This window comes from Scytonema sp. UIC 10036 (assembly GCF_009725235.1).
In genome coordinates, this window is record NZ_WJFC01000088.1 from 1 (window position 1) to 48,452 (window position 48,452).

Genomic DNA, 48,452 nt, shown 5'->3' on the forward strand with positions numbered 1-48,452 from the left:
CGAGGGGTCGGCGGATGCGGTGAAGGTCTGGAACATGGCGCCTTGTTTAAGCGCTGGTCGTGACGGGTGCAACAAAAGCGCTTCAGCGCTTCGTCAACGTCAGGGTGGACCATCCGGTCACGCGGTCGTGCCGTTCGAGCGCAAAGCCCTGAGCTACAAAGGCGGCAATGACGGCCGGCGCCTGTGGGATGAGAATGCCCGAGAGCACCAGTTTGCCCCGCGGCGGAACAATCCGCCGAATGTCCCGGGCGAGCCGCATCAGCTGACCGGATAGAATATTGGCGACCACGAGATCGAAGCTCTCTGTTCGCCGTAACCGGGGATGTGACAAGCCGGTCGCGACATATGCTGCGATCCGGTGAGGAGCGGTGTTGGCCGCCATGTTCGACCGCGCCACCGCGACGGAGGTCGGGTCCATGTCGGTGGCGATGATCGTGGCGCGCGGCAACACCCGCGCCGCCGCTATGGCGAGCACGCCCGAGCCGCAGCCGAGATCCAGAACGCGGTGACCATTAAAAGTTTCAATCCCGTTACCGGGTATCGCTACGTTTCAAGTTCGAGATGCCGATGATTTGCCAGTAGCGATCGCTAGTTTCAATCCCGTTACCGGGTATCGCTACGTTTCAAGCACTTATCCTCCTTAATATGTAGAGCTAGTTCCTATGTTTCAATCCCGTTACCGGGTATCGCTACGTTTCAAGGCCGCCATCTGAAACCCTTACAGAGCAAGGACTCTACAAGCCGTTTTGGCAGATCGAAAAAATGACCTCATTTCCGGCTCGCTTATTGACACAAAATATCAATAGTGTCAAATATCAAAACGCTGTAACTATTAACTTGTCTAGGTTCTGGCGATTTTGGCAGAACCCCCCAAGTTTTAGCTCCCGCTTCGTTCTGCCAAACATCAATCTAGTAACATTGTAGACGCACTACGTCCCAACGTCCAGAATCGGTTAGATATCTTCATATTAATTGTACCGCTCGCTGGTCGCACAACCGCAAAGCACGTACAACTAAAGAATCAAGCTGCAAAAACTCCATCTCATCGCGATCGAATTTATTTAAATCGAACTCTTTGAGGTTGTAAACACTTTTCCTCAAACTGGCTATCTGTAGTTCAACCAATCACCCCCCTGAACGGTTACGCAATTCATCCATTGTTTGAAATTGTTGTTCAATTATTTCTATTGTTTTCACTTATTTAGACCACACTCTTAATTCTTTTGCGCCTTTGCGCCTTTGCATGAGATAAAAAAGATGTGGTTCATTTACCTGAAAATAGCTGTAATCAACCGATATCTTGCACCTTCTTTGTGGGAGTGGGTGGTGGGCAATTTCCGCCCTACGAAACCATAGGCTTTTTAGCTTATGATTTTCTCAATAAGCCGATAGTGTAAAATATCATTTAAGTGATTTTACCGTTCTACATAGGGTCTATCAAAATCTTAAAAAAAACTGGCTTTTCTGCTTCTACTCATACCGATCGCATCTCAATACTACTTGGATAAGAATTTTTGTGGTTTGAGATCGCCGTGAAGAAACTCAACAAATACCTGTAAATGTTGGGTTTCGTTCCTCAACCCAACCTACGTGTTTTCGTATTTTTCAGCTTAACCGACAAGTATTGGATCGCATCTGAGGTTAATTATCGTGAAACGCAATAAAATATTTAGATTAAATTCACTTAGAACTTCTCTTCACCTAGAAGGCTGTTCTGTTACACATTACAGGCAACTTCATGAATTTTCCTCTGAAGCAGAAGCAGAAGCTTTTTTTGAAAAAAGTATTCAAGAATTACTAACAGAGGGTTGGTATGATACCGAGTCTATCCCAACCGACGAAAATAACAAGGATTTTACTCCAGATGAGTTGCATAAGATGTTCTTAGAATTAACAGAACGTCTGGATGAGTTTGCGATTGCAATTACAAAACCATATTTAGAAATTCTTCCATATCCAACATCAGAAACTACCCCTTGGCAAAGTAAGTTTGGCGGTTTTCCTTATTTTCCCAAGCAGACTCCTTACCCCACAGCCCCAGATGGTACTCCCCTTAGCCTTTTAGCACAAATAAATTTTTCCGACACTCCTACTTTAGAAGATTTACCAGAAAATGGTATTCTTCAGTTTTATATTGAAGCTACAAATCGGACAGCCTTTGGTTTGGAAAAGAATCCACAATTAGAACAAAGCACTTTCCGTGTTCTTTATTTTCCCGAACCCGACATGAATATAGACAATCTGCTAGATAACTTTGACTTTTTACCCACACCTGTAGGTTTACCATTATCAGGTTGTTTGGCTTTAAATTTAGCAGTCAAATCCAGTCCTATGAGTGGTTCAGATTATCGCTTTAAATCCTTACTGAAAAGCTATTTCCCCATCTTTCAACAGAGTGAACTCAGCGAACAAATGGAGAATTCTCTCGAAGAACTAGCAGATGATTTCCTAGAGGAGTATGAAGAAAAATATTGGCAATTGGTAACAGGACACCGTATAGATGGATATCCAAAATTTGTACAGAATGACGATCGCGAGTATTTTCTAGACGGGGAAGGCTACGATTTTCTGCTATTGCAAATGGACACTGACGATCGTAACTCTATTAAGTGGGGAGATGGAGGAGTAGGTAACTTTTTTATTCAGCATACAGCACTCAAACGCTTAGACTTTTCCAAAGTTCTTTACACCTATGCCTCTTGTTAAAGACATCACTGCACTCAACCCCGTAGTACTTTGCCCGATCGCATCGTAGGCGATCGCTTCTAACTGACTTGTAAAATATAAACAGCAAAAAACCCTTTCACCCTTATGAGTGTAAAAATCCAGACCGAAAAATCCAAATTACAGACAAGCACCAGTGTCAAGATAAATCAAGAAACAGAAACCGAAAAAATTTTATGTTCTCATTGTCAGCGCACGGCTACGAACGGTATTAAGTGTAAAGGAATTTGTGTGGCTGACAACGACTATTAAAGTATAATTTCTTACAATATGCGTGAGATAAGCAAAAAAACTCAAGTACTGAGACCTGAGTGAGTCTATTTTCCAAATTTCTTAGATACATCACCAGCTGGTTGATGCACTTCTACCTCAGCTATAGTAACAAAGGACTGGTAAAACTCAGCAACCCTGATGATTGGGTTTGAGCTTAGCTTTCTCCTTCAGCACAATACATTACGTTAGTCCATGAGTTTTGTTCCACGCTTCACTTACGATCATCTTTTGGTAAGGCATTTGGGAGTTATCGAGGGAGCACGTGCTGTTATTGAGGTGTTACCCCTTCCACCCGATACAACTCTGCGCCTGCGTCACGATGCTTTGCAAAGAAGTACACGTAGCTCGACCCAAATTGAAGGTAACCCCTTAGATGAAGTGGCTGTAAGACGAGCGATTGCTCGCAGCGATCGTACTGGAAGTGATGCTGAACAGGAAGTCCGTAATTACTGGCGAGCGCTCGATAGAGTTGAAGAATTTGCTGAAGCGCAAATCCCTATTACAGAAGCATTTATCAAAGAATTGCACCGAATAGTAATAGTACGGGGTCGTGGACGTAGTAATTAGGATGCCGTAGTTAGTCAGGTTTGACCGCTTTGACTTCACAAGACTTCTAGCGCGGGTTCTTGATGGAGTAGATAATCCCTTCGCGATCAACCCTTCAGATATTGAATCTTGGTTTGGGGTTTCAGACCGTACTGCTCGTGAATGGCTTAAAGAGTGGGCTGAAGATGGTTTTGTAGATACGCTTAGATCTGCTTCTGGAACAAGAATCCGTAGCTATGTACTGGAGCACCAATCCAGTAGAAGTGCTTGACGTAAAACGCAAAATATAGATGCTATTAAAATCAGGGATTTTGGCGTTACGTTTTAATGCAATCGCGTAGCGTCTCCGTAAGACATAGGAGAATCGCTAAGAACCCGACCCATATATTTAGCCTAAAACAAGTAATTTATTTTACACTACAGACTATTATTTGTGTCAACATATATTAGTAGACTGGCGCTCTAGCACAGGAATAGATCGACATTTGCTTCAAAATAAGGACATTAGTTTCAGAAAATAGCGGAAGTAAATCAAGCAATTTTACCCTTCAAAATAGGGGCAAGCTACGAAAGATTAGTACTTTCAGCCTCTGACGCTAAAAAAATAACGGAAGTGGATGGCAAAAAATAACGCTTATTAATTGCTTTCTTAGTGGACACTGACACTCATAACCAACATCTAGGAAAATACGTAAGATAAAGTATGTTTTAATCATAAAAGCATTCAAACGCTTAGACTTGCGTGGCTGACAATGACTATTAAGGTATAAATTTTAAATTAAGAAATACGCGTGCTTTATCCTCTAAAAACGTCTAAGTACTTATGGATAAATATTTATATATTTTGTAAAGCAGCTAAAATCGCTGTAATCTAGCACTGTTGCCTGTTTCCCGTTCATAGTTCCTTCTTCCGATTAAATAATTTATTTTGCACGACTACTTATGACTAAATTACAACTGCATTTTAACGGCAATTTTTCCCTAAAAAAAGAAGAAGTTGCCAGAATACTCCAAGCAGCTACAGAAGAACCAGGCTTAAACGATCGCCTTGAAAACCTGATGAACAGAACAAGCTTGGGGAATGCTAAAGTTGGAAGAATCAAAAGTTGGGCAAGTCGTGCGGGTTTAATTCACGAGAATCGTCCCAGCCCTGAAGGGGAAATTGTTTGGCGTCTAGACCGCTACTTTGAATCATATATCACCAACTGGTTGATGCACTTTTATCTCAGCTTTGGTGACAAAGGACTGCAAAAACCACCAAATAATCCTGCTGAACGCGGTGGGTGGTCTTATTTTGTCTTTAGCTTTCTCCCTCAGTACAATACATTTACTGTTGATGAATTACTGCATCATTTTACATCTGTTTTTGAAGAAGAAAGCAAGGTGATTTCTACAAGAATAAAATATATTTTGCGAGCATATACCGATAACCAAGCTTTAGCATCCTGCAAGTTTATTACTGTTAAAGAAGACAAATATTCTAATACAAATACCACTTTACCCAATCCTTACTTAACTGGATATTTTCTAGCCAAATTGTGGGAACGGGATTTCGGTGACGCCACCTCTGTCTTAACTGACGATCTCCTACAGCAAAAAATGGGATTAGCTCCTATTCTTGGTATAGAAACCGAAGCACTGCAGGAGTGTCTCAATCAGTTAGAAACCTTGGCGATCGTCGAACAGAGGCGTACTGTCTCCCCAGCCCAGATAGTTCGCCGTTGGACTGACCCCTTAGCTTTGTTGGAAAAAGCATATGCTGATGAATGATTTAAACTAGCCTCTATATAAGAGTTACTTAACACCCCATACTTTAATGCTGCCAATTCCAAACCTTGATGCGCTTGTCTCCCCAACTACCACCTATAATTGTTTGCCTATCTGAACTAAAATCAAAAAAATTAATTTCATCTGAATGACCTTGCAAAATCAGTCTTTGCATCCTATCTTCCTCCCATTCCCAAATTTGTATTGCTTTAATCCCGCCAAACATAATTTTTTTGCCATCTGAAGTTATGGGAAGATAACTAACATAAGCGGGATAATTAAGAGTAGTAAGGCACTCCATCCATGACCAATAATTTAATCCTTGTAAAGCTTGAATAATCTTCGGTTCTTTCTTCTTTCGTAATAGGAGATAAGCAGCTTTCTGTATGGATTGTACTTTATCTTCTAAAGCCTGAATCATCAAATTTAAACCCTGTTCTCCATATTTTAAAGCATCGGAAAGTGCTGCTATTCGGAGTTCTTCGACTGGACTTACCTAACGCTTTTTTACACCTTCAATTCCACCTAAAACAGCACCATCAATCACAGGTGGGACTCCTCCGCCCAACACTGCGTCATTATTTTCAGGCTGATTTGCTGACATTGCATTTTTACCACTACACTGTTGCTAGTATTCCCAACTTCAGAGGATATTTTAAAAGTCTGGGCTAGTCAAAAATTCTAATGTGTAAAACGATGTTTAGACTCATCCTCTTTTCCTCTCTCGATCCGGTTCTGGGTGGGAATGCAGACTGGTGATCTGCTGCAGAGGGATACAGGAGGCTCCGCCTCCCTTAAGGCATTCCCAGCCTGAGGCTGGGAACGAGGTGATACAAAACAACCAATTTTCTTCACACTTCTTGTGTTTCTTGAGAGTGAAGCAAAAACGGTTCACCTTCAAGATATTTACGAAGGTGTCTCTTGGCAATATGTTGAATATCATCTGAAATCCATTTGTGTTCTTCTGGATTCTTCAAAAGAAAGGAGTAATTATATATTATTGCCATAATAAAGAATCCCTCTACTATTTGTAAGTAACGGTCGGGTAACTGACAAATAGTTTGATACCCTTTAAAAAAGGAGAATCTCACTTGAGGCAGTAAATATTGAATTGACTCAGCAATATCGTAAAGGTAGTATCCAAAGCCACAACGAGCGAAATCAATTGGTAGAATGTGTCCGTTGTAGAATAGATAATTGCTTTCATGTAAGTCTGCATGAATTAATCCCCACACGTCTTGTGCTTGACCCAGTGTTTTCATCATGCTTTCAATCTTCTGGATTGCTACTGTCAGCATCTTATAATGCTCTGGTGAAATCAAGCCATGGGATACTGCTGGGTAAAGTGCTAATAGTGCTGTGCGGAGACGATTTTCATCAAATATTGGGCGGACAAAATTTTGTGGTAATTTCCACTGACGGCTATGACGGTGCAGTTGACCCATTAATGAGCCTAGCTGGTGAGCTTGTTGTGGTGTTCGATGCGTATCAGAAATGCAGCCGTCTATCCAACGCAGCAACGAACAATTAAAAACATCTTGGGTAGCATCTGCTAACACTTGTGTCACCCATGTACCCTCTAAATTTTGCACTGGCTCTTGCACTGTTATATTTGTCTCACGATGTAAGGCAACAAGCCACAAAAGTTCTGATTGGATAACGTCTGGTTTTTGCCATATATCATCCTGTAACCCTGAAAGTGGTTGGTGGATGCGGAGAAGGAAGTTTTCCTCTGGTGCTTCCACATAAAAGGTTACGTTTCCACTATGACCCAGAAACCGAAGTTCTTTCTGAACTACAGCATATCGATCGAGCGCTGCCTGGGCAATACGTTCGTAAGCGTCAGTGTGAGCCATGATTTACAATGTCTTCTGGGAATGAGATTGCGGTGACGCAATCTTTGTCTGAACTGACGACATTCTACAGCAAAAAATGGGGGCTTTATCACTAGAGAACAGTTGGAATTGATGACCCTGAACCGTTCCACTGATATGAGTTATGAAGTCATGCTGAGCGAACTCATGGTAGCGAGCGAACATATTCGCAGTACCAGTTCTCAACCTAATTGTTGAACACCAAAAGTCGCATATTTAGAGAAGCGATCGCTTCGGCGCAAGCCGTACCCGGCTTATCGCATCCATACACCCGTGTCAGACATTGCTTGTTTGAGTTCATTTATCCCAGCATAACCCATTGGCTCTTGCTCGTACTTAAGTTTAATACCTTGCGCCGTTAATTGCTCAAAGACCCGACGCTCGATGAATGATTTATTACAGCAAATTTCAACCTGGTGAGGTACAAAAATTACCCCCCTCTGTCCCCCCTTAGTAAGGGGGGATGAAAGGGGGGTGTACCTCATGAGACTGAGAAAAGCTATATCCCAACATACACTGTTTACTTGTACTCTGTAGATAATTTAGTCCGTGTTGGCGGACTTCGTTTGTGTAATTGCGAATCGCCTCTATCACCTGCGCCCAAAGACATAATTTGTAACCCATAATGTGAATAGAGGAAGAAAAACCATATGCACAAGCAGAACTGCTATTGCGACTCCAATGGTTTTCCATTGAATTCCCAGCATGAGTGCAGCCGCGAATAGGAATGTAAATAAGACATTCCAACGGAAGTTAAGGTGTGGTTTGCCAATCGCCACTAGAAGTTGAGAGGCGACATCAGCAAATGGTCTGGGAATGGCTGATAGACAAATGAGGACAACAATGGGAATTGCCGATATCCATTTCTTGCCAAAAATAACTGGTACGTATATAGATGCTAAACTCGATTGGAGTAACACAAAGGGAATAATAATAAATGCAACCACTTGTAAACTTTTGAAATAACTTTTTCTCAATTCACTTGCTTCTTCCCGATATGTGCATAAATGTGGTAGAATTGTAGATTCTACTGAGCTAATCAAACTGAGACTAATTCCTAACCCGGCGTTAAAACCAAAGAAATAAGTGCCTAATTCTTCAACACCTAGAAATGTCAAAATGAGCCAATAATCTAAGTTATTTCTTAAAGTTTTCAGTAAACCTACTGCCAAAATATTCTTACCAAAACTCCATATTTCTTTCCAATACTTAGTTGTAAAATTCGTACTGGGACGCCATAGATTTTGTTGGCGATATATGATAATTTCCAAAGGAGATACCAGAACATTGGGTAGGGCAAATGCCCAGACTCCCATACCCATAATTGCAAATAAAGCTGAGAGTATAGTGGAAAGTGAAAATTGAAGACTATCAACAATAGCTATGACATTAAAACGGTTTTCTCTTTGAATCAAAGTTCTTTGAATATTGGATATAGGCCAAATTAAATAAGAAATTCCCGCTACGCAAATAGGTAAAATAACTTCATGAGTATTTTGAACCCATGAAATAGGAAAAGCCGCAATACACTGCAAAACAAATAAACTTGCAAAGATTACCCAATTTAACCAATAGGCAGAGTTAGATAAATCCTCAAGCTCGCTTTCGTCTGACTGGATAAGCTTAGCGCCAATGCCAATATCAGAAAAGGTGATAGCAAACTCACGAACTGTCAAAACAATCGCACCTAAACCATAGTCGTATGGTTTTAAAAAACGCGCTATGATAGCCACAAGCCCTAAGCGTAAGACTCTGTAAGCCATTTGGCTCATTCCCAACCAGCTAAGATTGCGAACGAAACGGTTTGACAGTTGTGTCTTAATATTCTCGATCAACTGGTTAATAAAATGCACTTTACTTCCAAGAGAATAACAAAACTTGCCAGATAGTCCTGCGGCTGCTAATTGTTCGCCGTGTTGGCGATCGCCCCTAACACTGGAACGTGTGCTACTTTTAATTCATCCAATGCTTGCTGTACACAACTCTGGGTTGTTTTGCCAAGCCCGACAACAAACAAAACTCCATGGGTGCGGCGAGCCAGTAGATTTGTATCCAACACTCCTATAACAGGTGGTGCATCGTAAATGACTAAATCGAATTTTGTTTGCGATCGCTCCATAAAAAGCTCAAACTTTTTAGAAGAGAATAGTTTTGCTGTATTGTGCGTTTTTTCTCCAGCCACTACGATAAAAAGGTTGTCTTCTCGCGGGGCTTGTCCGAGCACATCATCTAATTCTAAACCTTGAGTGATAACTTCACTGAGCCCTTTGCTATTAACTAAACCCAACATAGTATGTATTGTGGGATGACCCAAATTTGCATCGACGAGTAGTACTCGCAAACCCGATTGAGCAGCTGTTCTGGCCACATTAATTGCTATAGTGGATTTGCCCTCGCCAGACATAGCCGATGTCACAACCAGAGAACGTACAGGAGTGTCAGCCCTGAGAGAAGACAAATGATTGTATATGGAGTAAAAAACTTGAATAAAGGGAGAAGCGCTACTGTTCTCATTTGCGATGACTTTAGGTAAGAATTGAGAGTTTTGCTGTTGTCGATGAACTCGTTGTGCATCTGTCTTTGTCGAGAGCTTGCATCTTTTATCAAAAGGAACAACTCCTAGTAAAGAGAGTTTAGTTGTACGTTTGATTTCCTTGGGATCGTAGAAGACATTTTGTATATTTTCACGAACAAACGCAGCAAATACACCCAGCAATACACCGACAAATCCTCCCAAACCTATATTAAGAATGGGTTTAGGAGAGACTGGTATCAATTTTCCATTTTTGTTGCGTGGCAGGGTGGGAGGCAAAATCGTCTCCCAAGGAATTTCCTGTTGTGCTGCATCAACTCGTAGTGCTTCTTGCTTGGCTAAAAGCTGGTTGAGGGTGTCTGTTGCTGCTTGGAGTTCTCTTTGTAAATTGTTATGCTGACGTGCAATGGCTGGATACTGTTTAATTCTTCTCTCCAATTCCAGTGTTGCTTGGTTGTTTGCTGTCAAGCTAGCTTCAAAATATTGGATTTGATTGGTAACATCCGCTAGTTGTTTGGTGAGATCTCGCCGAACAGTATTTTGATAAGTTCTAACTTCAGAAGTAAACTTTGTGCTAGATGAGTTATGTCCTAGAGCGATTTCCGCTTCTTGCTCTAATAAAGGTAAAAGTTTTTGCCTTTGTTCCTGCAAACTCAACATCACGGGATTGGAACCCGTGAAGCGAGTTGACTCTGCGGCAATTCTTGCTTCAATCTCTCTGACGCGAGTCAGTATTTGTTGATACTGAGGTGACTCACTTAAAGCTGAGGCAGCGATTGCCTCATTTGCTAACAGCCCTAATTGCTTTTGTAAGGATGTTAACAAGGACCTCGCCGTAGCTAATTTTTCCGCAGTATCTATCCGCAGCGCTCGTAGTTCATCAACTTGTTTCAACAGCTGTTCGCCCTGCAGTTGGGGCTCAAAAACACCATATTGCTGTTGAAAAGTTTGCAACTGTTCTTGCAGGAAATTGACTCGCTGCCGTAGTATGGGAATTTGCCTTTCAACAAACCTAATGCCTTGGCGTAGATTGGTTTGCTGTTGCTCTCGGCTATAGTTTTGATAAGCTTTTGAGACCTTATTTAAGACTGCCTGAATTTTTTCCGGATCTGTTTCTCGGTAACGAACCTCTATAACTCTCGACCGATCTTCTTTTTCTTTACCTATAACAATACGTTCAATATAAAGAGTACCTTTTTTTGCTTTTGGTAATTTACCAACGACATCATTACCAACAAGCTTGTCATAACTTATATCTGGATATCGGCTTTTGAGCTCGTTGACAACTGGATTGAGAAGTTTCGGGCTCTTCAATACCTCCATCAAAGCTCGATAATCTAAGGAGGTATTGTTTTGTCTGGTAATTTCGTTGATATTTTGTTTTAAAGTTTCAGATAGTAATACCAGTAGCTGGCTATCAGAAGTTTGTAAAGGCTCAACCAGGAGTTGAATTTTCCCTTCATACTTTGGAGTGCGAGTGACTGTCCATAGAATAGATACAGCGATTGTGATGGCACTTATACTGGCAATCAACGCCCATTGACGACGCAAAACTGCCAAGATTGGACCTAAACCCGCATTGTCTTCATCACTTTCTGACCTTTTCCAAAACCCATACAATTCTCTAGATAATACATTGGGCTGAGTCAATTCCTGCAGCCTGTGTTTTTTGGTAGGCATTTGTGGTTCCATTTAGAGAATCTGCAATAAAGTTTCTTAATCTTTTAAGAAAGATCTATTCAGAAACATTAAGTAATGACAGTTAAATTGAGCACCCAGTATTTGATGATATTTTTACTTAAGCTCAAGATATCAAGATACTACAGAAGCCGTTTGATAAGCAAGTCTTTATTTGGGTTTTTAAGTACACAAAATCAGTATAAACTTGTAATTATCCACCACAAATGAGGTATTATGGCATAACATAGAGTACAAAAATATACTTTTATTACATTTACCACTTATCTCCACACTTTATAGCCTTAAATAGTAGGTTGCTATGCGAGGACTGTCACGGCTAGCTGAAATTGTATTTGTTATCTTGACTCTTTTTCTTTCTACGAGTGCGTTGATTCCTCTTTTATTGGAAGACAGAACAACTGGAGCTATAGAAGATACATATACTCCCCTCTTGTTTGCAGGTGTGTATCTAGTAACCCTACTCTTAATTCTTGCTCAACGCAGGGGTTTTATGTATGTGATGAAAAAGGATATTTGGATTTGGTTGACGATCGCCATTGCAACAGCCTCAGTGTTGTGGACGATTGCACCAGAGATTACAATCCGTAGAGCCATACTTCTCATTGGTACAACTCTATTTGGTGTTTACTTGTCCTTACGTTACACCCTCAGAGAACAGTTAGAGTTACTATCCTGGGCACTGGGTATTGTCGTTCTCTCAAGCATCGTATTCGCTATCGCTTTACCTACATATGGTCTAATGACCTTTCAAGACTTTGGCTCCCATGAAGGATCTTGGCGAGGCGTTTTGACCCATAAAAATCTCTTAGGTCGGATCGCAGTTCTCAGTAGTATAGTATTTCTGTGTGTTGCACTAGCTCAACCTATACTGAGTCGTGGATACAAATGGTTTCCTTGGATTGGTTATGTTTTGTCAATTGCTTTGATTATTCTTTCCACATCAAAAACAGCCGCTATTGTTTTTGTCGTTATGACTGCTGTTATGCCCCTCTATAGAACGTGGCGGAATCACTATACTCAACTCGTACCCGTGTCAATCTTTGCACTACTTGTTGTTGGCAGCGCCGCCATATTGCTGTTCGACAATTTGGACTTTGTTGCAAGTCTTGTGGGAAGAGAATTGACGCTTACAGGTCGCACGGACATATGGAATGCAATGCTAGATCTCATTTGGGAGCGTCCTTGGTTTGGTTATGGTCTGAATGCTGTTTGGAGAGATTGGGATAATGAAGCCACTGCATATCTTTGGCGAACTTTAGGTTGGGAATGTACTTACGGTCATAATGGTTTTATGGATTTATGGATAGAATTAGGTCTATTTGGAGTATTCTGTTTTTTAGTCAGTTACATCACAATTTACTTAAGGGCTGTCAAATGGTTACAGATAACGAAAACTATTGAAGGTCTTTGGCCTTTGATGTATCTAACTTTTCTCTTGATATACAATATCAGTGAGAGTACTCTTTTAGCGACTAATAGCATTTTTTGGATATTGTACGTTTCTACAACCTTTTCAGTAGTTGTAGAATACCAAGAAACATTGCTCTATCGTTCTCTAAGCCCCTTGACTTTAAATGAGTTTAGGCAAGTAGAAACATTGGATGACATAGAATAAAAGTTGAGGTGAGAGGATGTTAGTCTCAGTGTGTGTCGCAACGTGTCAGCGCCCGGAAGGGCTCAGACGCTTGCTCAATGGTCTCAATTTATTAAGTTTTCGTAAAATCGTAGCTCCAAATCTAGAGGTAGTTGTTGTTGATAATGATGCCACTGGTTCAGCAAAAGCTGTTTGCACAAGTCAAGCAGAACATTTTCAGTGGTCGTTGAAATACTGTATTGAAGAAACTCGCGGTATTTCCTATGCTCGCAATAAAGCGATCGCATCTGTCAACCCGAAGACAGACTTTGTGGTCACCATCGATGATGACGAAGTGTCCACCGAATTTTGGTTAGACGAACTTCTTTTTCTACAGCAAATGCATAATGCAGATATTGTCACGGGACCAGTTTTACCCCATTTTGTGATGCCAAATGTTCCTCAATGGGTTGTGAAAGGGAAATTTTTTGAGCCTCAACGTTACCCGACAGGTCATACCATACACATGGCATCTACTAACAATGTGTTAATCCGGTTTGAAATTTTGCAAAAACTAGACCCAATTTTTGATGAGCGCTTTGCTTTTAGTGGTGGAGAAGATGTATACCTTTTTATGCGTCTCCATCGTGAAGGATACAAACTCATCTGGGCAGATGAGGCTTTGGTGTACGAATGGATACCAGAAAGCCGTACTCGTATGGGGTGGGTGCTCGAACGAGGTTTTCTCGGTTGGGGCAGACATAGTTTTTGTGAAAAGGAACTTTATCCCTCGCTCGTCTTACAAACTATACGCATACTTAAAGGACTTGGGCTGATTGTTCGGGGACTTTGTTTTATGCTGCCATCTCTATTCCTTGGAAAACATACATTTATTAGAGCTTTGTTAAATATTTATCAGGGTTTAGGAACGCTGGCGGGTCTCCTTGGAATTCGTTACGAAGTCTATAGAGCCATACAGAGTATATAGTCCCATGAAGGAATTTGGGTTATTAAGCTTTTACACTTACCATGAGAATTTTATACTTAACAACAGTTCTTCCTAGCGAACGAAAAACTGGCGGGGAAATAGCTTCTGAGTCTTTTATTGATGCGCTCAAACAGTGCGGATATCAAGTCTTAGTAGTTGGATACCAACGACAAGATAGTGCTTCATTTCATCCCAAGGAAAATGAGATAGTCGTTGGGCAACGATATATAGAAACAGGTCATTCTAAATTCTACCCCCTTTTGTGGATGGGGTTAGCTTTCCTCAAACGTCTACCTTATTCGTCAGCTAAATATTATTCTTCTAGCTACATCAAAAAAGCGATCGCACTATTAAACAAACATCAATATGACATTGCGATCGTAGACCACGCACAGCTTGGTTGGTTGTTGCCCTTTATCAACACTCAATTGCCATTAATTTTTATTGCTCACAATATCGAACGTGAGGTCTATCACGAACAATTCACTAAGACAACAAAAAAATTTTGGAAAAATATATATAAGCGAGAGACTTACCTGATTGAAAAAATGGAAGAAAATTTGGCTAGAACAGCACGAGAAGTTTGGACTTTTACTTCCCACGATGCAGAATATTTTAGCACTCTTAATGCAGCAACTCGCGTTTTTTGCCTTCCTGCTAGCTTTCATAAATTCCAGACTTCTACTGTTGTTAAAAAATGCGATATTGGGATTATAGGTAGCTGGACGTGGAAAGCTAATTTACTAGGCTTAAAGTGGTTTTTAGAATCTGTCTACCCCCTTTTACCTGGTGAATTATCTATTGAAATTGCTGGTAAAGGTGCTGAATGGGTAGAAGAACAATACCCTAATGTTAAATATCGTGGTTTTGTATCTGATGCACAAAAATTTATGGAGCAAGCGAGAGTGATTGCTATCCCTTCTATTAGTGGTGGAGGTGTACAAATTAAAACTTTAGATGCAATTGCTTCTGGGACTCCTATTGTAGCTACTCCTAAGGCTATGCGAGGAATATCAAATTATCCATCCTCTACTAGAGTTGCTGAAAAACCCGAGAATTTTGCCAATCATTTAATGCAAATACTAACATTTAAAGAAATAGAAAAAAATCAGGGATCGAGTATAGTTTGGTCGCAACAGCGACAGCAAAAGTTTTTAGCAGAAATTGCTGATTGCATTGGTAATCTCTAAACTCTCAAGAAACACAAGGCAGATGGCAGAGGGCAGCAAATGTGAGTTCATCAAGTTTCGTGGAAATAAAATTTTATTGATTCCCGAAATAACATTACCATAAAAAATAGGAAATGCTCCCCAAATTAAGAAAGCTTGCTCAGAAAAGTTCCCAGAAATCCAATATTTAGTTATTACACTATTGCGTCTATGTCAAAACTGTCTTCAAAAAGCTTGTATTTTTGCTCGCCTCAACAACCGCGTATTTTAGTTATATCTATGCGGGGTTATCATGCTGAGGCTTTTCGGTCTGCCAATTATGAATTTGAAGATAACATTTGTGCTTTTGATAATGCTGATTTGCTAGCTCCCACACCCGCTTCTAATTTATTCCCTGAAGTCAATAAAAAGGTTGCAAACTTCGTAGGCAGAACTATAGGTATGGGTAAGCTGTTTCAATCTGGCTCTAGACCTATAATTCTCGACAGAGAATATGATTTATTATTTTTTATTTGCCAGCACTTTTGGGACATCACTCTTATCAATTCCATTAAAGGGTGGCGAGAAAAGTGTCGTAAAGCTGTCTTATGGATAGATGAAATTTGGGTAAAAGAACTTAGAGAATCGAAAACTAGGCTTTGCTTTGAACTTACTCAGGAGTTTGATTGTATTTTTACAACTCACAGTGCTAGTGTTGATGCCCTTGCTTGCTTGACTCGGCGTCCTTGTTACTTCTTATCGTTTGCAGTCGATACCATCAAATTCTGCCCCTACCCATATCTCCCTCAACGCTTCATCAATGTTTACTCTATCGGTCGCTGTTCGGCAGTAGTACACAAAGCTCTGCTAGAAAAAGCCGAAAGAGAAAATTTTTTATATTTATATGACTCCTTAAAAGGTCTTGAAATGAAGGAATATCAGGAACATCGCACTCTCTACAGTAACTTGATCAAAAGGAGCCGCTACTTTATTGCTAACAAAGCTAAATTTGATGCCATTCATCAAACAGGTGGTCAACAAGAATTGGGAGCTCGTTTTTTTGAGGGAGTCGCAGGGGGAGCAGTCATAATTGGAAGCGTTCCAGCTTGTGATGCTTATAAAAGCTATTTTGACTGGTCTGACGCCGTGCTAGAAATTCCTGAAGATACTGCTCGTATCACTGAAATTATAACTGAGCTTGATGCTCAACCCGCTCGCCTACAGGCAATACACAGAAATAATGTTGTTCATTCACTCCTACGTCATGACTGGGTATATCGTTGGGAAAAAATTTTAGAAAAAGTCGAACTTGATAGTACTTCAGAAATGTTATTGCGAAAAGAACGTTTGAGAAGCTTAGCAGAAAGAGTGAATGCTTCTTGAACAGATGAGAGATGATTGACTTCCGTTTCTTGTTTATGATTTATACAAGTTCAACTTTTGTTTGAGGATTAAAAACAAGAAAGGCAGATCGTCTATTAAGTATCTTTTCCACAGTCTTTTAGGTTCGCAAATCATTCTATATAACCATTCCAAGCACAGTTTCCTCATCCATTTTGGAGATCTATTGAGATGACCTGCTTCAAAATCAATGGTTGCACCCAATGCCATAAATATTTTGATACGATGCAGTTGTTCTTTATACTTATAAATCCACTTTTCTTGCTTTGGAGCCCCGACTCCTACTATCAAAACAGTAGCACCCGAGTAGTTGATTTTATCAACGATCGCATGGCATTCTTCTTCATTTTTTTCAAAACCAAATGATGGAGAATAGGAAGCAACCACAATATTTCTTTGTAGTTTTTCATTTATCTTTTGTTGAGCCCGCTTAGCTACCCCTTTGGCAGCACCTAAGAGGAAAATTTTGATGTTTTCATTATATTTATGATAATTGTAAAAAGATGGCAGAAGATCGGCACCAGAGATTTTTTCTTTGATGGGAGTTCCTAAAAAATAGGAGGCAACCATAAGTATTTGACTATCACAGACTTTATAGTCACACATATTATATGCTTGCCAAAATTCTGGATCTTTTTGAAGATGGATCAGATGATCGACATTTGGTGTAAATACTACACCCGATTGTAAATTATCTAAAAATTCTGCCTTTGATACATTGTCAATTTCTAAATTCAAAATTTTAACTTTCTTCATAGCATCTTGGTTTCGCTGATAACTGACTGTTGTAGTAATTGATGGAAGTCAAGAAGAAGAACTATCCTAGTATGAGGATAAACAGACATTGACATCCCAATGAATGCAAAAGATTGTATTCAAGGCTGAACCTTCAACAGTATTCTCATGAACTGCTGATACGCCACCTCGAAGAATTGGGAAGACTAAATTTTTCTAAGACTAATAGACCTCTGATTCTAGGACGAGGAGCAATTTACTCTTACTCTCGCTGTTGAAGCCGACATTGACCCCAAGGCTAAGTCTAGCCTCCATAATATTCATAAATTTAGAACTTGAGAAGGAATCATCAGTCCAAAAGATATCACGAACTCACGTAGACTTAATAGAAGCTTCACAGACTTTTAATAAGAATATGTGTATTTTTGGCGGAAAAAGATTTTTTTTGCTTTAAAACGCTGCTTTTATAGCTTTTTAAAAAAATGTATTCATAGAATCAATGTAAAAATACTGTGAATAAAATTTAAAAAAAGAAAAATTAAGCACTATGATATAACGATTTTTACATACTATAAATCATCCCGCAATGATGCAACACCCCCTTTAGAGGATGTTTGAAAAGTTGTGAAGAAGTAATTTAAATCACGCAAGTTGCTTGAGCATTAAACGAATCATGGCAACATCAATAAACACTTCGGTAGTTTCAGGCAGTACCTCATAATCTTTGCTTAGTCGCCGACACCAACGGTGTTGATACGGACGGAACCAGTGAAAACTTGGGCTTCAACAAATGTTTTTGAGAAACCCAAGGCGTTTGTCAACACCTGGATTAAAAATGGCAAAAGTTTTTTAATCCGCCTTCAGCCTATTTCTTACCCAGAAGTCCCCAATTCCCTGAATTAGGAACAAGCACAGCAATTCATTCAAGATATTGACAACTACCTCACTCTGGGTGAAGTTCTCAAACATCTTCCCCCACACCAAGCAGGTATCATCAAGAAATTATCGTAGATGGGTGGCAATTAATGGCAATCTTTGCCATAATTAGGAAGAGTCAGTAAATAAAGTAACGAATCGTGAAAAGCATGAATATTTCCCTACCAGACTCTATGAGAGTTTATGTAGAGGAACAAGTAGCCAGTGGTAGTTATAGTAGTGCCAGTGAGTACTTCCGTGAGTTAGTGCGCCTTGACCAAAAGCGTAAAGCTCAAGAACGTCTCGAAGGAATGTTGTTGGAGAGTTTGAGATCCGGACCTGCAACTGCTATGACTCCTCAAGATTGGGAAGATATTCGTCAAGCAGTGCGAGCAAAGGTTGCTAAGTATCAAGGGTCTATAGAGCAGTAATGGGCGAAGTTAACAAGAGAGGTGCAATCAGCGCGATCGCTTCGGCGCAAGCTGAAAGAGCGCTTATCGCACCTACTTTCTGCGATCGTTATGTAGCAATTATTCCCAATAATTCGATGAAATGTTGGGTTTCGTTCCTCAACCCAACCTACTTTATAAATCATCTCTTATAGATATTATGGGATTCTTTGAGTTTCTTGAGCAGGATGCCAATTTCTTTTTTTAAGATATAATTTATACATTACTAGCTGTATTGTATATTCATGCCTCGATTTCCACTCTCTCTGCGTACTCTGCGCCTCTGCGGTTTTTCATCTTGCAGTTGGTCTAACCTTCTACGGTTGCTGGAAAAAGCTTATGCCAATTGACGATTTAAAATTGCGAGAAGCACAACCAAGCGATCGCCCTCACTTACTTCTATGGGACACTCCCTCTGACCAAGAACTCAAAGCATTAGCTTACCGTGAAAATGCTAGTCTTATTAGTTACCGCACTCATCTTATTACCCGTATTAATACTGGAAATTCTTTCCTCACCCTGCATCTTTGGCTGGAGAGAGAACTCGATGCTATCAAAGCGATGTGCGCCAATACTTCCAATCCTGTCGTGCTTCTGAAAGACTTGGATTGTCTGATTACTTATTTGCGCGTGCGATCGGATAGCCCAATCACTCTATTCTGGCAAAACCTTTTTTATACAAGACATTTACAAAGCATTCTTTGGATTTTACTACCTAGTAAATTAACTCCTCCTAATTGGGATGATAGTCGCATCTTGCGTATTTGAGATATATCTCACGCAAAGGCGCAAAGTCGCAGAGAAGAAAGTTAGCACCCATTCCCTATTCCCTATTCCCTATTCTATGCTCCTCAACCAACTTGTAAAAATTAATGAAACCGCCCTTGTCGCTAATGCTGTCTCTTTTGAGCTTATGGAGGATAGGGATAAAAATTTGCGTTTGTGTCAGGGTTTTGTTTTTAACTATGAATTCGATCCTAAAAAGATAAATTCCTCCACAGTGGGTGTGTTGAGGGCTTTAAGGAATAGTTTTCACAGTCCGAGTGAGCCAAATGTGCATTTAATGGTGCAGGATTATGGTAAGGGGAAATCTCACTTTGCTCTAGCAGTTGCTAACTTTTTTCAGAAACCCTATGACAGTGATGAGGTGCGGGGTGTTTTGCAGCAGATTGAATACGTCACTTCTCCTAACAGCCCTATTTTAGAGGATTTAAAACAATACAAACAACGTGGCAGAAATCTGGTCATTTGTCTTAGTGGTGACAAACCTATAGACTTACACAAGCACTTCCTAAAAGCTGTGAAAAGAACTTTAGAAGCAGAAGGAATTGTGAGTTCTTTAGGTCAACAAATTTGTCGGCTTCCTCTTGAATATCTGGAAAGTTTAACTCCAGAACAACGTCAGGAGGCTGAGGAATATCTCTCAGAATTGGGTAACCCTGAGGGTGACCTTAATACCATTATACAGCTTCTTAGGGATGATAACTATGAGGTGATTTCTCTTGTTAAAGAAATTAGCCGCAAGCTGACTCGAACGGGTATACCACTTGATTTTGAAACAAATGTTGATATAGAAGCAATCCTTTCCAATTTAATTACTAATTTTTGTACGGGTACAAAGCCGCGCTTTCAAGGGATTTTAATTCTATTTGATGAACTTTATAATTATCTGCAAATCTGGGCGAGCGATCCGGTTCGGGCTGGTAGTACTGCACTTCAAAATATCACTAATGTTTGTGAAAGGTTTAAAGGAAAGATTGCTCTTCTCAGTCTAACTCAAAGAAGACCGGGAAGAGTCAGACCATTAAAAAATGATGAGGATTACAATAGATTGGTTTCCCGACTGGAACTGCTTCACAGCACTTATGAGCCTGCGGCGAGTTTGGAATTGGTTTTAAATGGTTTACTCAGTCACCAAGAGAAAACAGCAGCATGGCAAGAATTTTTTAGCAAGTGGCGCAGTACATTACTTGCGACTAATACAACGATCTTCCAAAGGCGTACTGCTAGCTATTATCAAAACCGGAACTGGACAGAGGAACAGTTTTTCCGAAATGTCACTGTCGGTTGCTACCCACTTCATCCCCTCACTTCTTATTTGCTGTGTAACTTAGATTTTACTCAGGGACGTACTGCTATCCAGTTTGTTCAAGAAGATGTGAAAAGGTTTATTCAAGAACAAGTTGTAGAAAGTAATGGTAGTCTCAATCTTATTTATCCTGTTGCTTTGGTTGATGCTTTTGAAAGTAACTTCGCCAATCCTAAGGATAATTCAGAATATTCCTCACTGTATTCAAATTACAATAACTCTGTTACTAAGGTGAAAGCGTCTGCTGATGCCGATCGCAATGAAATCTCGGTCTTAAAAGCTTTGCTGCTATTTTACGCTAGTCGTGGTAAGTTGACCAAACCCGATCGCGAAAGACATGAAGAAATTTTAAGTTTGCTAACGGGATTGTCTGCTCCAGCAGTTAGGACAGCCTTAGATAAGCTTTGTAAAATACGAGAAGTCATTTTTCTCAACGAAGCAGACAACACCTATAGTTTTTTTTCTAGTGGATTTGGTATTGATGAGTTAAAAAGACGCATTAAAGAAGAAATAGGTAATAAGCCTGCTGCGATCGCACCAGTAGAAATTCACTGTCAGTCATATATTGGTAACGATACTACACCCACTCAGTTTATTGAGTTGAATCGTCTGTGGAGTGAAGACTGGCGTTTCCAAAATAAGGTTTTTAGTGTCGCCAAATTCAAACAAGCTCTCTCAAACGTACAAACTATTCAATCACTAGATGCATCTGGTATCGTCGCTTATGTCATTGGTGAAACCGCTGAGGAGTTGCTAACCCTCAAGAATGAAATTTCCCAACTGTTAGAACATTCCCCAATTAAAAGTCAAGTTGTGGTTGCTATAACCTCTCAACCTGTAGAGAAACTAGCGCAACTGCTGCAGGAAAACTTAGTGCTTGAGAAAAAATCGTTTCCAGAGTTTGACAAAGCAGTGTCTCAACTCAAGCAGCAATATCAAAAGCAAATTCAAGACATCACCTCAGACATATTCAAATCCTGTACCTATCACTGTTATATTGAGGACAAAATTCCTCCACGCGATCGCAATCGCCTCTCTTCCATTGTCAGCCAAGTCCTTCAGGAACTCTATCCCTATGTTCCTCCAGTCGAGAGGAGCGATAAAATGGCGCTGAAGAGTACAGCCGGTTCTGAAATTATCGGCTACGCGTCCAAGCGCTTGCTAGAAAACGACCTGCGTTCAATTTTTCCTAACAAGAGTTATAGTACTGTTGTTGACATTTTTATGAATTCTTGGAGGTTGCTCAAAGTAACGTCTCAGAACTATTCTGTCATTGTTCCAACCCATCGCAATATCAAAGCCGCTTGGGACAAAATCTCCGAGATAACAGACTTAGGTGACAAACCAGAGCAAACTGTTGAGATTATCAAAATTTGGGAAGCCCTCTCAAGTCCTCCCTACGGACACAACGAGTACACATTTACCATTTTATTTGCTGCTTGGTTGGCTTACCATCGTGCGGAAGTTATCCTCAAAGGGCGCTTTGGTATTCCTCAGAAAAAAACGGATACGGTGTTGATACGGACGGAACCCATTAAAACTTGGGCTTCAACAAATGTTTTCGATAAACCCAAGGTATTTGTCAACACCTGGATTAAAAATGGCAAAACTTTTTTAATCCGCCGTCAGCCTATTGCTTACCCAGAAGTCCCTAGTTCCCTTGATTGGGAACAAGCACAGCAATTCATTCAAGATATTGATAGCTACCTCGTCAACCCACCAGATCCTGCAAAAGTTCCCGAACTCAGGAGCAAGCAAGCAAAATTGAAGAAAGGAGTAGAACAACTCAATGAACAGATGAAACCTGTCATGCAAGCAGAAAATTTACTTCAAACAAAGAATATTCTGACACAAACAGATGTTGAAGGTTTGTTACCGATTTGTGCTGCATTGCATGAACCGTTACCGACGATCGCAGAGGATGGCTTATCTATCCGTTTTACCGCACAACAAACAACAAAGCGCGGAGAAGTTCAGCAAGCGGTTATCGAGACAATAGGACGATTTCTAGAAACGGAAAAAGTCCGTGCTGAGTCCTTAAGTATGCAAGTTGAGTGTGGAGCGTATAAGGAGAATATCGAGAAATTGATAGAGCGAATTAAATTGGTTCCCAGCTTACCTTCTCGGTTTTTAGAAACTTTACAAAGTGCTATTCAAACCTCTAACATGAGGTTAGCAGAAATCGAAGAGCAAACAAAAGTCAATAATTGCTTGGAAAGCATAAACAGTCGTTACAACAGCCTCAGTGCTTTAGCAACTCAAAACGAGTATAATGATATACTATCTCAAATTGAAGCTTTAGTGCTTGGTGTTCCGGCTGTTAGGGAAACAAGTACGTATAGAAAGATTATCCAATCTTTAAAAGAGAAACAAAATTCGCTGCTCGCACAAATTACTGCTTGGGAAACTCAATTTTCTCCCAGTATGTCACTTCTTCAAGCCGTGCAATTAAGTCAGAGTATTCACAGTCAATTAAACCGTTTTAATGATGAAAGCAGACAAAGATTAAATACTCTTGTAGAGCATCTCGATAATATTATCCTGCAACGGGAGACCGAAGAAAAAGCAGCATCTCAAAATATAGAAAACCAGCAAGATAGCCAAACAATGGATTCTATTCGCCAGTATACCTTACAAAAGGCGAATACAATTCATCTTTGTGAGGAAGCCATTCACGCTGTTACTAGCTTGCAAAATCACTTGAATTCTCCAGAGCAATTTCTTGAGGAAATCAATACAACGATTCAGCAATTTAGAAACAAAATAACAGAGTATAAAAATCATCTTCAAAAATTGCGCGATCGCCTGTCTCAAGTCGAAACAGTACAACAAATAAATAAGCTGCGAGAGGAGTACGCCAAACTGGATTTTCTCTTCAAAGACTCTACAGAATATTTTACTTATCAACAACTGCAAACTGAAATCAATTTAGTTGCAGAAGATATAGAACAGCTTCGCTATTGGCAAAATATGTACGAGCAAAGCCAATCTATTGTAGCTTGCGATCGCACTTTGGAAACTCTTGCTAAAGAACAGCTTAAATTACATCATAGAGAACGTTTTCGACATAACACCCAACAATTGCAAGAGCATCTTGTGCAAAGAAAGCAGAGCTATATTGAACGGGAGAGAGAGTCTGCAAAAAGGTGGTTGGATAACTTGCAAATTCAGTCTAAGCGATTGGAAAAGTGTTCTGATGCATCGGAAAAACTAACAGCAGTTAATAATTTGCACAAGCGCATTCTTCAGGAGAAGTATCAATACGAATGCATTTTAGAACTGGAACAAAGGCAAACTTTAGAACGGATTGTTAATCTTTGTATGGCAATTGAGAATCGGGATAAGGAAAGCCAAATTATTATTTTGTTTGAAGGTCTTCCGCGTAAGGAACAAGAAGGTTTGCTGAAGAAGTTAGAAGGATATTTAAAATGAACCGCGAAGACGCGAAGAGCACGAAGGAAAAGAGAAAGAAGATAACTTTTTTGGCACCTTTGTATCTCTCTCTGCGCTCTCTGCGTCTCTGCGGTTTATTTATATAGAGTAAAAAACCGCAGAGGCGCAGAGGAAACGGAGAGAAGAGTTAGAGTGAGATTACCAATTTATCAAATATAATGGAGAAATTTTCATGCCAGCTGAATACTTTCCCTTTGGTGAACCTGAAAATGAATCGGAACGCATGGCGATTAGCTATCTGCGCGGTCATTTGCCTAATTGTTACAAGATTTTTGCTAACTTGGAAATTAAACAAGGTGTGGAAATTTTTGAGATAGATTTGATTATAATAGCACCTCACTGTGTTTATGTCGTTGATATTAAGAACTGGCACGGGCGTATTGAAATTTATGACCGTCATTGGTATCCGGAGAACCACCAGCCTTACCTATCACCTCTTAAGAAATTGAGAAAACACGCTAAAGTTCTCAGCACCACAATCTGTGACACCAACCGCGCATTGCAGCAAAAGTTAAGTAGAGTTCACATCCAAGCAGCTGTGCTGATGACTTCTGACGATGTGCTAGTCATTGATAATGGTGATAAAGATGGTGACCATGTTACCTATCTCGATAAACGCTGTCTTGACTATTTTCAAAGCACTGCTTGTGTTCCACCCCAACGGCTGACGATTATCAAGCCCTATGTCAAATTTGTGGAACAAGCGATTCGTGGAAAATCTCAACCAAAAACCTCTCCTCGTCTTTATTTACATTGGCAAGTAGAGGAGAAATTGGGAGGCAATGACCGCTATACTGAATACCGTGCAACACATAAAACGATGGGTACTGCTGAGTGTACAGTACGCTTGCGGGTTTACAAAGTTGACCCTCTGCTAGAATCTTTTGAAAGGGAAGCACAGCAAAAGCTGATTCGCACTGCTTTTGTAGCTGTTTCCAAGATTCCGCGCCATCCTAATATCTTACCAGTACGAGATTATTTTATCAGTCAGACTGATGATTGTATCGTGTTGGTGATTGACGATCTTCCGGGACAAGTACTCAGCCAACACGTTAAAAAGCACAATTTGAATCTAGAACAGAAATTTTCTATTATGCGGGATGTTCTCCTTGGTTTGGAACACGTCCACAAACACGGAGCGATTCACCGCAACATAACTCCTGACAATATTTTAATTTCTTCTGACGGACAAGCTTGTTTAACAGGATTTGATTATGCTCGCGTTCCCAATAGCACGAGTACCATTGCTGATGATATTGCGGAAGACTTGGCTGAGTATGCTGTCTACCAAGCTGTGGAATGTCAAAATGACCCTACACACGCTAGCATTCAATCGGATCTCTTTTCTGCTGGGCTGGTTTTCTATACTTTGCTAACGGGGGTTCCAGCTTTTGAAGATGCGAATCAAATGGGTGAAGAGAATGCTCGGTTTCCTGTCAAACCCTCGGAACGCAATTCCGAACTCTCCCCTGCTTGGGATGTATGGTTGCAGAAGCTTTGTGCTTTTGCGCCTCAAGATCGCTTCCCCAATGCTGGTGTAGCACTGGGGGAACTCTCTTGTTTGATGTCGAACCCGATTCCTATGGAAGAATTTTCTTTGGAGGGGTTGGATATAACTAACCTTCCTCCAGATACGATTATCGATCGCCGTTACCGAATTATCAAACGCTTGGGACGTCCGGGTAGCTTTGGTGTTGCTTACCATGTCTTTGAGGCTTTGGGGGAAGTTGAACGAGTTTTGAAGTTGGTAACGAAAGATAGACGTTCGGTTTATGAGAGGTTACAACAGGAGTATAAGACTTTGCAGAAGGTTCCCAAACATCCTTATATAGTAGAGGTGATTTGGGCTGGTCAATTGAAGGATGAGACTCCTTTTATTGTTTTTGAGTACGTTGAAGGTCAAGATGTTCAACATCTGATTGAAACCAGAGCTATCTCTTTAGAAAAAGCTGTTGAGATTGTCTCGCAAACTGCTGTTGGTTTATCTCACTTGCACAAGTATAAGGTTTGCCATCAAGATATTAAACCTTCTAACCTATTGGTGACGGACACGGGTGTGCGAATTATTGATTTTAATGTGGCGGTGTCTGATGGTGATGAGATGACTGTTTCTGCTGGAACTCTCCGCTACTTACCTCCGGATTGCAAGTTGACATCGAATTTAACTTTGGAGGAGAAGGTAGATCGGGATTTGTATGCTTTGGGTATAGTTTTTTATGAATGTGTGACGGGTTGTTATCCTTTTGATGAATTTCAGCCTCCTAGGGGGAAATTACCTCGCGACCCTCGTGATGTGGAAGGTTGTGAGGATTTGGATGAGGAAGTGGTAAAATTACTGATGCGTGCGATCGCTCCTCAACGGTCTCAGCGTTTTTCTTCGGCAGAGGAATTTTTGGCTGGGATTGGAGGAATGAACCGCAGAGGCGCTGAGGGCGCAGAGGTAAGAGGAAGGGGTGTTTCTTTGTTTGAGGTTTCTGTTGGGAATGGGGTGAATGGGGAGAAGCCGATAGTTCTAGACCCTACGGGGTTGTATGAGGTTCCTGCTGGTTATACTGCGATCGCAACTGAGGTGGACTGGATGCGGTCTTTTGGTGTGAGTGGTTCGCCGTGGTGGGTGAAGGGTAAGCGTTTGTGTGATTGGGCTGTGGAATGGTTGCAGGTTTGGAATAGAATGGATGAGGTGGCGGAGATTAAGTCGAATCCCAGGTTGCGTTTGCAAAGTTTGTTTGGCTCTTTACCTTTACCTCAGGAGTGGTCTGACAAACAGATACTGGCTCTTGTTACCAAGCTTGATTCTTATCCTCAAGAAAATCCCATTGCTTACCTACTTGTGGATGTGGCGGGTTATGAGGAAGTCTGGCTGGGGGAACCTTCTATGACTCATCTTGCCACATGGCTGACAGTTCGAGTCCCACAAGAGTGCAGACCTTTAGAGAAAGTATGGCAGCAAAAGTTCCAAGAGTGTAACTTGGCGACTTATTACTTAACAGAAGATAAGTTTCAACTTCTGCGTTGTTGGCTTGGTATTGCCAAACCGGAGATCGCTGAACTTGGGAAGTATCCTCTGGCGATTCCCGATTTTCTCACACAAGAATTTGACCGCTACTGGGAACAGCAACTTTACCTCACCCAGGGCGAAGTTCTCAAGCATCTTCCCCCACACCAAGCAGGTATGGAACGCATCACTAATATTGCTGTTAAAGTCGCCAAGCAGCGTCCCAATTGGAGCGAACGCGTCAAGGAAACAGGGGTTGCTGTTTATCTTAGCTACCAGCAGAAGCAAGAACTCCAAGACCTCCAATCTCCACCCCAACCGGAACTTTTACCTCTCAATGCTACCCCCAACCAAGCACTCACCTGGGTGACGCAAAGTTATCTCCCTTACCGTCGCTGGGAACTCATCCACCAATCTCTGGAAAGCAGAACGAGCGATAAGCCAGGGGAGGCTTGCGCTTCGCAACGCATAGCAGATAGCTTTGTAGAATGGATGCTAGAACATTATCCCCAGATGAAGGTAGACTCGGTAGAACATTCTTATCTCAACTACAGCGTTGCATCCCTAGTCCGAAATCTTTGCGAGTCGAGTCCGGTACTGTGGGTTGTGGTGGATGGTTTGGGATGGTTGGACCACAAAGAACTCTTATCTATCCTCACCCAAAATCGCCAACTGGCTGTGGAAAAGGACATAGAACCTCGGTTCAGTATCTTGCCAACGAAGACAGAATATGCTAAAGGAAGTTTGTACTCTCAACTTTTACCCAACAGTTCTGCTTGGGAAAAAGACAGTATCAAAAAAGCTTTTGCAAAAATGGGCTTGGGGGAACACTACACAGACAGCCGTATCGATCGCTTACGCAAAGATTTAAGGAAAAGAAAACACCAACTCTATTGTTGGGACACAACCCAGTTTGATGAACTGCATCACAATAGCACGGATTGGCAGCATCTTTATAATATAAAGCGTCCCCACACCTTAGAACTTATAGCCAGGGAAATCGTATCTTTTGTGGAAGAATACCCCAACCCAGAAGAACTGCGAGTGGCGATCGCAAGCGACCACGGTCAGATTTTAGGAACCTCAGAAAAAATTACCTGTCCCCCAGAATTGGAACCCCAGGGAAGAATCGCCAAAGGGAAAACTACAGACCCTCGGTTCGTCGTGTTGGAGAGCGATCGCTATGGTTTACCATACGACATCAGTATAGTGCGAAGTTCTGCCAGCATCAGTTCCTTTAGTTATAACCCCGACAAAAAAATCCTTGGTTCTCACGGAGGGCTTTTCCCCGAAGAAGTCGTCATTGGATTCTCCGTCTTGAAAAAAACTATACAACGCAGTCCCGTCATCATCACCTGTCATGGTGAAGGGGAAACCGGAAAACCAGGAACAATAAATATTACCATTGATAATCCCAACTCGGTACCGCTCACAGACTTGTATCTATATATTAAAGAATTGCCCACATTCGACACGAAAAAACCCATAGAAAAAACAATTCCAGCCAATCAGCGAGTCACCTTCCAACTCACAATCCCCAAAACTCCAGAATTGTCCCTGACTCATGAAAGCGATCGTCTCTCCCTATCAGGAGAACTCACCTTTAAATTTGCAGGTCATGAAATCAGCAGTGCAAACCTTACACCAGATTCTCAAATCGCGATCGCGCAAATGTTTATTAGCCAAGGATTTGACATCAATGAATTCTTATGAAACCATTTTTTATAACAACGAATTAGTCCGTGAGGTCTGCGCTCATCCCAGCCCCGCGATCGCTCTTCTTATCTGCGGAACTTCCGCAGATAGCCAAATCGTCCGCAGTGCTAATGGCGATCGCAAATTAGGCATCATTAAAAATAGACAGGTATGGACTATAAACAAAAGATCGATTGCGCTTATTGCCAGTAATTTCTTTTAAGAGTCCCATATCACAAAGCTCTTTGATCAATTTGTTTGCATTAGGATAGGATAGCTGAGTAATCTCTGCAGCACTATCTACATTAAAAATCGGTTTAAAATACAGCTTTTCAAGTAAAGTTAGAGCACTTCCTGATTTACGATTGCCCATGTGTTCTCTTACTATTTGGCTGTGAGTCTCTTTTAAATTAATTATTTGGCGGGCAACAGTAGATGCTTCTTGAGCTACCTCATATACGCCTTTAAAAAAAAATTTAAGCCAGCCCTCCCAATCCCCGTTATCTCTAATAGATTGCAGTCTATCATAATATTCAAGACGAAATTTTTTGAAATAATAAGATATATATAGTAATGGACGTTTCAAGATCCTTTTTTCACATAACAAAAAAGTAATTAACAAACGTCCTGCTCGCCCATTGCCGTCTTGGAAGGGATGAATTGTCTCAAACTGAGCATGGGCTAACCCAATTTTAATTAAGTCTGCCATTGGGCTAGAATCGTGCAAAAACTTCTCTAAATTATTTAAGGAATCTGCCATCTCATGGGGTGGAGGTGGAACATAGGTAGCTTCTTTTAAAGAGCATCCCCCAGGTCCAATCCAATTTTGACTGCGTCGAAATTCACCTGGCTCTTTTTCAGAACCGCGTCCACTTTTCATGAGTTCTTTATGAATTTCACGTATTAATCGTAGTGAAACAGGTAGGCTTTCCAATCGCTTAAGTCCATAATTGATTGCCGAAATATAATTTGCTACTTCAGTTACGTCTTGAGGATTGTCTGGTTCTACCGTATGGGATTCAAATTCCAAAATATCTATCAAGGAAGCCTGTGTTCCTTCTATTTGGCTGGATAGAACCGCTTCTTTGCGGACATACATAAATACAAATAAGTCGGGATTAGGTAAAGCATCCGTCGAGCCATCTAGTCGTCCTAAAGCTCTGTCTGCCATCGATAGAAGTTGCAACATCTCATCGTCAACATCTATTTTAGGAACAGGTGGCAGTGGATTGGGGATAAAAGCTTTATACCCGCTAAGTTGTTCTATGTACCTACCTGCTCGATTGGTATAACCCATATTATCGATTTCGTTAACAAGGAATAATCTGTAAGGCTATATTATCAAATTTACCAATTTTCGTTAATAAGATTTTTGTTTAAAAAAAGAGTGGTATAATTTCTAGGTTTAATATTTGATTAGAATTTCCTAAGTTGGGTTAAGAACTTGATAATTCCCTGAAGGATTAAAAGGCGAGATTTGGATTCAGCGCAATACGACTGAGCTAGATATTGCCCAAGCATTAGTAGAGATGGGAGTATAAAAGGAAGATATTGTCTTGGGATTGCATCCGCCCTACAAACGTCCATATACAGGGTATAGTGTGGCATAGGACCATCGGTCATCCGCAACCTGATTGAATTAGCAACATACATTGCTGTAGACAACTTAGATGCTTCGATATCAATGAATTCTTCTGAAACCATCCCTTACAAAAACGAATTAGTCCGCGAAGTCTTCGGAAACCTTTGTATCGACAAAACCCGACTTCCATCGAGTAGACTCACCGATATAGGCGTACCCAGCTTTGTTGCTGAATGGTTGCTAGACAAAATTGTACCCGGAACAGGAACCCTAACAACGGCAGAATCCGAACAAGTCAATAGCTTTGTCAAAAAAGCCTTTCCCCGCAAAGATGACCGTAATGAAATTATATTTGATTTGACACAGGGAGAAGTCAAAAAACTAATCGCCCTCCTACAAGTCCGAATCAAACTAGAACCTAACGGACGCATTATTCCCGAACCATCCGCCCAAATTCCCGCCCTCAATTTAACCGAATGCAGAATTTCCACAGAAATTATAGAAAGATATAAAATGCTTCTCCGACAGGGAGTGTGGGGAAAAATCACCCTTGGTATGCTTCCAGAAGGCAAAGTAGACGTGATGGGCTTTGAACCCTTCCAATGTTCTCAAGTCAACCTACAAGCCTACGCCAATTGTCGCGACAAATTTACTTCCCAAGAGTGGAAAGACTTGCTCTTTTGCTCAATGGGGTTCAATCCCCAACACCCAGACTACAACCAAGAAGCAAAAACCTGGATACTCTCAAGATTACTTCCATTAGTAGAGCCGAATTACCATATCATGGAACTAGCACCCAAAGGAACAGGAAAAAGCTTTTTCTATGAAAATGTCAGCAGTAAAGTGTCCTTAATCAGTGGAGGTAAAATCACCCCAGCCCAGCTATTTATTAATGGTAAAACCAAAGAAGTCGGCTTGCTAGGACGTCACGACCTTGTAGTACTAGATGAAGTTCAAAGTTTAACATTTGATAATCCTGATGAAGTCATTGGAACCCTAAAAACCTACCTTGCTAGCGGTCGCTATAATCGTTCTGGCTTTGCAGATATTGCCAGCGATTGCGGATTGGTGATGTTAGGAAATATTGAATTAAACGAGAAAATGCAACCCCGGACCGAAGAAAATTTAATTGCCAATCTCCCCAATTTTTTCGCAGAAACAGCCTTTTTAGACAGGATTGCAGGCATCATTCCTGGGTGGGAAATTCCGAAATTCAAAAAAGAAATGACAGCGTGTCAGTTTGGACTTAAAATGGATTTCTTTGGTGAAGTTTTACTTTCCTTGCGTTATGAAAATCGGTTCTTTCTATACGCTCAAGAACACACTCACTTTGATAAAAATATCACAGTTCGAGACCAAAATGCCATCCTCAAATCAGCCTCTGGTTTTCTCAAACTTCTCTACCCTCATTTAGAATTAACATTGATGGATTACGATCGCGATTGCTTAAAACCAGCCCAGCAACTGCGTCAAGCTATTCGTGATTCACAATATCATCTTGATGATGAATATCGACAACTGGGTAGAGAAATTTCCGTTGAGGTTAAGTGAAATATTACTAATATTTCCCTGATTTCTAGCAATTTGTACTTGTAAAAATTTATATAAAAATACGTATTTCTTCGGTAGGAGTCATCGAAAAAGTCTCATAAATTGAACACAGCCTTTCAAGATAAAAAAATGGACGTTATTGCGAAGCTTAATAAAACAGGTTGTGTCTTTCAGGAGATGGCACGATGAGCATTGGATCGCGCATAGCTATCGGAGTAGTAGCTCTGCTCTGCGCTGCTATTTTCTTGATGATGGCTCTCAGTGCAAGCAGTTCGCCGCCTGCTGGAGCTTTTTTTATTTACGGAATAGTAGCGTTCTGTGTTGTTATTGCCATCGCTTGCTTCTTTCCTCAGAGCCATCCGATTACTTTACGACTCATCGGTATAATAATTTTTTGTGCCTATGTTGCCTATGTATTTGACAGTTTCCGGACTGCAAATCTAGGTCAGGCTATTGTGGGGTTTCTTGTTTGGGGAATTCCTTCTGGCTATTTAGCAATTATGGGTAAGTATCCAAATTGGGGGACAGGATCGGAAGCATTCAACCCAAAACGGAATAGAACTCGCTTGAAGTGAGCTCGGTTTACGATAAGCTGGGTACACCTTGCGCCGAAGCGATCGCACCACTTAGCATACTAGATTACAGTTGGCATACTACTTAGGGACTTCCAAATAAAAAAATATCCAACTTTCTCTTGTGAAACCCAGAGCAGCGCGGTGCGGGGTTTACCACCAGTTGAAGCGACTGCGGGGCGAGGACGCCCGCACCACATTCCAGGATAATTTATTTCTTGGGCATCCCTGAATGTGAAAACAATGTAGAGCCAAAGCATGGCTCGTCTTTACGGAATTTATATATATCGAGGGAGTTTTGCGAGTTCCTCTAGCCCCAAATCACGACTCACAATCGGAGTATAACCCAATTCTGAGCGGGCTTTGCGATCGCTAAACGTAAGTTCCTCACCGATAAGTCTGACCATCGTTCGAGTTATGGGAGGGGCTGTTTTGCGTTGAGAAATTTGCCAAATCATTTCTGTCAACAGAGCAACATTCCAAGCAAGTTGCCGGGGAATGCTGAACTTCTCTGGCTTGACTCCTGCAATCCCAAGCAAAGCTGTCACCCAATCGCGGAACTTCACCACATCTCCATCGCTGAGGAAGTAAGCTTGTCCGCCCGGACTTCGTTGTGCGGCTAAGATAGCACCGTGACAGACATTCGCTACATGAGTTGTCATGTAAGGATAATTACCTTCCTCAATCCAAAGAAATTGCTTGGTTTTTACTGCTGTCACAAGTTGTGGCAATACGTGTTCGCCTTTTCCCCAAATCCATGAAGGGCGAACAACAGAAGTTTTAAATCCAGGTCGATTGGCAGCAATGACTCGTTCCTCAGCTATGCTTTTGGTCGCAATGTAAGGAGAAAATCGAGGCTGCTTTAAAGGCTCTTTTTCATCAATGTTTGACAATGGTTTGCGATCTAAGACAGAAGCCGCAGCACCGATTTGAACAAAGCACGGAACTCCTACAGTTTGAGCTGCTGCTAACGTATATTCTGTACCCATTACATTGGTTTCATAGAATGCTTTATAGTCACCCCAAATACTCAAAAATCCAGCAATGTGAAAAACTACTTCACAATCTTGCATTCCTTGTATCATGGCTGACTCATTGAATAAATCGCCGCGAATTGCTTTAGCTCCAAGTTGAATGGCCTGTTGCGCCGCTTGCTCGGATCGCACTAAAGCATTGACCGTGAATCCTCGCTCGCGCAACATTTGAATCATGCAACCACCGACAAACCCGGAACCACCTGTTACAAAAGCTTTCATGAATCTTTCCCGATAGAGTTTTAGTGTTTACCCAACATCATCTTTTCAACGAGCGATCGCCACATCAAATCTGGGAGCAGCGCGTGTAATAACAGAAAAGCTTCACCGTAAGGTGAATAGCGCAGTCTTGGAGAGCGGTCAACTGCGGCTCGGTAAATGACTTTGGCAACACCTTCTGGTTCTGGTAAAGAGTCATTGACTTTCTCGCTAAACTGTTTCATTCGGCTCGCCATCTCCGTGTATTCGGGATGCATTGCCCAAATACTCCCACGATTGATGAAATTGGTTTTAATTCCACCAGGTTCAATAATTTTGACCCGAATCCCAAAAGGTCTTAACTCATAGCGAATTGCTTCCGAAATCCCCTCAACTGCCCATTTTGTGCCGTGGTAAGAAGCGGTGAGCGGAAAAGCAAGACGACCCCCAATTGAAGTCACATTCACAATAGTGCCACCCCCCTGTTGGCGCAACACGGGCAGTACTCTTTGTATTGTATACACCAGACCAAACACATTAGTTTGAAACTGCTGTTCGAGTTGCTTTTGTGTTACCCCTTCAAGGGGTCCCATCAGGGCATATCCAGCATTGTTGACCAACACATCAATGCGACCAAAGTGCTCCAATGTCGTTGCGATCGCATTCGTAATAGTTTCAGGAACCGTCAGATCCAAATGTGGATAGATAATCCTTGAATCCGTTGTCTCGACAAACTTACGAGGTGAACGCATGGTCGCTGCAACATTCCAACCCTTTTGAAAAAAATACTTAGCAGTAGCTTCGCCAATCCCACTTGAAGCACCTGTAATGAGCACAGTTTTAGCCATCGCCGTCAACTTCCAGAAATTTCATGTGTTTTCACTTGCTAGGTTAAACTGTGGAGTATAGTCCACAGTCAAGTCTATTTTTAAAATTTTAGGTAGCTGCAATGCTCATTGGTGAACTGGCTAAAACAACAGGCTTATCCAAAGATACGATTCGCTTCTACGAAAAAATGGGGCTAATTGATGCAGATGAGCGACAAGCAGGTACAAGAACCTACAAGGAATTTAGCCCCTTGATGGTGGAACGGTTGATGATGATTACCCAAGGAAAGTCTCTAGGATTTACCCTCAATGAAATTAAATACCTGATTCAAGCGTGGGGAAATGATATCATGTCAGATGATGAAAAAATTCGAGTGATTGACCGCAAACTTGAAGAAATTTCTGAAAAAATACAGCAACTCGAACAAATTAAAATCTATCTGACTGTCAAGCGGAATGGTATCATCGGTAAGGCAGATACTGTGTCTGGTTGAAAAGTTTTGCGATCGCCAATGCCATTCGAGGAATCCTTTTAGGGATATTGTTAAGACAGGGGCGATCGCAGTCACGATTTCTTAATCGACAGTGCAATTAATTTTCTGCATCTGAATCTATGCCTAATTCTAAATAGCTACGTTTTAATTGCTGCCAAAGATCGCTAATTTGGTTGTAGGCATCTTCTGCTGAGATTTTACCAAGAGTTTGTAAATTACAAACGTAAGCTACTCGTGTCGCAAATTCTTGTAAATTTGCATTAAATACAAGTCTTTGGGGTGTGAATTTACCTCTATAACTCGACTTTTGATAGATAAAGTTTTGTAGCTCTGGTTCTTGTTCCTGTGCCATAACTATCGGTTCATATTCTTAATAACGCTTCGTAGTTTACTGCTTGGCTAGGGACAGCCAAGCATTCCTTCTATTTTATTTATTCCATAAAAATTATAGTAACTTATATGTCTCAGGCAAGAGACGAAACCTTTAAAAATAAAAACACTCCATCGGAAGGTGTTTTGAGGTTTAAAATTGATGCTCTTTATCAATTTAGTCAATTATCGCGCAAAGATTACAAATTCTCGCGGAAAGCGATCGTGTTGGGTTGTCATGAGTACTTTGAACTGGGATGGTTGTGGCGGTAGGTAAGGTTTTATCTGGCTGTAATTAGAAATGCCAAAACACCTTCCCCCGACGCCTTAGGGGACTACAGGTGCATCTTCATACAAAATTGGCTTTAGAAAATTTTAATGATTTGAGAGTACAATATTAGCACCAACGCTCTATTAATTCTGTATCAGAGATGACATATAATGTCATGTCAATCCTGTTCTCAGTATCACTTTCATGCGACATCTATCTGAGGACAGAAATATTTTTCTGTCTCTGGGTAGCTGCAATTACACTTGAAATTTACACATCCTAGTATTAATAACTGATTATATTAAATGGCTTAGCTAATGCATAAAAGATTTTATACGACGCTGGAACAAGAGGAGACAATCTACCACTCAGAACTCTTTAGGTATGGTGTAGATTATGAAAAAGCGGCAATAGCTGCTAAAGTATTAGCTTCTAAAAAGCCCGATGAGCTTTTAACCGAAGAAGAAAAACAACTTGTTACTGAAGCTTGTAAAATGTGGTTAGAAAAACACAAGCGTCTTACACATTTAAATCCACTTTTAAAGAAGTATCAACAAGTTAAATGAATCACTTCATTATCTATCAGTTTCCTAATCTTGCCAAGGAATAGGAACTTAAAAACCTCGGTTATTAAACAACCGAGGTCATCCAAAAAATGAATTTATATTATAAGCTAGCTAGCGGCTTTTATTAATTAAAATAGTAACAATATTGTTAATGCCTGTTCAAATATCTTTAGAAACATTGCATTTACAGATAACTTCTTTCTAATGAGCCATTGACAGTTGCTACAACTATCAAAAAACTTACACTTATGACAACATCAATCTTTTATTAGCTTTTTAGCACCAATTATCGGTCTTTGCTAAACAAAACTTTGCTTCCTCAATCTGTCCTGGCTCCATACAATCCCTTGCAGTTGGGAGCACAGTACTTATAGGACATCAACGAGATGTGTACGGGTTTTCCTTATTGAAGAGATTATACAGACAGATTTTTTTTCTTCTGTGTAATTTAAATGGGGCAATATATAAAATTATACATCTGTTGTTAACCTAGCCTTTCTCAAGAAAAATTGCATGACTGTTTCTTCACGGGAAATGATATCAACTCTACCTTCCATTCCCAATTGAATGTGACACAGATTTGTGTCTTTACCTAAAACCTGACTTTCCGGCTCAATAGTGACTTCATAAAAAGCTCCTGGGATAGCCGCTTTGGGACTGGTATTGTAAGAAGCAGTAGCTCCATTTGTGCTATTTGTTGGGGGAGCGAATGCCTGCGGCAAGGCTCCGCCGAACGCATCTGGAGAAATTGCTTCTACTTTACCATTAAGAGTACCATAATCCGGGTAGGGGCAAGCATCAACACGCATTTGGACTTTTTGACCAATTTTAAGCTTACTTTTATCTTCAGATGCAACTGCTGCTTTGATAATCTGCTTGACATCACTGGGGACAATTTGCACAACTTCTTCACCAGCACGCACAGTTTGACCGGGGTTACGCAAGTTTATCTGAGAAATGATACCATCAGCAGTAGCAGTAATTGTAGTGTGGCTAAGTTCGATTTCTACTTGTTTTAGTTCGCTAGTATCGCGCTCTAGCTGTTTTTCTACCTCAATCCGTTGCTTGATTGTTGCTTGCAGTTCTTTGTCTAAAGCTGCTTTGTTACTTTCACCTGTGGCTTTTTCTTGAGCTATGCGCTCGTTAGCAATTTCTACTTCTGCATGACTGGGATTTAAGGCTGCTTTCGCACGTTGCTTTCGAGCGATCGCGGCATACACAGCTTGTTGCAATCGTTCAATTGTTTGCTTTTATACCTCCACAGCTGCTTTTTGCGCTACGACTGCTTGTTGTTGCTGTTGGGCAGCTAACTGTGCTTCTTCTAATTGATTCTTAGACAATGCTCCTACTTGCACTACACTCTCATATCGGTTTTGCTTTGACTTCGCTGCATTCCAAGCCGCCTCAGTGGAATGCAAATTTGCTTGTGCTGTTTTTAACTGTGCTATGCCAACCTGCAATTCTTCTTGAGCCATTTGCACATTAGCTTGAGCTTCTTGAAATTCAGCCACAGTGGTAATTTTTTTATCCTGATATTGCCTACTGCGATCGCTTCGTTCAGCTTTGGCAGCAGCAATAATACGAATAATTTTATCAGCTTCGGCATTAATTTGAATATTTAGGTTTTGAATTTGAGCGTTAATTTGCACGAGTTGCAAATTAGCTTGCTGAATATTAGATCGCAGTTGACTTTTTTTAGTTTGTAAGCGGGAATCATCAATGATGGCGATCGCATCTCCAGTTTTGACAACTTGATTTTCTTTGACATAAATTTGCGTAACTTGACCTTCAGTTACCGCCTGCACAATTCGCAATTCCCCAGATGGTCGCACAACTGCCTGTCCTTTAACTGTCACCTTATATTTGCTGACTGCTGCGACGGGAATTGCTAGTCCCAGAACACAGAGAATAAAAAGTCCGCCATAGGTAGTCCAACGACTAATCGGTGCAAGAAATTCATCTATTTTAACTGGGCGTAAAAAATCTGTGTTCTTAGGCATAGTTAGTTCACAATACACAATGTATGAAGAGCAGCAGATGCAGATATCGGTACTAACCTATTCTTAAAAGACCGCGATCTAAGAAATCTAAATGTTCTCCAGAAACTTTACACAAATCTTCTAGTGTGCCTTGGATTTTTAAACTTCCTTTTTCTAAAAAAACAATCCAATCTGCACGCTGGATAACCTGCGCTCGGTGACTAATCAAAATAGTAGTTTTCCCTTGGCGATGATCTAAAAGCTTATCTAGTAATTGTGCTTCACTCACTGGATCGAGTGCGCTGGTAGATTCATCCAAAATCAAGATAGGAGGGTCAGTGACTATGGCTCTAGCTATAGCTAATCGTTGCTTTTGTCCACCAGAAAGATTAGCTCCAAATTCTCCTAAGACAGTTTGATATTTATCAGGTAGTTCGCTAATAAAGTCATCTGCACCAGTAATTTGACAGGCTCTAATAATTTCTTCCAAACTAATGTAAGGATAACTAAATTGAAAATTATCTAGAATAGAACGACTCCAAAAATGAGCTTCTTGTGGTATTAAAACCACCTGTTGCCGCAAACAGTCTAAAGATATATCTTGCTGATTGTAACAGCCATAGCGAATATTTCCCGATTGAATTTTATATAAACCAGTAATCAATTTTGCTAGGGTACTTTTACCACATCCAGATTTACCAATCAGAGCAACGACTTGACCACCAGGAATAGTTACAGAAAAATCTTGCAATAAATCAACCCTACCTGTGTGGTGAAAATTAATTTCTGTGCAGGTAATATATGTATGAGCGGGAATTTCTACCCACTGCTTTTTTAAAGCATTTTCATCTTCTGGGGTAGCATCAATAACTTCTGTCAGACGTTGAATAACTATTTGGGAAGTAATAAACTCATCTACTAAGCCGATAGCAGAACTTAAAAAGCCGAGAAGATTGCCACTCATACCGTTATAGGCAATCAATTGTCCGATTGTTAAGGTACGATTAATGACTAAATAGCTACCAATCCACAAAATACCAATATTAATAAATGTCGAAAGAATATTTGTAAGTGTACTGCTGTAAAGTCCCAGTTGCATGGTACGCCAGCTCAAGTTAGCAAGATAACCAAAATTTCCTTGATATTCTTCCCAAGCTTGGGATGTAGCTTGGGTAGTTTTTAAGACTTGTACTCCCCGAAATGTTTCGACTAAAAAACCTTGATTTTCTGTACCAGAAACAATCATATTGCGGGTTTTTTGGCGCAGTGCTGGTAAGAAAAGCCAATTAACACCTGTCACAATGATAAATGCAGCTATGGAAGCTAAAGTTAATTCCCAAGAGTAAAAGAGCATAAAGCCTAAGGAGACTACAGCAATAAAAAATTCGCTGGGTAATCCCAAGACAATTTGGGAAACTAACTCATTAACGGCGTTGACATCAGCAATGCGGCTGACAACTTCCCCACTCCGTCTTCCTTCAAAATAAGATAGGGGTAAATGTAAAAGTTTGCGTCCGTATTCCAGGATTAATCCTAATTGCAATCTTTGACCAAAATAGCCGATGAGGTGCGATTGTACTAAACCAATGGCACTTCTAACTAAGTTGAGGGTGATTACGCCAATAGCGACGGTGGTTAATAGTTGGGTATCTCCCCGCACTAGGACATCATCGGTAAGTAGTTGCATCATAAAGGGTGATGCGAGGGAAAGCAGACCAATAGCGATATTCATGGCGATCGCTTGGGCGATAATAAACCGATAGGGGCAGAAGGCAGATCGTTCCCAGGCTCTGCCTGGGAACGAGAGAAGATAGAAGAAGTCGGGTATTTTGTTTGCTGACATTTAACCAAAGAAAGACGCCACAGCCGAAGCGCACATTCAACATAGATTCATTGGAAAAATCAGCAGAATCAGCCTTTTTCACTTAACAGTGTAGTTATTCATACTAACTTTGGGAAAGGACGTGTCATGCGTTACGAAGGCGATAAGATGGTAATTTTGTTTGACAAGGCGGGATATAAAACCTTTGCTGTGGAATTGGTGCAGGGAATGCTAAAGCAGTTGGATGAATAGGTACCCTCAATCCCAAGAAATTCCAGCAGTCGTTGTTAAAAATGTAGCAAAAATTACACGATAGACTCTGAAGAAATACAGAGATTCTGATTGGCGAGTTATTAGATCCCTATTTTGTCCCAACAGCTTAATTGATTTCAGAACGCACCATCAAACAATCATATTCAACAACACAACCTTCAGGATTACGAGAGGCTGCAAATAAATCAACCAGCTCAAAACCTAGGGTTTCATAATACCTTAAGGCATCCAAATATGAAGGCATATTCATGTAATAAGACCGCACAGCTATTTCAGATTGCAAACACAGAACTTTATCCATGCATTTACTTGCACCCTTAACAACTTCAGTGTCATATCCTTGAGTATCCATCTTTAGAAAGATACGCGGCTCAGGTACTAAAGTGAGAATCTCATCCAAAAGAGAGTCTAGAGGCTTAATCTTGACTTCGCAGGAATTAACAGTTTTTGGCATACTAGCCTCAGGCACTAGAAATGAACTCAGTTCTGAATAGGTGTTAAAATGAAAGGCTGCCAAAGCATCCTCATTTCCAAGTCCTAAATTATATCCTCTCCAAAGAGGATCGTGTTTAAAGTTCTTTTGAAGAGTGGGAAATATTTCTGGATGTGGTTCAAAACAAAGAATATGTCCTTTATAGCCTAGTTTTCTGAGGTTTTGTGCATAGGTACCAATATTAGCTCCCACATCAAGGACACAGTTAATTCTTAATTTCTTCAAAAGCTCCGCTATGTAACTTTGGTAAAAAAATCGCTCTATTTTTGCTTTTACAGATTTGGGCATTTTATAGCCCGCCGAAATCAAAGAATAAGCTATGTCTCCCAACATTGTAATGACTTCCTTTAGCAACCTGGGTAAATTTGTCTACAGTCAGTAATGAACAATTTAATGAACCTTTGCTAAGTGCAAAAGCAGAAATATTAACCTTTTATTTGATGCGTGGAACGCAAATCAAAAGGTAATAGAGACAAACATTTTGACCAAATTTCTTGAACGTACCAGGGCAAAGACACTTTGTCAAGAAAAAGCTTCATTCTCAATCAACTCCTATTTTTCGCATTACAGCCGTTTTCACCTAAATGAACCACACCTAAAGTAAGGACGTTTCGGCTTTACGCCCCAAAGACTGTGGTCTATTTACCTGGTAGTTTAAATTTATTTCTCCAACTGCGGCGGATAACTCCAACATTTCTAAATCTGCTTGTTTGATTTGTTGTACTACCAGGTCTTGTTTTCCTTTGATAAATTTAGTCTGAAATTTGAATCATCAAGCTGTACCAGCTCCCTTACTAGCTTTAATAACTTTTGCAGGGACTCCAACTGCTATGGAAAAGGGAGGGATATCTTTGGTAACAACTGCGCCAGCACCGATTACACTTCCTTTACCAATAGTCACTCCGTCTAAAATCCTGACTCCAGAACCTATCCAAACATTGTCCTGAATTTCAATTCCTTCACGGCTTAATCCATGCTCTCTGTGATTGTTGGCGTAAATACCTGTCTGGGACGCAATTAGGCATTCCTTACCAATTTTTATATGACCAGGTCCAGCCATGCAGACATAAGGTCCTAAGTAAGAGCCATCACCAATTTCAATCAAGCAATCAGAAACAGTCGCTTTGATATCAACACCGCGATCGATACAAACTTTGTTACCAATACATAGTAAGCTGTTTGGTGCTATCATGTCAAAGCGTACATCTCGCATAATTTTAACATCATCGCCAATCTCAACTGAAGAGCCTCCAAGAAACTCAACTCCCATCTGAATATAAAGTCTCCGACCCACGCGAGCAAGTATGAAACGGTAAGCCAGTCGTCGCAGCAGAACACCAAGTGGACGAGGAATCCATCCGATCAAATTAGTTATAGCCAACTCTTTTATCCGTGACAAAGCTGTAGGTGAGGTAGACGGCAGCTGGTTAATGTTGAGTTCTTGTTGAAGTGTCATAGTTGTTTACTTTTTATTAAAGTAGATAGACAAAATCTGAATTATGTTCAGTTTCTTAATGAATCACTGAACCTAAATTTCTCACACCTGTTTGAAAAAAGAGAGGTCAAAAAGCTGATTATTTCCTAGGTAGGGCTATGCCACACACCCCCTTATTGAGAAGGTGCAAGATATCAGTAGTGCTATTGCCCAAGGTTGTTGTAATAAAGGCAGTCCCAAAGGTAGCTGTTTATCCTCTAATAAATCTATAGACAAGCAGCAGCAAGACCAAAAAGACTCTGACTAATTTATGAATACGCCCAGTTTTTGCCACTTAGTTACAAAGGCAACACAAGTTGAAGATATATGACACACCTCCAGAAATTAACTTGCATCGTCTAAAATCCTTAGAGAGACGAGCTATGGCGCATCTTTTGTCCAAGCACATACTAAGCGTATCCTAATCAAGGAGGAGTATCTCCAACTTCAGCCATCACATTGAAGTCAACCATCGGAGCGAATAAGTAAATACTTCCTCGACTACTATAACGGCTTCGTTGCAGCCTGTTTTTGTCTTTTCCGGCTGTTGTAATCATCATCTGCCAAGATAATTTACGTATTTACTAAAGCGCCTTTTTACTGACACAAGTATTTTACATTTACTATACCAAAATAAGTGACATATTTTTTGTGAAGAGACAGTAAAGATTTAATGGCGTTTGGAGAAGCATCGCATCTCATGCCCTATGCCTATCTTGCCTCCGCACGCTGCGCTTTGCCTTTCTGCTATTGTAATAAGCTGCTTTACGAGATCAAATAAGCTCCATGGAATTACATATATATGTATTATCGCTAAAACTTCATAAGTATGAATGAGCCATTACTTGTGTTGTTGCAACTGCTACTTTGTCCTCTAGCAACCAGATAATAAGTAGCTAATATAAGGTTATTAGATAACGTAATAGGTTTTTGCATCAAATTTCCCCGACAGAGGGAATTGTGTTATAGAGGGATTATTATCAATAAACAGTCAATTATGCAATAGTAACGACACATTGGCACTCAATATTGCTATGTCTACTCAACGTCAATCTTTAAGACCGTCTTGTCTTTTATTCTTAATTGTGCTATCCTTATGTACTAAATCCTGTACGAGTGATGTTAAAAACAGTACCAATGTATCCCTGACTGGTGCAGGTGCAACTTTTCCCGCGCCTCTGTACCAGGGATGGTTTGCTATGTACAACCAGCAACATCCCAATGTGAAAATTAACTATCAATCCATTGGAAGTGGTACTGGAATCTCACAATTTATCCAAGGTACTGTGGATTTTGCAGCCAGTGATGTGGCAATTACAGAGGAACAAGCCGCTCAAGTTAAACGGGGTGCGATCGCTCTACCCATGACTGCTGGTGCTATAGTCATAGCTTACAATTTACCTAAAGTCGCAACAGGTCTAAAACTATCACGTGCAGTTTATACAGATATCTTTCTAGGCAAAATCAAAACTTGGAATGACCCCAAAATTGCTACACTAAATCCGGGAGTTCAGTTACCCGATCTACCAATATTAGTCGTACATCGCTCTGATGGTAGCGGAACCACAAGTGTGTTTACACAGCATCTCAATGCTATCAGCCCGGAATGGAAAAACAAAGTCGGGGCTGGTAAAGCTATAGCTTGGCCGATCGGTATTGGTGCTAAAGGTAATGAAGGTGTCACTGCTCACATCCAACAACTTGTAGGAACAATTGGGTATATAGAATATTCCTATGCCATGCAAAATAATTTATCTGTGGCTGCTTTAGAAAATAAAGCAGGTCGTTATATAATGCCAACATTAGACTCAGCAGCTCAAACTTTAGAAAAAATAGAATTACCCTCCAAGAATTTAATTGCTTTCATCACCGATCCAGCAGATCCTCAGTCTTATCCAATCGTTACTTACACCTGGCTTCTTAGTTATCAAAAATATCAAGACCCTCAAAAAGCTCAAGTCCTCAAGAATTTTGTGGACTGGGCGTTAACTACAGGTCAGAAATATAGTACCGAACTAGGTTACATTCCTCTACCTCAAGAAGTAGTCACTCAAGTGAAATCTGCCGCCGGAAAGATTTCTGAATAAACCAAAGGGGCGGGGTCTTTATTTTTTAAGTATAGAGAATTTCTTATTAAGCGTTGACTTGCTATAAGTATAAACTCATCCTTTTTCCTTGATCCCGCATAGTTTTTCATCAATGTTAGAGTTTCCTCACAAGTTCCTCACATTTGGAATCTATGTTTAAAGCTTGAACAGTTTGTTTGCCATCTCTTACAAATGAGCAGACAAGCGATTCAAGATTGTAAACAAACACCTTTAACATTAGAACCTTAATAAACTATGAATTACTGTCCTTGCTGTTCTCACCAACTTTTACGACATATTCGTAGCAATGAAATTTACTGGTTTTGCCGTAGTTGCTGGCAAGAGATGCCAATGGTGAGCGGTCACAAATGTATCTTAACCTGTGAAGCTAGTGAGGGTGCTGTCAGGAAATTACCCATGAGAATGGCAAGTGAGCAAGGGTCAAGGGGTAACAGGCAATGGACAATGGTTCTCTCCTGAGCAATATTTTCAACATAGCGCTTGTACCCAGTCCCGGCAAAACAAAGGAATCAAAATCATTCTTTTCATATAGCCCAAGCTTTTATAGCAAATTTCAACCTAGTGAGGTACAAAAATTACCCTCCTCTGTCCCCCCTTAGTAAGGGGGGATGAAAGGGGGGTGTACCTCATTAGACTGAGAAAGGCTATATTTTCAAAATATTAAGTAAAATTTCCAATGTTTTTGAAATACCAATTATTGCTTGCGTAGAAATCAATAATTGGGGCTCTCATAAACAATACAGATTTTCAATTGTTCCTTGCAGAACCCTCGAATTGAGTCGAGGGTTTTTTTTAGAGGATTTTGTTTATGGTATTTTCTTCACACCAGCCAAAATAAGTTCGATGGCTGCTTCGGCATGCTTTTCTACCATCTCTGGACTGAGGCGATCCACTTCTGGTGTTAGATGCTTCCAATTTTCATGAGCTATGAAATAGAAAATACAAATAGAAATGATGTGAAGCCCAGTTAGCCTGGGATCTAATTCCCGAAAACTTCCATCTCTGATACCTCGCTCTAAAACTTGGAACAAATAAGAATGAACTTCAGCCATATTCTGTTGGCTCAGTTTAATATATTCACCACGATTTTGACTGGCTTCCTGAAACCACAACATTTGGCGATGGGGATGCTTTGCTTCATAAGCGATCGCAACTCTTATCATTTTCCCCAAAGCTTCCGTTGGTGAGACTTCGTCTAGATTCAGTAAAGCAAATTCTGTTGCCAGTTCAGCCGCAGGGCGCTGTAACACTGCTTTATACAAACCTTCTTTACTCTCAAAATAGTAGTGAATCATAGCATTAGTCACACCCGCAGCCTTAGCAATCGCGCTTAAACGTGCTCCATACAACCCGTGCCGTGCAAACTCCAGTTCGGCGGCATCAAGAATTTGCTGTTGAGTAACTTCTGCATCGCGCACGGGGCGATTCTTTATTTTCCGCAACTGAACCATGACTGCTCACACTCGGTTTCCTTTCACCATCATAAATTTCTCCTTGACGGTCTTGACTGTCACCTACTAAACTAACTAAAAAATTAGTTAACAATGTAATAAATTGTATGAAAATACTACAAGGCGCACCGTGGCTCTTGGGACATCGCTCGATGCTCAAGCCAAATCAGCCCGTGAAAGTTTCGCTTTACGGTAACGACTACGTTCTTTGGCAAGACAGTAGCAAAAAAATTAACTGCTTGCCGAATGCCTGTCCTCACATGAGTGCAATGCTATCAGAAGGTTGGTGTGTAGTTAAACCTGATGGTAGCAGTACAGTAGCTTGCCCATTTCATGCCCTAGAATTTGATGGCACTGGTTGCACGGTTTTACCCGGTTCCAACAAGCCCACCAAATCTTTAATAAAACCATTGGAGTTAATTGTTCAAGGTGACTTTATTTGGTCATACGGTGGATGCGAGCCAAAAATTCCCATCCCAAAAATTATGAATGAAATTGCCGCCGAGTATGAATTTATTGGTTTGACAGGCGATCGCAGTATCAAGACAAATTTTCTCAATCTGCTGTTAAATATGCATGACTATAATCACCAAAATGGTACTCATCGCCAATTATTTGAGATTGAAGAAGTGCAACTCAAACAGTTTATCGATAACGGATTTCACTCCCATGCTTATATCGCTCAACCAAGAACCAAACCCAAACTCCGCGACATCTTAAAGAACCCAGCACTTTTATTACTGCCAAAAGTACTTGAGGCTCATTTAGAAAACTACTTTCCGTGCTTGGGAATCATGCACGGTGAGAGTCCGCTCTTCAGCCTTAAAGAATGTCATTTTTACATTCCAGAATCAGCAGAGTTGTCCCGTGTTGGTGTTTTGATGTTCATGAAAGCACACTCTCCCCTAGCCCATCTGCTCAAAAGAAATCTCCTACAGCTAATCGATGTTGTTATCAAGCAAGATGCTGATATTTTGGGCAAACTCTATACCAACACAGTACAGCATATTAAACTTAACAATGAAGTTGGTATGGATTGGGTGCGACGAAATTTTGAGAATTTTCCAATACAGTAATCAGTGACCACCTGACCACCTGACCAGTGAGAGTCTCTGACTCATAATTCTGACTTTAGGCAGTTGAATTCCTTCCTGAGATGGAAATAGATTTAGAGATAGATAAACCAACTGGTTGATTGTTAGCTCAAAACTGCACATTGAAAAAAGAAGTATTTCTTTTGTTCTCATTGCAACCGTTATAATTGTAATTAGCAGAGTGAGTTAATGCAGGGATGGGTAATCCCTCTAGTTTCCCAAAATCTAAATAAACACGGAGTCTTGTTATGGGAGCACGATACTTTGCCCTAATTGCCGGCATAGTGTATGTATTGCTTGGTCTGTTTGGCTTTATACCAGGTATGGTTGCAACACCTGGTACTGGTGGCCCTGAAGTGGTAATTAAAACTGGATATGGTTACTTACTGGAATTATTTGCTATCAACATTATTCATAACATTGTACGCATAGCTGTTGGTGTTTGGGGGCTCATTTCCTACCGCAGCTATATTAGATCGCGAAGTTATGCACGCGGTATAGCAGTTTTTTATGGAGTGCTGGCAATCATGGGATTATTACCAGTTCTCAATACGGTATTCGGCATAATGCCGATATTTGGTCACAACGTTTGGCTTCATGCAATCACAGCATTAATCGCTGCCTACTTCGGATTCAAAACACCGGATGCTGTAACACTCAGAGAACACGAACGCTCCATGGCAAGTGGGCGATCGCGCAACCGCTTTTAATTACAGCAGTTTTCATCTAAATGAACCACACCGTTTGTAAGAGCGCGGCGGCTTTGCGCCCTTACATCTGTGGTCTATTTACTTGAAAATGGCTATAAACAGTATGCTAGGGAACCTCTAACCTGGCATACTGTTAAGCGAAACTTCCCCATTCATTGTTCATGTCACAATTTGAAACTGCCCTCGCTGCATATCAAGGCTTCACCGACGAATTTCTCAGTGTTGCGATCGCTACTGTCAGTGCAGATGGTACACCCAATGCTAGCTACGCTCCTTTTGTCTTCGATGAGAACAAGAATATATATATATATGTAAGCGGTCTTGCTACCCACACTCAAAATTTACATGCAATACCCAAAGTGAGCGTGTTATTTATAGACGATGAGTCAAAAACCAAACAAATCTTTGCTCGCCGCCGTCTTGTCTTTGACTGTACAGCAACCTTAATAGAACGAGATAGCGATTCTTGGCAGCAAATCGTCGATAGCTTTGAAGCACGTTTTGGCGACATTATTCAAATGTTGCGCGAGTTGCCAGATTTTCGGATCTTCAAGCTAGCGCCAAACATAGGGCGCTTTGTGATTGGTTTTGGTGCTGCTTATGAAGTCGATCCAAATGGCTTTAACACCCTAAAACAAATTACGGGATAAGGGCACTGGTCAAAAGGGCAAAAGGGCATTGAGCATTGGTTATTTTTCCTTATCTTCCTTATCTTCCTTGTCCCC

At 40.7% G+C, this 48,452-nt stretch carries 38 protein-coding genes, 3 pseudogenes and 1 CRISPR repeat array; of the genes and pseudogenes, 22 read left to right on the top strand and 19 right to left on the bottom strand.

Going from position 1 to position 48,452, the window contains the following annotated elements; genetic code table 11:
- Window positions 1-82 precede the first annotated feature (82 nt).
- Both F7734_RS32785 and F7734_RS32790 read right to left on the bottom strand, forming a co-directional pair.
- Window positions 83-502, bottom strand: a pseudogene (locus F7734_RS32785) (50S ribosomal protein L11 methyltransferase); the annotation flags it as partial.
- Window positions 503-517: 15 nt separating this feature from the next.
- Window positions 518-701: a CRISPR direct-repeat array (repeat unit 37 nt; unit sequence GTTTCAATCCCGTTACCGGGTATCGCTACGTTTCAAG).
- Between the two features lie 262 nt (window positions 702-963).
- The gene (locus tag F7734_RS32790) at window positions 964-1,125 is read right to left on the bottom strand and encodes a hypothetical protein (RefSeq protein WP_155748731.1); all 162 of its coding nucleotides are present in this window, start codon (window positions 1,123-1,125) and stop codon (window positions 964-966) included.
- A gap of 525 nt (window positions 1,126-1,650) precedes the next feature.
- Here F7734_RS32790 and F7734_RS32795 point away from each other — a divergent pair.
- The 3 genes from F7734_RS32795 to F7734_RS32805 all read left to right on the top strand — a co-directional run bounded on the left by F7734_RS32795 (window position 1,651) and on the right by F7734_RS32805 (window position 5,313).
- Window positions 1,651-2,706, top strand: coding sequence for a YwqG family protein (locus F7734_RS32795; protein WP_166482298.1), 1,056 nt, complete (start codon window positions 1,651-1,653; stop codon window positions 2,704-2,706).
- 483 nt (window positions 2,707-3,189) lie between these two features.
- Window positions 3,190-3,564 (top strand): hypothetical protein, encoded by a 375-nt coding sequence (locus tag F7734_RS32800; protein WP_155748733.1) that lies wholly within the window; start codon window positions 3,190-3,192, stop codon window positions 3,562-3,564.
- 921 nt (window positions 3,565-4,485) lie between these two features.
- Window positions 4,486-5,313 carry a DUF4007 family protein gene (locus F7734_RS32805; protein ID WP_155748734.1) on the top strand — a complete coding sequence of 276 codons (828 nt, stop codon included), beginning with the start codon at window positions 4,486-4,488 and terminating at the stop codon, window positions 5,311-5,313.
- 43 nt (window positions 5,314-5,356) lie between these two features.
- Here the strand turns inward: F7734_RS32805 and F7734_RS32810 are convergent, their stop codons facing one another.
- The 5 genes from F7734_RS32810 to F7734_RS32830 form a co-directional block, all read right to left on the bottom strand.
- Window positions 5,357-5,731, bottom strand: a complete 375-nt coding sequence (locus F7734_RS32810; RefSeq protein ID WP_155748735.1) for a hypothetical protein — start codon at window positions 5,729-5,731, stop codon at window positions 5,357-5,359.
- 430 nt (window positions 5,732-6,161) lie between these two features.
- The gene (locus tag F7734_RS32815; RefSeq protein ID WP_155748736.1) at window positions 6,162-7,166 is read right to left on the bottom strand and encodes a phosphotransferase; all 1,005 of its coding nucleotides are present in this window, start codon (window positions 7,164-7,166) and stop codon (window positions 6,162-6,164) included.
- 272 nt (window positions 7,167-7,438) lie between these two features.
- Window positions 7,439-7,669 (bottom strand): hypothetical protein, encoded by a 231-nt coding sequence (locus F7734_RS32820; protein WP_155748737.1) that lies wholly within the window; start codon window positions 7,667-7,669, stop codon window positions 7,439-7,441.
- 105 nt (window positions 7,670-7,774) lie between these two features.
- Window positions 7,775-9,037: a lipopolysaccharide biosynthesis protein gene (locus F7734_RS32825; RefSeq protein ID WP_166482299.1), complete on the bottom strand. Its 1,263-nt coding sequence runs from the start codon at window positions 9,035-9,037 to the stop codon at window positions 7,775-7,777.
- 47 nt (window positions 9,038-9,084) lie between these two features.
- On the bottom strand, window positions 9,085-11,397 hold the full coding sequence (locus F7734_RS32830; RefSeq protein ID WP_155748738.1) for a polysaccharide biosynthesis tyrosine autokinase: 2,313 nt from the start codon (window positions 11,395-11,397) through the stop codon (window positions 9,085-9,087).
- A 319-nt stretch (window positions 11,398-11,716) separates the two neighbouring features.
- Between F7734_RS32830 and F7734_RS32835 the strand changes: the two genes are divergently transcribed.
- The 4 genes from F7734_RS32835 (at window position 11,717) to F7734_RS32850 (ending at window position 16,510) form a co-directional block, all read left to right on the top strand.
- On the top strand, window positions 11,717-13,033 hold the full coding sequence (locus F7734_RS32835) for an O-antigen ligase (protein ID WP_155748739.1): 1,317 nt from the start codon (window positions 11,717-11,719) through the stop codon (window positions 13,031-13,033).
- A 16-nt stretch (window positions 13,034-13,049) separates the two neighbouring features.
- Window positions 13,050-13,979 carry a glycosyltransferase gene (locus F7734_RS32840; RefSeq protein WP_155748740.1) on the top strand — a complete coding sequence of 310 codons (930 nt, stop codon included), beginning with the start codon at window positions 13,050-13,052 and terminating at the stop codon, window positions 13,977-13,979.
- Window positions 13,980-14,020: 41 nt separating this feature from the next.
- On the top strand, window positions 14,021-15,169 hold the full coding sequence (locus F7734_RS32845) for a glycosyltransferase (protein WP_155748741.1): 1,149 nt from the start codon (window positions 14,021-14,023) through the stop codon (window positions 15,167-15,169).
- Window positions 15,170-15,358: 189 nt separating this feature from the next.
- Window positions 15,359-16,510, top strand: coding sequence for a glycosyltransferase (locus F7734_RS32850; RefSeq protein WP_155748742.1), 1,152 nt, complete (start codon window positions 15,359-15,361; stop codon window positions 16,508-16,510).
- Between the two features lie 33 nt (window positions 16,511-16,543).
- On the opposite strand, the gene F7734_RS32855 is transcribed toward F7734_RS32850, so the two are convergent.
- Together F7734_RS32855 and F7734_RS64080 are read right to left on the bottom strand one after the other, a co-directional pair.
- Complete coding sequence (locus F7734_RS32855; RefSeq protein ID WP_155748743.1) at window positions 16,544-17,284, bottom strand: WecB/TagA/CpsF family glycosyltransferase; 741 nt, start codon at window positions 17,282-17,284, stop codon at window positions 16,544-16,546.
- Between the two features lie 621 nt (window positions 17,285-17,905).
- A pseudogene (locus F7734_RS64080) lies at window positions 17,906-18,007 on the bottom strand (IS5/IS1182 family transposase); the annotation flags it as partial.
- Between the two features lie 341 nt (window positions 18,008-18,348).
- Between F7734_RS64080 and F7734_RS32860 the strand changes: the two are divergent.
- From F7734_RS32860 to F7734_RS32880, 5 genes are all read left to right on the top strand, one after another.
- On the top strand, window positions 18,349-18,609 hold the full coding sequence (locus F7734_RS32860) for a type II toxin-antitoxin system ParD family antitoxin (protein ID WP_155748744.1): 261 nt from the start codon (window positions 18,349-18,351) through the stop codon (window positions 18,607-18,609).
- The gene (locus F7734_RS32865) at window positions 18,609-18,782 is read left to right on the top strand and encodes a hypothetical protein (protein WP_155748745.1); all 174 of its coding nucleotides are present in this window, start codon (window positions 18,609-18,611) and stop codon (window positions 18,780-18,782) included. Before F7734_RS32860 ends, F7734_RS32865 begins: the two co-directional genes overlap by 1 nt.
- 184 nt (window positions 18,783-18,966) lie before the next feature.
- Window positions 18,967-19,395, top strand: a complete 429-nt coding sequence (locus F7734_RS32870; RefSeq protein WP_155748746.1) for a hypothetical protein — start codon at window positions 18,967-18,969, stop codon at window positions 19,393-19,395.
- A complete protein-coding gene (locus F7734_RS32875) occupies window positions 19,370-24,148 on the top strand; it encodes a hypothetical protein (RefSeq protein WP_155748747.1) in 4,779 nt (1,592 codons plus the stop codon). The genes F7734_RS32870 and F7734_RS32875 overlap by 26 nt, the downstream gene beginning before the upstream one ends.
- A gap of 193 nt (window positions 24,149-24,341) precedes the next feature.
- Window positions 24,342-28,877, top strand: a complete 4,536-nt coding sequence (locus tag F7734_RS32880; protein WP_155748748.1) for a protein kinase — start codon at window positions 24,342-24,344, stop codon at window positions 28,875-28,877.
- A gap of 127 nt (window positions 28,878-29,004) precedes the next feature.
- Here F7734_RS32880 and F7734_RS32885 read toward each other — a convergent pair whose 3' ends face one another.
- Complete coding sequence (locus F7734_RS32885; RefSeq protein WP_155748749.1) at window positions 29,005-30,156, bottom strand: Fic family protein; 1,152 nt, start codon at window positions 30,154-30,156, stop codon at window positions 29,005-29,007.
- Window positions 30,157-30,328: 172 nt separating this feature from the next.
- Here F7734_RS32885 and F7734_RS32890 point away from each other — a divergent pair.
- The 3 genes and pseudogenes from F7734_RS32890 to F7734_RS32900 all read left to right on the top strand — a co-directional run.
- Window positions 30,329-30,469, top strand: a pseudogene (locus F7734_RS32890) (element excision factor XisI family protein); the annotation flags it as partial.
- Between the two features lie 74 nt (window positions 30,470-30,543).
- On the top strand, window positions 30,544-31,992 hold the full coding sequence (gene brxL / locus F7734_RS32895; protein WP_155748750.1) for a BREX system Lon protease-like protein BrxL: 1,449 nt from the start codon (window positions 30,544-30,546) through the stop codon (window positions 31,990-31,992).
- Window positions 31,993-32,177: 185 nt separating this feature from the next.
- Window positions 32,178-32,567: a hypothetical protein gene (locus tag F7734_RS32900; protein ID WP_155748751.1), complete on the top strand. Its 390-nt coding sequence runs from the start codon at window positions 32,178-32,180 to the stop codon at window positions 32,565-32,567.
- A gap of 275 nt (window positions 32,568-32,842) precedes the next feature.
- Here the strand turns inward: F7734_RS32900 and F7734_RS32905 are convergent, their stop codons facing one another.
- Together F7734_RS32905 and F7734_RS32910 are read right to left on the bottom strand one after the other, a co-directional pair.
- Window positions 32,843-33,820, bottom strand: coding sequence for an NAD-dependent epimerase/dehydratase family protein (locus F7734_RS32905; protein ID WP_155748752.1), 978 nt, complete (start codon window positions 33,818-33,820; stop codon window positions 32,843-32,845).
- A gap of 20 nt (window positions 33,821-33,840) precedes the next feature.
- Window positions 33,841-34,644 carry an SDR family oxidoreductase gene (locus F7734_RS32910; RefSeq protein ID WP_155748753.1) on the bottom strand — a complete coding sequence of 268 codons (804 nt, stop codon included), beginning with the start codon at window positions 34,642-34,644 and terminating at the stop codon, window positions 33,841-33,843.
- A 101-nt stretch (window positions 34,645-34,745) separates the two neighbouring features.
- Here F7734_RS32910 and F7734_RS32915 point away from each other — a divergent pair, with 101 nt between their 5' ends.
- A complete protein-coding gene (locus F7734_RS32915; RefSeq protein ID WP_155748754.1) occupies window positions 34,746-35,117 on the top strand; it encodes a MerR family DNA-binding protein in 372 nt (123 codons plus the stop codon).
- 97 nt (window positions 35,118-35,214) lie between these two features.
- On the opposite strand, the gene F7734_RS32920 is transcribed toward F7734_RS32915, so the two are convergent.
- On the bottom strand, window positions 35,215-35,469 hold the full coding sequence (locus F7734_RS32920; RefSeq protein ID WP_155748755.1) for a hypothetical protein: 255 nt from the start codon (window positions 35,467-35,469) through the stop codon (window positions 35,215-35,217).
- 107 nt (window positions 35,470-35,576) lie between these two features.
- Between F7734_RS32920 and F7734_RS32925 the strand changes: the two genes are divergently transcribed.
- Window positions 35,577-35,759, top strand: a complete 183-nt coding sequence (locus F7734_RS32925; RefSeq protein ID WP_155748756.1) for a hypothetical protein — start codon at window positions 35,577-35,579, stop codon at window positions 35,757-35,759.
- Between the two features lie 315 nt (window positions 35,760-36,074).
- On the top strand, window positions 36,075-36,323 hold the full coding sequence (locus tag F7734_RS32930) for a hypothetical protein (protein ID WP_155748757.1): 249 nt from the start codon (window positions 36,075-36,077) through the stop codon (window positions 36,321-36,323).
- Window positions 36,324-36,793: 470 nt separating this feature from the next.
- Here the strand turns inward: F7734_RS32930 and F7734_RS66345 are convergent, their stop codons facing one another.
- From F7734_RS66345 to F7734_RS32955, 5 genes are all read right to left on the bottom strand, one after another.
- Window positions 36,794-37,555, bottom strand: a complete 762-nt coding sequence (locus tag F7734_RS66345) for an HlyD family efflux transporter periplasmic adaptor subunit (RefSeq protein ID WP_347566328.1) — start codon at window positions 37,553-37,555, stop codon at window positions 36,794-36,796.
- 18 nt (window positions 37,556-37,573) lie between these two features.
- Window positions 37,574-38,323 (bottom strand): biotin/lipoyl-binding protein, encoded by a 750-nt coding sequence (locus F7734_RS66350; RefSeq protein WP_347566329.1) that lies wholly within the window; start codon window positions 38,321-38,323, stop codon window positions 37,574-37,576.
- A 52-nt stretch (window positions 38,324-38,375) separates the two neighbouring features.
- Window positions 38,376-40,145: a peptidase domain-containing ABC transporter gene (locus F7734_RS32940; RefSeq protein ID WP_243147213.1), complete on the bottom strand. Its 1,770-nt coding sequence runs from the start codon at window positions 40,143-40,145 to the stop codon at window positions 38,376-38,378.
- 358 nt (window positions 40,146-40,503) lie between these two features.
- Entirely contained in the window at window positions 40,504-41,223 is a 720-nt protein-coding gene (locus F7734_RS32950) for an FkbM family methyltransferase (RefSeq protein WP_155748758.1), read from the bottom strand.
- 439 nt (window positions 41,224-41,662) lie between these two features.
- Entirely contained in the window at window positions 41,663-42,346 is a 684-nt protein-coding gene (locus tag F7734_RS32955) for a DapH/DapD/GlmU-related protein (protein ID WP_155748759.1), read from the bottom strand.
- 1,052 nt (window positions 42,347-43,398) lie between these two features.
- On the opposite strand from F7734_RS32955, the gene pstS reads away from it, so the two are divergent.
- Window positions 43,399-44,451 carry a phosphate ABC transporter substrate-binding protein PstS gene (gene pstS / locus F7734_RS32960; RefSeq protein ID WP_155748760.1) on the top strand — a complete coding sequence of 351 codons (1,053 nt, stop codon included), beginning with the start codon at window positions 43,399-43,401 and terminating at the stop codon, window positions 44,449-44,451.
- A gap of 827 nt (window positions 44,452-45,278) precedes the next feature.
- On the opposite strand, the gene F7734_RS32970 is transcribed toward pstS, so the two are convergent.
- Entirely contained in the window at window positions 45,279-45,923 is a 645-nt protein-coding gene (locus F7734_RS32970; protein WP_155748762.1) for a TetR/AcrR family transcriptional regulator, read from the bottom strand.
- Between the two features lie 107 nt (window positions 45,924-46,030).
- On the opposite strand from F7734_RS32970, the gene F7734_RS32975 reads away from it, so the two are divergent.
- The 3 genes from F7734_RS32975 (at window position 46,031) to F7734_RS32985 (ending at window position 48,377) form a co-directional block, all read left to right on the top strand.
- Window positions 46,031-46,999 carry a Rieske 2Fe-2S domain-containing protein gene (locus F7734_RS32975; protein WP_155748763.1) on the top strand — a complete coding sequence of 323 codons (969 nt, stop codon included), beginning with the start codon at window positions 46,031-46,033 and terminating at the stop codon, window positions 46,997-46,999.
- A 266-nt stretch (window positions 47,000-47,265) separates the two neighbouring features.
- Window positions 47,266-47,727 (top strand): DUF4383 domain-containing protein, encoded by a 462-nt coding sequence (locus F7734_RS32980; RefSeq protein WP_155748764.1) that lies wholly within the window; start codon window positions 47,266-47,268, stop codon window positions 47,725-47,727.
- A gap of 161 nt (window positions 47,728-47,888) precedes the next feature.
- The gene (locus tag F7734_RS32985) at window positions 47,889-48,377 is read left to right on the top strand and encodes a pyridoxamine 5'-phosphate oxidase family protein (protein WP_155748765.1); all 489 of its coding nucleotides are present in this window, start codon (window positions 47,889-47,891) and stop codon (window positions 48,375-48,377) included.
- Window positions 48,378-48,452 lie beyond the last annotated feature (75 nt).

Excerpts from the sequence above, each read along its gene's own strand:
- F7734_RS32980 (WP_155748764.1), top strand. The coding sequence starts at position 47,266 with ATGGGAGCACGATACTTTGCCCTAATTGCCGGCATAGTGTATGTATTG.
- F7734_RS32905 (WP_155748752.1), bottom strand. The coding sequence starts at position 33,820 with ATGAAAGCTTTTGTAACAGGTGGTTCCGGGTTTGTCGGTGGTTGCATG.
- F7734_RS32875 (WP_155748747.1), top strand. The coding sequence starts at position 19,370 with ATGATAGTCGCATCTTGCGTATTTGAGATATATCTCACGCAAAGGCGC.
- F7734_RS32915 (WP_155748754.1), top strand. The coding sequence starts at position 34,746 with ATGCTCATTGGTGAACTGGCTAAAACAACAGGCTTATCCAAAGATACG.
- F7734_RS32925 (WP_155748756.1), top strand. The coding sequence starts at position 35,577 with ATGTCTCAGGCAAGAGACGAAACCTTTAAAAATAAAAACACTCCATCG.
- F7734_RS32800 (WP_155748733.1), top strand. The coding sequence starts at position 3,190 with ATGAGTTTTGTTCCACGCTTCACTTACGATCATCTTTTGGTAAGGCAT.
- F7734_RS32955 (WP_155748759.1), bottom strand. The coding sequence starts at position 42,346 with ATGACACTTCAACAAGAACTCAACATTAACCAGCTGCCGTCTACCTCA.
- F7734_RS32855 (WP_155748743.1), bottom strand. The coding sequence starts at position 17,284 with ATGAAGAAAGTTAAAATTTTGAATTTAGAAATTGACAATGTATCAAAG.
- F7734_RS32810 (WP_155748735.1), bottom strand. The coding sequence starts at position 5,731 with ATGATTCAGGCTTTAGAAGATAAAGTACAATCCATACAGAAAGCTGCT.
- F7734_RS32910 (WP_155748753.1), bottom strand. The coding sequence starts at position 34,644 with ATGGCTAAAACTGTGCTCATTACAGGTGCTTCAAGTGGGATTGGCGAA.
- F7734_RS32900 (WP_155748751.1), top strand. The coding sequence starts at position 32,178 with ATGAGCATTGGATCGCGCATAGCTATCGGAGTAGTAGCTCTGCTCTGC.
- brxL (WP_155748750.1), top strand. The coding sequence starts at position 30,544 with ATGAATTCTTCTGAAACCATCCCTTACAAAAACGAATTAGTCCGCGAA.
- F7734_RS32830 (WP_155748738.1), bottom strand. The coding sequence starts at position 11,397 with ATGCCTACCAAAAAACACAGGCTGCAGGAATTGACTCAGCCCAATGTA.
- F7734_RS32940 (WP_243147213.1), bottom strand. The coding sequence starts at position 40,145 with ATGTCAGCAAACAAAATACCCGACTTCTTCTATCTTCTCTCGTTCCCA.
- F7734_RS32950 (WP_155748758.1), bottom strand. The coding sequence starts at position 41,223 with ATGTTGGGAGACATAGCTTATTCTTTGATTTCGGCGGGCTATAAAATG.
- F7734_RS32850 (WP_155748742.1), top strand. The coding sequence starts at position 15,359 with ATGTCAAAACTGTCTTCAAAAAGCTTGTATTTTTGCTCGCCTCAACAA.
- pstS (WP_155748760.1), top strand. The coding sequence starts at position 43,399 with ATGTCTACTCAACGTCAATCTTTAAGACCGTCTTGTCTTTTATTCTTA.
- F7734_RS32880 (WP_155748748.1), top strand. The coding sequence starts at position 24,342 with ATGCCAGCTGAATACTTTCCCTTTGGTGAACCTGAAAATGAATCGGAA.
- F7734_RS32860 (WP_155748744.1), top strand. The coding sequence starts at position 18,349 with ATGAATATTTCCCTACCAGACTCTATGAGAGTTTATGTAGAGGAACAA.
- F7734_RS66350 (WP_347566329.1), bottom strand. The coding sequence starts at position 38,323 with ATGCCTAAGAACACAGATTTTTTACGCCCAGTTAAAATAGATGAATTT.
- F7734_RS32845 (WP_155748741.1), top strand. The coding sequence starts at position 14,021 with ATGAGAATTTTATACTTAACAACAGTTCTTCCTAGCGAACGAAAAACT.
- F7734_RS32805 (WP_155748734.1), top strand. The coding sequence starts at position 4,486 with ATGACTAAATTACAACTGCATTTTAACGGCAATTTTTCCCTAAAAAAA.
- F7734_RS32885 (WP_155748749.1), bottom strand. The coding sequence starts at position 30,156 with ATGGGTTATACCAATCGAGCAGGTAGGTACATAGAACAACTTAGCGGG.
- F7734_RS32835 (WP_155748739.1), top strand. The coding sequence starts at position 11,717 with ATGCGAGGACTGTCACGGCTAGCTGAAATTGTATTTGTTATCTTGACT.
- F7734_RS32865 (WP_155748745.1), top strand. The coding sequence starts at position 18,609 with ATGGGCGAAGTTAACAAGAGAGGTGCAATCAGCGCGATCGCTTCGGCG.
- F7734_RS32815 (WP_155748736.1), bottom strand. The coding sequence starts at position 7,166 with ATGGCTCACACTGACGCTTACGAACGTATTGCCCAGGCAGCGCTCGAT.
- F7734_RS32985 (WP_155748765.1), top strand. The coding sequence starts at position 47,889 with ATGTCACAATTTGAAACTGCCCTCGCTGCATATCAAGGCTTCACCGAC.
- F7734_RS32840 (WP_155748740.1), top strand. The coding sequence starts at position 13,050 with ATGTTAGTCTCAGTGTGTGTCGCAACGTGTCAGCGCCCGGAAGGGCTC.
- F7734_RS32870 (WP_155748746.1), top strand. The coding sequence starts at position 18,967 with ATGCCAATTGACGATTTAAAATTGCGAGAAGCACAACCAAGCGATCGC.
- F7734_RS32975 (WP_155748763.1), top strand. The coding sequence starts at position 46,031 with ATGAAAATACTACAAGGCGCACCGTGGCTCTTGGGACATCGCTCGATG.
- F7734_RS32920 (WP_155748755.1), bottom strand. The coding sequence starts at position 35,469 with ATGGCACAGGAACAAGAACCAGAGCTACAAAACTTTATCTATCAAAAG.
- F7734_RS32970 (WP_155748762.1), bottom strand. The coding sequence starts at position 45,923 with ATGGTTCAGTTGCGGAAAATAAAGAATCGCCCCGTGCGCGATGCAGAA.
- F7734_RS32930 (WP_155748757.1), top strand. The coding sequence starts at position 36,075 with ATGCATAAAAGATTTTATACGACGCTGGAACAAGAGGAGACAATCTAC.
- F7734_RS32820 (WP_155748737.1), bottom strand. The coding sequence starts at position 7,669 with ATGAGGTACACCCCCCTTTCATCCCCCCTTACTAAGGGGGGACAGAGG.